Origin of the sequence: Lactococcus fujiensis JCM 16395 (assembly GCF_002441655.1) — a bacterium.
GTDB classification, from domain to species: domain Bacteria; phylum Bacillota; class Bacilli; order Lactobacillales; family Streptococcaceae; genus Lactococcus; species Lactococcus fujiensis.
On the sequence record NZ_JXJU01000007.1, the window covers coordinates 1 to 57,671 of the forward strand.

A 57,671-nucleotide genomic window follows, 5' to 3' on the forward strand; every position below is an offset into this window, starting at 1 on the left:
GCGGTTCGATCCCGTTAACTCCCATGGTTTTAGAACCAATTTAATATTTTGGAAGGGTAGCGAAGAGGCTAAACGCGGCGGACTGTAAATCCGCTCCTTCGGGTTCGGAGGTTCGAATCCTCTCCCTTCCATAATTTGTACGGGCATCGTATAAAGGTAGTACAAAGGTCTCCAAAACCTTTAGTGTGGGTTCAATTCCTACTGCCCGTGTTTTTGAATATGGCGGATGTGGTGAAGTGGTTAACACATCGGTTTGTGGTACCGACATGCGTGGGTTCGATTCCCATCATCCGCCTATTTTGGGATATAGCCAAGCGGTAAGGCAAGGGACTTTGACTCCCTCATGCGCTAGTTCGAATCTAGCTATCCCAGTCTGTAGCCGAAGTGGCGGAATAGGCAGACGCGCCAGACTCAAAATCTGGTGATGGCAACATCGTGCCGGTTCGACCCCGGCCTTCGGCATAAGTAAAAGAGAACAGGTGTTCTCTTTTTTTTGTTTATGTGATAAATTTTTCATTTTTTCTGTTTAGGACAAATTTATATAAATCAATTGATAGGACACTCGTAATTGCAAGCACAATTGCCAATAACCAATGCAGTGAGCTTATTGGAACGAGATTTAAAATTTTACTGAGTGGATTTAATTGTGTGAATAAGATCGTTGCTATCAATGAAGTAATGGTCATTAAGTTAATCATTTTGTTTCTTATTTTATTTTTACTGAATATTGAATAGTTACTTCGTGCATTATAAACGTTGAGGGTTGATGCTAGGGTCAATACAATGAAGGCCATCGTTTGTCCGATTGCATGATTGGGAGAAATTCCATTTAGAGTTACAAAATTTCCTAATATAAATCCTAAAAGTGAGGTTAGGATAAAACTTAGAGAACATGCCATGATTCGCTTTCCAACACCTCTTGAAAATAAACTTTCTGTAACACCAATTGGATTTTGATTCATAATTTCAGAATCTGCTTGTTCTCTTGAAAGTCCCAACCCCGGAATTCCATCAGCAACAACATTGATATAGAGTAATTGCATCCCTGTAAGTGGCATTCCCCAGCCTGCTAGGGCGCCGAGTAGCATGATAAAAATTTCAGCGATATTTGCTGAAAGTAGATAATAAATTGTTTTCTTGATGTTTACGTAGACACGTCTGCCTTCTTTAATCGCTGCCACAATTGTTGCAAAATTGTCATCAGTTAAAATGATATCTGAAGCTGATTTTGAAACTTCAGTACCAGTGATTCCCATTGCGGTACCAACATCGGCTGCTCGTAAGGAAGGAGCATCATTAACACCGTCTCCTGTCATTGCGACAATTTGTTCCTTTTTTTGCCATGCTTTAACTATACGGAGCTTGTCTTCAGGACTGACACGAGCATAGACACTAATTTTTTCAAGTTGTTGGTCTAGGATTTCTTCTGTCATACCTGATAGTGAAACACCATCAACAACTAGGTCTCCTTCTCGATAGATATCTAGCTCTTGAGCGATGGCTTTTGCGGTAAGTGCGTGATCTCCTGTAATCATTAGTGGTTTAATTCCTGCATGTCGTGCGTCTTTAACTGCTTGCTCTGATTCTGGTCGAGGTGGATCAATCATTCCGATAATCCCCAAAAATGTCTGATTTTCTTCAATATCTTCAAGATTTTGGGGAATCTCAGAGATTCTTTTGTAGGAGAGTGCAAGAACACGGAGAGCTTTATCAGCGAACTGATTGTGAACCATGCTTGCTTGCGGGTCGTCAGGTATAATTCGATCAAATGCCCCTTTTGTCAATACTAAAAATTTGTCTTTTGAATTGTTGTCAGCAATGACAACGGTCATTTTTTTTCGTCGAGAGTCAAATGGAAGCTCTGCTAACCGTTCTGGTTGATTCTGGGGGTCATACAGCCCCTTTTCTATCATGAATTGGATAATTGCTGCCTCGGTCGGATCACCATGAATAGCCCACTCAGAATCGATTTGATGGGCACTTGCATTTGAAGCAAATGAAAAATAAGTCATTAATTGCTTTTCATCACTGGATAATTCGCCTGAATCCCAAATTTTTCCTGATTTTTCCCAAATTTTTTGGATAGTCATTTTATTTTGGGTGAGTGTACCTGTTTTATCAGAGGCAATAATAGTTGCATTTCCAAGTGTTTCAACGGAAGGGATATTTCTAACGATGGCATTTTTTCTTGCCATATTTTCGACGCCATAAATTAAACTTAGGGTAACAATTACAGGCAGTGTTTCTGGCACAGCTGCAATACCGAGGACAACAGCAGTCATCAAGTTATCCATCACCGGAATGGTATTCATGAAATAATTGACGGCAAAAATAATTGCACCAGCAATAAAGGCGATCACTGTTAACCGTTTTGCTAATAAATCAATGCGATTCTGTAAGGGAGTTTTTTCTTTAATTTGTGATTCTAGCAGCTCTGCAATTTGCCCCATTTGTGATTGAGAGCCAACTGCTACGACAATACCTGTAGCGGTTCCATTTAAAATATTTGTTCCAGAGAAAACCATATTTAACTGGTCTCCAATTGGGACCCCTACTTTTGTTGTAAAGTCAGCATCTTTGTTAATTGGTTCAGATTCACCTGTAAGTGAGGATTCGTCTATTTGAAGGGCATTTGCTTTAATAAGCCTAATGTCTGCTCCAACCTGCATGCCAGGAGCCAATTCAATAAGATCCCCGCAAACAAGTTCATTCGATGGGATAACTTGTTTTACACTGTCACGTATCACGGTCGAAGAAGGAGAGGATAGTTTTTTTAAGGCTGATAAGGCCGTTTCTGCACGATTTTCTTGGTAAATTGCAATCGAAATATTAATAAGTATGATGAGCAGAACGATAGCCGTTTTAATAAAATTTTGATCGTTAATTGCTGCAAGATAAGCAGATAATCCGGCCACGAAAAGTAAAATCATGTTCATTAATTCGAATAAATGACTTTTTATTTTGTGAAAAATAGAATCATTTTTCTCTTCAACAAATGTATTTGGACCATATTTTTCTCGTTGCATAGACACATGATCATCTTCTAAGCCGCTTTTGGGGTCTGTTGAATAAAATTTTATGATTTCTTTGATGTTTTGATTGGAAAAATTCATTTGGAACTCCTCTTTTTATAATATAATTATAATTTTATTATAATATTTATCTCATTTTTATTAGAATGATATACTTGCCTAACTTTTTTTGATAAATTTACAAAAATCGCTGAAAATATGATATTATAGACATTATGGAAACAAAAACAGTTAGTGAGTTAGCAGAACTCTTTGGGGTGACACGACAAGCGATGAACAAGCGTGTAAAAACACTTGATAGTCAATTCGTGGAAAAAAATGAGAAAAATGTGACTGTCGTGAATTTACAGGGAATTCATGAATTGGAAAATTTGTACGGAAAAATTGTAACTGCTGAGGCTGAAGTAGTTGAACAACATGAAGTTGCTGTCAAATCTGATGACAGTGCTGTTTTTGAAATGCTTTCAAGCTTTATGAAGGATAAAAATATAGAAATTGACCGATTGCAACAACAATTGACAATGAAAGATGAGCAGTTATCAACCAAGGATGCGCAAATTGCTGAAAAAGATCAGCAAATTAAGAAACAACAAGAGCTAATGGATAAGGCTTTAACAGATCAAAAGGAATTTCTGGCTGAAATTCAAAAAGAAATCAGTCTCGAAAAAAATAAAGGGTTCTTTGCCCGCTTGTTCAACAAATAGAATATTAATTGGTAATTATTTTTTAGCCCTCTTCAGGGGCTTTTTTAAATCTATTGTCAAAAATAAAAGGGATAATTTTAATGACATCGTTTTCATTAGGTATACATTCATTATCCGCGATACTAAGCCATTTTCAGTAGTTTGCTCTTGCAAAAATCTCAAAAAGTGATAAAATAATAATGTAAGTTAAATAATTAACTTAGTCAATTAAGGGGAGAAATCCTTTTATAAAATTAAATCCCTATAAGGAGGCAACTACTCATGGTAGTTAAAGTTGGTATTAACGGTTTCGGTCGTATCGGACGTCTTGCTTTCCGTCGTATTCAAAACGTTGAAGGTGTTGAAGTTGCGGCAATTAACGATCTTACAGATCCAGCAATGCTTGCACACTTGTTGAAATATGATTCAACTCAAGGTAAATTCGACGGTTCAGTTGAAGTTGCTGAAGGTGGATTCAACGTTAACGGAAAATTTGTTAAAGTTACTCAAGAACGTGACCCAGAACAAATCAACTGGGCAGCTGAAGGCGTAGAAATCGTCCTTGAAGCTACTGGTTTCTTTGCAACTAAAGATGCTGCTGAAAAACACTTGCACGCTAATGGCGGAGCTAAGAAAGTTGTTATCACTGCACCTGGTGGATCAGACGTTAAAACTATCGTTTTCAACACTAACCACGATGTCTTGACTGGTGAAGAAACTGTTATCTCAGCTGGTTCATGTACAACTAACTGTCTTGCACCAATGGCTGACGCTCTTAACAAGAACTTCGGTATCAAAGTTGGTACAATGACTACAGTTCACTCATACACTGGTGACCAAATGTTGCTTGATGGACCACACCGTAAAGGTGACTTCCGTCGTGCACGTGCTGCTGCAGTTAACATCGTTCCTAACTCAACTGGTGCTGCTAAAGCTATCGGTCTTGTATTGCCAGAACTCCAAGGCAAACTCCAAGGTCACGCACAACGTGTTGCAACACCAACTGGATCATTGACTGAACTTGTTTCAATCCTTGATAAGAAAGTTACTGTTGATGAAATCAACGCAGCTATGAAAGCTGTTGAAAATGATTCATTCGGTTACAATGCTGACCAAATCGTTTCATCTGATATCATTGGTGAAAGCCACGGTTCAATCTTTGACCCAACTCAAACAGAAGTTACTACTGTTGGTGACGATCAACTCGTTAAAACAGTTGCTTGGTACGACAATGAAATGTCTTACACTTCACAACTTGTTCGTACTCTTGAATACTTTGCTTCAATCGCTAAATAATCAGATTTACGATAGAGAAAAAATCAGTTTCGGCTGATTTTTTTTGTTTTTCTATTATATTAATTGCGATTTATCCGTTTTCATAATATAATATAGTGTAAGAAGGGAGCAAAATGCAGATAATTGAAGAAGGTGAGCAAGCTTTTTTTAGAAAAATTGCTAAGTCCATTGAAATTCAAGGGCTTCGTGAAGATGATCGGCAGTTACTCCTAAATGCCAAGAAAAAAATTGAAGATGGTTATGAATGGCGAGAAACTTTGTTAGGGTTATTGACCAATTTGAATGCAGAGGCCATGGCCTTGAAACTTTCTCCAGGATTGCGTGAATTTTATAGTTTGCTTTATAATAATCGTGCGAGCCTTGAGGATTTAAAACACGATATCAAGGGATCAATGACATTGTTGATGATTTTTGATTAAATTTAAAATAGTAAAAAACAATAAATAAGAGAATCTGTCAGCAACACTCAATCGATTGGCCTTGCTGATGGGTTTTTTGTTATAATAAGGGTATGAAACTTACGGACAGTGTTCAATTTTTGAAGGGTGTGGGGCCGAAAGCTGCGGAGAATTTCCATAAGCTCGGCTTGTTTACACTTGAAGATTTACTCCTTTATTTTCCTTTTCGATATGAGGATTTTGCAAGTCGATCAGTATTTGATTTACTTGACGGTGAGAAAGCTACTATTTCAGGGGAAGTAGTGACACCAGCAAATGTTCAATATTATGGGTTCAAGAGGAATCGATTAACATTTAAAATAAAACAAGAGGAAGCGGTCATTGGCGTTAGCTTTTTTAACCAGCCCTATTTGGCAGACAAAGTTGTTGTTGGGCAAGAAATAGCAATTTATGGAAAATGGGAACAGAAAAAGCAACAGTTATCAGGGATTAAAATTATTGTCAGTACGGATAAAACAGAAGATGGCCTTGGTTTTGAACCTGTTTACCATTTAGTGGCAGGTCTTAAACAAGCAACGCTTGTTAAAGCAATTCAGCAAGTACTTGATGATGGCTTGTTAGATCAATTAGAAGAAAATTTACCTGTTTACTTATTGAAAAAATATCGTTTAATGAGCAGAAGGGAAGCTGTTCAAGCAATGCATTTTCCAAAGGATATGGAGGCTCACAAACAAGCTTTAAGGCGCGTGAAATTTGAAGAGTTATTCTTATTCCAACTTAAGCTACAAGCCCTGAAAAACAAAGAAAAAACGGGTCAGACCGGTCTACAAATAGTTTTTAATGATAAAGAAGTTGCTGATAAAATTGCACAATTACCTTATGAACTTACGGGTGGGCAATCTTCAGCACTGACAGAAATTTTGAATGACATGTCAAGCCCATATCACATGAATCGATTACTGCAAGGTGATGTAGGTTCAGGAAAAACAGTTGTTGCCAGTTTGGCAATGTACGCGGCTTGTTTAGCCAATTATCAAGCAGCAATTATGGTGCCGACGGAGATTTTAGCGCGTCAACACGTTGCTAATTTACGTCAACTTTTTCCAGAGTTGAAAATCGCCTTATTGGTCAGTGGATTGAAAGCAGCTGAAAAACGCCAAACCCTTGAAGAAATAGCGACTGGACGTAGTCACATGATTGTTGGAACACATGCCTTGATTCAAAACGATGTGAATTACTACCGTCTTGGCCTAGTTGTGACCGATGAACAGCATCGTTTTGGTGTAAATCAACGTAAAGTGTTCCGTGAAAAGGGACAAAACCCGGATGTTTTAATGATGACAGCTACCCCAATACCGCGAACACTTGCTATCACTGCTTTTGGTGATATGGATGTTTCTATAATTAATGAGCTTCCTAAAGGTCGTCAACCTATTACAACACGTTGGATTAAGCATGAACAGTTTGATGAAGTTTTAAAATGGATCAAGGATGAATTACAAAATGGCGCCCAAGTCTATTTTATTTCGCCACTTATCGAAGAATCCGAGGCCTTGGATTTAAAAAATGCAGTTGCACTTTATGACGAACTAACGGATTATTTTGGTCTTTTTGCCAAAATTGGGCTTTTACACGGAAAAATGAAAGCAGATGAAAAAGATCAAGTCATGCAAGATTTTAAAGCACGAAAACTTGATATTTTAGTCTCAACCACGGTTATTGAGGTTGGTGTTGATGTTCCTAATGCTACAATTATGGTAATTATGGATGCTGACCGTTTTGGTCTTTCTCAATTACATCAGCTTAGAGGTCGTGTTGGCCGAGGAAGCAAAAAATCATATACAATATTAGTTGCTAATCCAAAGTCAGAAACAGGAAAACAACGCATGAAAATTATGACAGAAACACAAAATGGTTTCACACTGGCTGAAGAGGATTTAAAAATGAGAGGCTCGGGTGAGATATTTGGCATACGGCAATCGGGGATTCCTGAGTTTCTTGTTGCTGATTTGGTAGACGATTACAATATCTTAGAAGTTGCCCGTTCAGAGGCGGCTGGAATTTTCAAGCACAGTGAAGATTTTAAGGACTTGCTTGCTAGAATTGATGTGAATGGTGGCTTTGACTAATGCAAGGTTTCTTGTGAAACAACCGAAATAAATGCCTTATTAAAAACGAACAATTTTTAATAAATTGGCAAAAAAATGAGTTAATTCTTGACCTTTCTCCCTCAAAATGGTATTATAGTTGAGTACTGTTTTGCGGTGGTGGCGGAATTGGCAGACGCGCAGGATTAAGGATCCTGTGGCCGCTTTAGGCTGTAAGGGTTCAAGTCCCTTCCACCGCATTCTTAAAATGAGCCAAGGCTCATTTTTTTTATCAAAAATAATTAAGGAAGACGTTGTTTCTTAATAAAATAAAAAGGCTGATTAGCCTTTTTATTTTATTTTTAAATCCTCGATTTGTTTTCGTAGCTCATCAACTTCGGTTTGTAAGTCATGTTTTATTTGGGAGTGATCAAGTTCTGCTTTTAATTCGGTATCAGTCATTAGAGATAGATATTTATGAGCGGGAATGTATGGAATTGCTTTGCTATTTTTCCAGAATAGGTATAATGCGAAAGCAATAATTACAAATAATAATATCATCATGATTCCCCATCCATTTAATAGTGTTTGTGCAAAGTGATTGTCTGGAGAGGAGGTTCTGAGTGCGTTTCCGCACCAGCTATTTGCCGTTCTATAATTACTGCTATTATTCCATTTTGACATCATTTCCAAAAATCCTTACTTTTTCTTTTTCTAAATCATCTAATCTTTTTTAGATATTCGATTCCTGCGTTGTATTCTTGATCACTTTTCTTAATTTCAGTTTATGGATTTGAAGTAAGAGATAAATAATAATTCCGACTAAAATTAGAATTTTTATTCCTCCTGTGTTGAATCCAAAACTTCTCATCATATCAATAGCATCAGAACCTCACCATCATTAGCGCTCACCGCCCATCATACTTAATGAGGTTCCTTGTGTCATCATTGAAGAGGGCATCTTCAAATTTGTCTTTTGGTTAGTAGAAGGTGTAATTTTTGTCATCATATGTTCAAAAGCCATCATAGATGTAAGGTTTTGCTCATTTTTATTCATTAGTGCAGACATTTGCTTGAACCACTTAGAATGTTTTAAGTTCTTGTTTTTCATCAGGATGTACATTGAATTTGTAGCATTTCTGAAATCCCTTGTAGCATTTCTGAGCTTCCTTTGATGCATGGCATTGGACATTGCAGATAAATTAGCTTGACTGGACATCATTGCTGACAGTTCCTCGTCATTTTGCTTCATAAGGTTTATCATTGTACCAAATGAAGTGCTGTTTTTTCCATTTTCTGTCATTATTTTGGAAAGTGTATCAGTAGTAATCTGCTCATCATGCAAGGCTAATTTAGTATTCCCTACATTCATCGCATTAATCATCGCAGAATTTACTTGATTAAATGCTGCTGTTTGCGCATGAGTTATTTGACTATTTTGCGTGACAATAAATAATCCTAAACTTATTACAAGTACAAATCCCACACTATAGATTAATATTTTTCTCATTTTTTTGATCCCATTTATTGATTCTACATATTATTAAACATTATTAACTAAGCCATTTTTCGGTGAAACACAATAAGGTTACGATTCATCTAACAGTATTCTTCTATCAAAAGGTGTTATGACGTATTTGTTTTATCCATTTTGTAAAGCAAACATCACATCATCAGATTGATCTCGGGAACTTTTTTTTTGACGTAATTAAAGTCTGCATCCAGCAACCAGCAAGCTTAAAGATAATAAATCAAGCATACGGTCCACGTTGTCAATACGTGAAATATTTATCAGGACTTAGCTTCTTGATTGTTCAGAGGATATTATGCTCTTTTTTTTTAAAATTTAGCAAATAAAAAACTGTCAGTCCTGACAGTTTATTTTTTTACAATCATTTTAATTGCTTGATCAATTCTCTCATCGCGCGTTGCTTCATCTTCTGAAAGTACACAACTTTTTAAATTTTCAGCAACGATAACACCGATTAAATTGTCGAGCCCAGAGCGTACAGCAGTCAGCTGAGTAATCACGTTGACACAATCTTGGTTTTCTTCCATCATGCGCAAAACGCCATGGAGCTGACCGTCAGCTCTTTTTAGGCGGTTAGTCATTTTTTTATCATAATTATCCATGGGATTTTTACACTTTCCTTTACAATGTTGTAAACTTAGATTTTATTTTCTAATAGTTCATTTGTAACTTTTGAATAGATCCCATAAGCACCATCAAGGTTTTTCACATCAAATCCTGCAGATTTCAAAATTCGTTCAGCATTATATGAGCGTAAACCAGATTGACAACTTACAACTAATGGTTGATTTTTATCAAGTTCTGTCAAATGTTCGCGGAGTTCATCCAAAGGGATATTAATAGAGTTTTTGAAAGCCCCTTTTTTAATTTCAGAAGGATTTCTTACATCAAGCAAACGACGTCCATTTGATAATTCGTCAGCAAGTTCATGCCACTGGATATTTTCAGAAATTCCCATGGCAATGTTCATTGCTGCATACCCAATCATATTGACAGGGTCTTTTGCGGAACCGAAAGGAGGGGCATATGTAAATTCTAATTCAGGGAGGTCAAAAATTGTCAAATTAGCCTTGATGGCTGTAGCTAAAATATCAATGCGTTTATCAACACCTTTTTGGCCAACTGCTTGTGCTCCATAAATTTCACCATTTTCAGGATTAAAGATCATTTTTAGAACTATAGAGCTACTTCCAGGGTAATACCCAGCATGATCGTTTGCAGTGATATGAACGGCTTTATAGTCTAAGCCCAATTTTTGAACAGTTTTTTCTGAAAGACCAGTAGACGCAGCGGTCAAATTGAAAGTCCGTACGATCGCTGTCCCGATACTTCCTTTGTTTGTTACAGGAAGTCCAGAAATGATGTCGGCGACTTGTCGCCCTTGACGATTTGCTGGACTTGCCAGGGAAATTAACGTATCTTCATCTGAAATTTGATTCTTGACGAGAATGGCATCACCAACTGCAAAAATATCTTTTACAGATGTTTCATAATGCTCATCTACAATAATTGCACCTCGTAAACCTAAATTTACACCAGCTTTTTTTGCTAAAGTAGTTTCGGGTTGAATTCCAACAGATAAAATAGTTAAATCTGATGAAACTTCAGCATCATTTTCTAAATAAACGCGATCTTTCGCAACTCTAACAACTGAATGACCAGTAATAATCGGCAAGCCCTGATTTTCCAATTCTTCTTGGACAAATGCGGCCATCTCGGTATCAAGAGGGGGTAAAAGATGTGTATCACGTTCAATTATCGTGACCTTAATCCCTCTTTTTTCAAGGTTTTCAGCCATTTCCAGTCCAATGAAACCAGCACCAACAACAGCGGCTGTTTTAGGCTGTTTCTTTTCAATATAGGCAATAATGCTATCAACATCAGGAATATTTCTCAGTGTAAACACATTGTCAACATCCGATAAATTTTCAATCTGTGGAACAAGAGGCTTAGCACCAGGAGAAAGAATCAGTTGATCATAAGATTCACTGTAAACTTTACCATTGTTATTGACAATAATTTCATGTTTTTCAGGTTGAATTTCGATGACTTCGGAAAATTCTCGAACATCAATGTCAAAACGCTTTTTGAGTGCAGAAGCCGACTGAACAATCAGTTTTTCTCGCTCGACAATTTCACCACCGATGTAATATGGTAAGCCGCAGTTAGCAAACGAAACATAGGGGCCTTTTTCGAAAACAATGATTTCAGCGTCCTGCTGTAATCGTCGAAGTCTGGTTGCTGCTGACATTCCGCCAGCAACACCACCAACAATGATATATTTTTTAGCCACGAACTGTTTTTCCTTTCCAGGCACTCATTCCGCCCATCACGTTTGTTACGTCTAATCCTTTCTTTTCAAGGATTTTGTATGCTTTTTTACTTCGCATTCCGGATTGACAAATGACATAGATTTTACTACTTGAAGTAGTTGAGAAACGATCAATTTGGCTCAAGGGAATATTACGTGCACCTTTAATATGGCCAGAGCGAAATTCGTTTACTTCACGTACATCAATTAATTGTGTTTTATTTTGTTGTAACTTTTGAGCGAGGTCATCCGGAGAGATACTGTTTACTTTCGAAAATCCAAACATGTTACACCGCCAAACATCCATCCCAAGCGGAAGTGCCACCAAGTACATTTGTGACATCTTTCCCTTGTGCTTCTAAATATTGACATGCGCGCATTGAACGTGCACCAGATTGGCAGATAATATAGCTGCCCTCTTTAATTTCATCAACGCGGCTATCCAATTCGCTCAGTGGAATATTTTGCGCAGTTGGTACGTGACCGGCCTCATATTCAAAAGTTTCGCGAACGTCGATGACAATAGCATCGTCTTTCATTACTTCAATAAGCTCTTCCATTGTAACAGATTTCATCATTATTCTCCAATCGTTTAATAGTTTAATTATATACCATAGGGGGTATATATGCAACTGGAATGATTATAAAAAAGAGTCAGTAGACTCTTTTTATTTTCCAAGACAAAATTGTGAAAAGAGCTGTGTAATCAATTCATCAGGAGCAGCTTCCCCAGTAATCTCACCGAGAATTTGCCAGCAGCGTGTGACATCCACTTGAACCAAGTCAACAGGAAGTCCTGCTGACAAGCTTTCATTAGCATCGGTTAGAGCGGATAAAGCACTCTCAACTAGGGAAATGTGACGTGCATTTGATAAGACCGTTGCATCTTGAGCCTCAATTTCTCCGGAGAAGAAAATCGCATTAATTTTTTCTTCGACAGCGTCAAGATTTTCATTTTTCAAAGCTGAAATTCTAATAAAATCAGAGGGAAGATGATCGATCTCAATTTGTTCAGGCAAATCAGTTTTGTTGAGTAGGATGATTCGATTACTTTCTTCAGAAAGCTGAAGAAGTTCACGGTCTTTATCTGTCAATGTTGACGAAGCATCCAAAACCAGCAAGACTAAATCAGCCTCGTTTAATGCTTTAACAGATCGTTCCACGCCAATTTTTTCAACAATATCCTCTGTTTCACGAATTCCAGCAGTATCAATCAGTTCTAGAGGAACACCACCTATGTTTGCGAATTCAGTGATTACGTCACGCGTTGTTCCAGCGATATCTGTGACAATGGCTTTTTCTTCACGTAAGAGCTGATTTAATAAGCTCGATTTACCAACATTTGGCCGTCCGATAATTGCTGTTTTTAAACCTTCACGTAAAATTTTACCCCTTTTGGCAGTCGCTAGTAAATTTTCCAGAAGTTTTTGGAAATGTGCTGTTTTTTCGACCAACATTTGCGTGGTCATTGTTTCAACATCATCATACTCAGGGTAGTCGATATTCACTTCGACCTGGGCCAATGCTTCTAGAATTTCCTGACGGATATTATTGATTAGGGTCGATAGAGAGCCGTTCAATTGTTTAACGGCTATGTTTGCAGCCTTATCTGTTTTCGCACGGATCAGATCCATAACAGATTCAGCCTGAGCTAAGTCCATTCGGCCGTTTAAGAAAGCACGTTTCGTAAATTCACCGGGTTCAGCTAATCGGGCACCGTGTCGCAACAAAACTTGTAAAATCTCTTGTGTTACAGCAATGCCACCGTGGGTATTTATTTCAACAATATCCTCACGTGTAAAGGTTTTTGGTGCAAGCATGACAGAGGCCATCACTTCATCAATCAGGGTCTCATGATCATAAACATGACCATAATTGATGGTATGCGAAGAAACTTCAGCCAGATTTTTACCTTTAAATACAGATGCTGCAATTTTAACGGCATCGTTACCAGAAAGACGAACTATTGAAATAGCGCCTTCACCAAGCGGCGTTGAAATAGCCGCAATTGTATCAAATTCTTGTGTTAACATACCTTTATTTTACCTTAATTTTAAAAAAGCCCCTAATATAAAGGGCTAAATTTTAACATTTCTTAATTTTATTCAGCTCCGCGTTCGTTACCCCAGAAGAATAGAGCAACAGTTCCAGGACCTGTGTGACTTCCTATTGTAGTTCCAACATCATAAATTTCAACTTTTCCATTTAATTTAGGGAATTTTTCTTCTACTAAATCGGCTACCGCGCGGGCATCGTCAAAACAAGCGGAATGTGATATATAACATTTTCCTGAATAATCAAGACCAGATTGTGCATTTTCTTCCATTTTTTTCACAATTTGTTGGATGACCTTACGTTTCCCTCGAATTTTGAAACGAGGAATGAGTTTTCCTTCGTTATTCATATCAAGTAATGGGCAAATGTTTAATATGTTTCCAATCGCACCAGATGTTTTCGAAACGCGTCCACCTCTGATATAGAAAGTCAAATCTGTTGAAAAGAACCAGTGTTGCAAGTTTAATTTGTTTTCTTCAATCCATTTATAAACTTCATCAATTGACAAACCGCTATCGCGCAAATCTGCAATTTTATCCATGAGCAAACCATAGCCTGATGATGCAGCAAGTGAGTCCGCAATCAAAATTTTACGCTCTGGATATTTTTCTTGTAAACTTTCTTTCGCGATATTGGCCGAATTGATAACACCTGACAGACCAGAAGATAGACTAACATGCAAAATATCATAGCCATCCTTGAGGAAGGGTTCAAAATAAGCCTCAAATTCATCTGCGTTGACTTGCGATGTTTTCGTTTCGGCACCATCTGCCATTGCTTTGTAAAAATCGGCGAATGAGAGTGATTTCCCGAGGTCATCAGAGTACTGTTTGCCATCTAATTCATAGTGAAAACAAATATAGTGAATCTCTCTTTCAGAAAAATGTTTTTCAGTTAAATCAGCGGTTGAACAACAACTAATAATATACTTATTCATTATTGATTAATACTCCTTCAAAAGACATGATTTCTTTGTTTTATTGCTCTAATTAACTACCAAATTGTAACATTTAATTGACATGTTTTCAATAATATTTACTAAATACGGACATGAGAGCGTTTTTTTATCAAAAAAGATGACGAAATTTGTATTTTCATGTAAAATAGAACCATGAGATTAGATAAATATTTAGCACAAGTTGGCCTAGGTAGTCGAAGTGAAGTTAAGGTACTATTGAAAAAAGGAAAGATTACTGTTGATGGCATAATCATTAAAGATGGTCGGTTTCAAGTAGATAAAAATTCAAATGGAATTGCTTTAGAAGGGAAAAACTTACGCTATCAAGAATATTTTTATTATTTACTCAACAAACCACAAGGGGTCGTATCAGCAACAAAGGATAATTTGGATAAAACTGTTGTCCAGCTCCTCACTAAGGAAGATTATCGTGATGACATTTTTCCGGTCGGACGTTTGGATAAAAATACAGAAGGATTGCTCATTTTAACTAACGATGGTGCATTAGGACATGATTTGACACAACCTAAAAAGCATGTTGAAAAAGAATATTTTGCTCAAATTGACGGCAAAGTGACACCTGAAACAATCACTCAATTCGCAGCGGGGCTAACTTTGAAAAATGGTGAAAAAGTTAAACCAGGGGAACTTATAATAGAAAAGATATCCCCCTCTGATACTCAAAGTGGAACCATGAGTGAAATTCGAATTGTCATCCACGAAGGCAAATTTCACCAGGTCAAACGGATGTTCGAAGCAGTGAATATGTACGTTCTCTATCTCAAACGGATTCGGATGGGTAATCTTCAACTCGATACGGATTTGGCAATGGGAGACTATCGAAAATTAAGTGAAATTGAAATCGAAAATTTGAAAAAATGATACAATAGTGAGTGAGTAGACACTCACTTTTTTGGTAAAGGAGATATGATGTCAGAACAAAGTTTAGATGCCCTATATGAACAAACCTTAAGTCAACAGAAAGACTTGTCAGAAGTTCAAAAATCGGTATTAAAGGCCGCATTAAAATTATTTTCATCACAAGGTTTTGAGGCTACCTCAACATCGCAAATTGCTCAAGAGGCAGGAGTCGCATCGGGTTCAGTATATAAACAATTTAAAAACAAACGTGCGCTTTTAGCGGCTGTTCTTGCTCCTTTATTTAAAGGGACTTTACAAACTGCAGTCGAAGAATTAGCCGATCAGACGCTTTCGCGTCAATTTGTTGAGCTAGATGATTTTATTTATGCTATTGTCGAGGATCGCTTTTACTTTATTCAAAATAATTTTCCGGCAATAAAATTGATGTTGAATCAGATTTTAACAAATGAAGATTTTAGAAAAGAAGTAATAAGCTTCTTTGAGAGACAACTTGAGGGTTTTTTATTACCTGTTATCGAAAAATTTCATGTTGAAAATAAGCTGAAAGATGTTTCTTATGCAGAATTAATCGAATTAATTTTTGGAACAATGATTGGTTACTTTGGAAAGGTGTTATTTGGCCTTGCCAGTCCGATAAAAATAGAGATAGAGCAGAGTAGTCAGCAATTAATTAGATATTTGAGTGTTAAAAATTGACAGTTATAATAATTAAGCTTATAATTATTTTGTAAAAGTGAGTGAGTGCTCACTCATTTAAAAAGGAGACGTCTATGGATTCTGCTGTGATTGTAAAAGACTTAACTGTTAAATTTAATGGAAAAGCAGTCCTAAACCAACTTTCACTTAGCTTGAAGGCTGGAGAAATTGTGGGATTAATTGGTCCATCTGGTGCTGGGAAGTCAACACTTATCAATGCCTTACTAGGGATGATTAAAGTTAATAGTGGCTCTGTTGAGGTATTCGGACACGAGATGCCAAATCGTGAAGTAATGAGTCAAATTGGCTTTATGGCACAGTCGGATGCACTTTTTGGTGAATTAACTGGTGAGCAGAACTTAGAATTTTTTGGAAGTTTACAGGGAATCCCCAAAAAAGAGTTAGTCGAAAAAATGGGATTGGCCGCTAAGACAGTGAATCTCACAGAGGATTTGAAAAAACCAGCCAGTGACTATTCAGGTGGGATGAAACGTCGCTTGTCTCTTGCAATTGCCTTACAAACAGATAGCCCCCTAATTCTCCTTGATGAACCCACCGTTGGAATTGACCCTGAACTTCGCCAAGAAATCTGGAAAGAACTTCGACTTTTAGCTGCTGCAGGGAAAGCCATTTTGGTAACTACACACGTTATGGATGAGGCAGAGCGTTGTGATAAAGTATTAATGTTAAGGGAAGGCCATTTTGTAGCTCAAGGAACGCCACAAGAGTTGAAAACACAATATGATGTAGAAACAATTGAAGATGCCTTTATTAAAGCAGGACACGAACTCCAAAATGGAGGAGGGCAAGCATGAGAACAAAAGCAATTATTAAACGTATTTTATTACAACGAAGAGGAGATGTACGAAGTCTCGCTTTAATGTTTATTGCCCCCTTGATCATCTTGACTTTGCTTTATTTCCTCTTACAAATTCCATCCAATGTTACTTATCGTGTGGGCATTGATAATCGAAGTTCGAGCACAGCACTTGTTAATCAGCTGAAGAAATCAGATAAACTTGAAATCATTCAAATTGATAACAATCAAAGAAATACGATAAACAAGAAGAATTTAGCAGCAGCGATTGTCATTACTGACAATAAAGTAGACGTGACTTATGCAAATACGGATAACTCAAAAACACAAGTTGTCACAAGTCTTTTGGCAATGACCGTTCAAGAAATTCAGGGGAAAAAGACTCAAGCAACGATTGAAGATACAATTAAGTCAGTAATCGCATCGTCCGAGGCTGCAGTAAAATCAGTTTCTGAAGCTGCAGTAAAATCAGGCGTAAAAATTGAACAAGTACCAAATACAGGGGGAACGACTGTAACGATTCCCAAACCTGCAACTGTTTCAATTAGTAGCCATTATTTATACGGCAATTCAAAATTGAATCCATTTAGTAGTTTGGCTCCGGTATTGGTCGTTGTCTTTGTATTCTTCTTTGTTTTCTTGATTTCAGGAATAAGTTTAGTTGGGGAACGAAGTTCGGGAACGCTGACACGACAACTGGTCACTCCTGTTAAGAGAAGCGAGATTGTTCTTGGTTATACGGTAGCATATGGTTTGCTTGCAATAGCTCAGACCTTGATTATTCTATTTTTCGTCCGCTATGTGTTAGGAATGGAAGTCATAGGTAATTTTATCTGGGTTATTGTGATCAATTTAATTTTGGCTATTATTGCCCTGATGTTTAGTTTGCTATTGTCGGCAGTTGCAAAGAATGAGTTTCAGTTTATCCAATTTATTCCAATTGCACTTGTCCCACAAGTTCTTTTCAGCGGACTAATCAATGTTGATACAATGGAAAAACCCCTTCAATGGATTGCACACATCATGCCATTATATTATGGTATTGATGCCCTCACGAAAGTCGTTAAGCAAGGAATGGGCTTTACAGATATTTGGTTTAATCTGTTGATTCTCGTTCTAATTGCCGTGATTTTGTATGGATTAAATGTGATTGCATTAAAAGAACTTCGTAGAACTTAATAATGAAGCGTGAGTTAACTCACGCTTTTTATTTTTCGCGATTGATATTAACACCAAGAACTGTGAGATGCCCATTGGAAATGAGTTTTATCATAAGATGCGCAAAATCCTGAGCTTTCATCTTATTCGTATCAGTAATCCACCACTTCAGGGTTCCAACAAGGATTGCGACGATATAATTAATAACAAAATCATCCGGAATCACAACATCTTGTTCACGAACTTCTAATTTTTCAAATAGTTCGGTGTACCTATCAGTCAACAAATCCAAAAAACGATCAATTAAGACTTGGTCTTGAGCCTTATCAATAACAATTTGAGCAACTTCTGGATTTTCACGGACAAATTCATAAAAGCGTGTTAAAATTGATTCAATCTTAGCAACATGGACATTATTTCCTTGGATAGGACTGCTTTCATCTAAAATTTCTGTAAATGAAATCAAAAATTCTTCAATCAGGCTATCATATAAGTCTTGTTTGTCAGCATAGTGTGCGTAAAAAGTAGCGCGATTAATCATTGCTAAATCAGCAATTTCTTGTATTGAAATTTTTTCAAATTTTTTCTTTCGTAAAAGACCAAAAAAAGCCTGCGTAATTAATTTTTTTGTTCGTTTGACACGCAAATCTTCTGCTTTAACCACTATGTTACCTCTATTACTGTCTTTTATAATACATTCTGACTATTAATGTTGCTTTTATCACTAATTATATGCCATCTCGTGAATGCTTTCACGTTTTAACTCTGTCAAAGAAATTTTCCATTTATGTCAAATAACTTTTGCAAATGCAACACACTGTTTGCTTTTGTTGTCTATCGTACAAGAAGCATTTATTTGCTGGTTGTAAAATATATTTAGCGTGCTAAAATAAGCAGTAAATATGATAAACAACAGGCTGTCAAATAAAGTTGGAGCAGCAAATATAAATGTATTTCTTGTATAAATGAGGAGATATTTAAGGAAATGAGATATAAAGCAGGAATCGATGTGGGATCGACAACGGTAAAATTAGTTGTTTTTGATGAAAAATTTTCTTTACTTTTTAGTCGTTATGAACGACATTTTTCGGATGTTAAATCTGCAACCACCAAAGTACTAACTGAGCTTATCAATGAATTCGGTGACTTAAATCTAGAACTGTCCATCACAGGTTCTGGAGGAATGGGCCTTGCTGAAGTACTTGATATTCCGTTTGTTCAGGAAGTTATCGCAAGTTCGATTACAATTGAAAAATTTATTCCAGAGACCGATGTTATGATTGAACTTGGTGGAGAAGATGCCAAGATGACTTTCTTTGATCATGGAACTCAGGAACTGAGAATGAATGGAACTTGCGCTGGTGGAACTGGTGCGTTTATTGACCAAATGGCAGCTTTATTAAAAGTCGATGCAAGTGGAGTCAATGAGCTTGCAAAAAGTTATGAAAAAATTTATCCAATTGCATCAAGATGTGGCGTATTTGCGAAAACCGATGTACAACCGCTCCTAAATGAAGGTGTTCGTCGTGAAGATATCGCTGCCTCAATTTTTCAAGCTGTCGTTAATCAAACGATAGCTGGACTTGCGAGTGGACGTAAAATAAAAGGAAAAGTAGCTTTTTTAGGGGGCCCTTTGTTTTTTATGTCCGAACTGCGAAAAAGGTTTATAGAGACACTTGATTTAAGACCAAGTGATGTTGTTTTCCCTGAAAATCCTCAACTTTTTGTAGCCATGGGAGCAGCACTATCTGATGAAAAAGTTGAGAAAAAAGTGACAGACTTGATTGATAGTCTTGAAAATGATAATAGCGAAAGCCTTATTCCACAAGATACAATGGAAAAACTTTTCGAAAGTGAAGCGGAACTTGAAGCTTTTCGTGCGCGTCACGCAAAAGCAACAGCATCCTACAAAGCCTTATCAGAACACGAAGGAGCAACTTATTTAGGAATCGATGCAGGTTCAACGACGACTAAAGTTGTCTTAATAGATGAAGTTGGAAATATTTTGTACGACCATTATGGTTCAAATAATGGTGAGCCTTTGGAATCTGTTATTGATATTTTACAAGACCTTTACAGTAAGTTACCAGATGAGGTATACATCGCAAAGTCAACGGTGACAGGCTATGGGGAACATTTGATTAAAGCAGGTTTACACGTCGACTATGGTGAAGTTGAAACAATGGCGCATTATAAAGCCGCAGAATATTTTAATCCCGGTGTTGATTTTATTTTAGACATTGGTGGCCAAGATATGAAGGCGATGCGGATTCGAGATGGAGCCTTGTCATCAATTCAACTCAATGAGGCCTGTTCATCAGGCTGTGGTTCGTTTATTGAAACATTTGCTAATTCACTCAAGCATGATGTTTACAATTTTTCAAAACTAGCTTTGCTGGCGGAGCATCCAGTCAATTTGGGCTCCCGTTGTACTGTTTTTATGAATTCAAAGGTTAAGCAGGTTCAAAAAGAAGGAGCAACGATCGGCGATATTTCAGCAGGTTTGTCTTATTCGGTCATCAAAAATGCATTATATAAGGTAATTAAGGTCAAACGTCCTGAAGAATTGGGAAATAAAATTGTTGTGCAGGGGGGGACTTTTTATAACGAGGCCGTTTTACGGGCTTTCGAAAAAATTTCCGAACGTGAAGTTGTTCGTCCAAGTATTGCAGGGCTGATGGGTGCTTACGGTTGTGCTTTGATATCACTTGATCACGAAGAAGTTGGAAAATCAACAAATTTGTTAAGCTTGACTGATCTTGATCAATTTTCCACGCATAAAGAATTTATGGTTTGTGGCCTTTGTGAAAATAACTGTAAAATGACATTGACCGTCTTTAATGATGGAAGCAAGTTTGTGACAGGAAATCGGTGTGAGCGTGGCGCTGAAAAGGCTACCCAAATCAAGATAGATCGGACTGATAAAAAAGTTAATTTAGTTGATTATAAGTATAAAAAATTATTTAAATATCACAGTCTAAGCAAGAAAAAACAAACTCTCGGGGAAATTGGTATTCCGCGCGTGCTGAATATGTATGAAAATTATCCACTTTGGCACACAATGCTTACAGATCTTGGCTTTCGAGTTGTCTTATCTCCTAAATCAGATAAAGAGTTGTTTGAACAAGGGCTGGAGACCATTCCTTCGGATACGGTTTGTTACCCAGCTAAAATGACGCATGGACATATCATGAGCATTATAAATAAAGGCGTTCCTACGATTTTTTATCCCTCAGTTCTTTTTGAGCAGGAGGAGCAGAAAGCTGCAGAAAATCACTACAATTGTCCTATTGTCCAATCTTATCCCGAGGTGATTAAAAATAATATTGATGAGATTAGAAATGGCGAAGTTACTTATCTTCACCCTTTCATCAATTTAGCGAACCCAGAAAGTGTTGCGCAGAATATTTGGTCAGCACTGAGAAAAAACGGCTTTGAATTGACTCAAGAAAATGTTAAAGATGCCGTTTTACATGGGTTTGCGGAACTTGAAAAATTTAAAAAAGACTTACGAGACAAAGCTGAAGATTTATTATTGAAGATAAATCTGAATCAGGAAAAAGCAATTGTCCTTGCAGGGCGCCCATATCATTTGGACCCAGAAATTAATCATGGAATTGCAGAAATTATCACGCAAGAGGGCTTTCACGTCTTAACTGAAGATTCTATTTCTCATTTGGAAGATGTTTCTGGATTAAGAGTTGTCAATCAATGGGTTTATCATTCACGTCTTTATGCAGCAGCACAATTTGTATGTAAAAATAAAAATCTCGAACTTGTTCAATTGAATAGCTTTGGATGTGGACTAGACGCTGTTACGACTGACCAGGTTGAAGAAATTATGCGTGGTCACAATAAGTTATATACAGTACTAAAAATTGATGAGGGATCAAATATGGGAGCTGTTCGTATCCGTCTACGAAGTCTTAAAGCAGCTGTGGCTGAACGGACAAAACATCATATTGAACCTTCAGTAATGACAGAACTTGTTCGAGACAAAACACCAGTTTTCACACATGAAATGGCAAAGAAACACACTTTATTAATGCCAATGCTTAGTCCGATTCATCAAGCAGGACTAATAGACACTGCTTTCGAGGCATCGGGCTATAATGTTGTCTGTTTACCAGAGACTAACACATCTGTGAATAACGGATTAAAATTTGTCAATAATGACAGTTGCTATCCAGCCATCATTACAATAGGTCAACTCATAGAGGCACTTCAATCAGGTCAATACGATGTCAATAATACATCCGTAATGATGACCCAGACAGGTGGTGGGTGCCGCGCAACAAATTATATTCCCTTGCTAAGAAAAGCGCTAATTGATGCTGGTTTTCCACAAGTTCCAGTTATCAGTTTGTCAATGGGGAATCAAGGCACAGAGAAGGGATTTAGATTTACGATTCCTTTACTCACACGATTTATGATTGCTGTTCTATATGGTGATTTATTTGAACGTGTAGTTTATCGTACAAGACCATATGAAATGAACAAAGGCGCTGTTAATCAACTTCACGAAAAATGGCTTCAAAAGGCAATACATAATGTTAAAACAGCAAGCATTTTTGAGTTTAATCGAAATATGAAGCAAATAATCGAAGCCTTTGACCAGATTGAACTTCAAGGAGAAGGGACAAAACCGCGCGTAGGAATAGTTGGGGAGATATTGGTAAAGTATAGTAAAACTGCAAATAACGATATTGTCAATATAATAGAAGAAGAGGGGGGCGAGGCCGTCGTTTTGGATCTCATTGGTTTTATGAATTATAGTTTTTACAATCAAATATGGCGAACAGATGAACTGGATTTTGCCAAGAAAAATAAATTGATTGCTAAAACATTTCTTGGAATAATCAATATGTTAGAGAAACCAATGAATAAGCAGTTGTTGTCATCAAAAAGATTTGATGGGATTGAGAGTATTTATGAAATTGCATCAAACACCGAGAAAATTATCTCCATTGGAAACCATACAGGCGAGGGCTGGTTTTTAACAGGTGAAATGATTGAACTTTTGCAGAAGGATGTAAAAAATATTGTTTGTTTGCAACCATTTGGATGTTTACCCAACCATATTGTAGGTAAAGGCATGATGAAAGAGTTGCGCCGACAATACCCAGGGGCAAATATTAGTCCTATTGACTACGACCCGGGTGTGTCTGCTGTCAATCAATTGAATCGGATCAGACTCATGATGGCAACAGCCAAAAAGCGGATGATCCAAGTAAATGACGGGATTGAAGAAATAATTGTGGGTTCACATTAACAAAGCTATAAAGTCGCTACAGTGCGACTTTTTTGATAAAATTAACAAAGATGAAATACACGATAGATATTGAGCATTATCGAGATCTTGCTCAGCAAAAACAAAAAGAACATAAAAAATTTTTAGGAACCTTGAAAAAGAAATCACCTAAAAATTTGGATAAAATTACACGAGAAATTCATAATGAAGTATTTCGTGACATTGACTGTACAACATGCGCAAATTGTTGCAAGACGCTTGGCCCAGATTTTAAAGAAGCCGACATAGAGAGGATTGCGAAATATCTCAGAATGAAAGTGTCTGATTTTGAGACGAAATATCTGCGCGTGGATGAGGATGGTGATAAAGTCTTTCAGAGTATGCCTTGTCCGTTTCTAGGATCGGATGATTTGTGCACAATATATGAGGTTCGACCAAAAGCATGTCGAGATTTTCCACATACAGACCGCAAAAAAATATATCAAATTAATCACCTGACCATTCAAAACGAACTCTATTGTCCAGCGACTTATGAATTTGTCGAACGCCTGCAAAAAAGGCTGAAATAATAAATTGTGCACTAGATAAACGAGTGCTTCTTCATTTCTTAACCTCTTATACGTATATACGTAAAAAAATTGACTTTGTAACACTAAAATAAATAATTGCCTGCTCAAAGGAAACTTTTTTGATATAATTAAGCTAACGTTTTCAAACATTGGATTTTATGGGAGAAGTGGACATATAATGATGAATTTAAAAGAACAAGTTGGAATCAAAGCGGCAGAATTTGTGAAGGACGGGATGACTGTTGGCCTCGGAACTGGATCGACAGCTGCCTTTTTTGTTGCTGAATTGGGACGCCGTATAAGGGAAGAAAATCTGAAAATAACGGGGGTTACAACTTCAAACGTGACCAGTGAACAGGCTAGTAAGCTTGGTATTCCACTAAAATCAATTGATGAAGTCGATTCTGTTGATTTGACAGTTGATGGCGCTGACGAAGTTGATGCGGATCTTAATGGAATTAAAGGTGGTGGCGCAGCATTGCTGATGGAAAAAATTGTGGCTACCTACTCAAAAGACTATATTTGGATTGTCGACGAGAGCAAGCTCTCTGAAAAATTGGGCTCATTCAAAGTACCAGTTGAAGTGGTTCCTTATGGGGCAGAACAAGTTTTCCGCAAATTTAAAAAGGCAGGTTATGCTCCAACGTGGCGGTTACGCGAATCCGGTGAGAAGTGGCTGACAGATATGCAACACTACTTGATTGATTTACACATTCCCGAGATTTCAAAACCTGAGCAATTGGCCAATGAATTAGACTTAACCGTTGGTGTTGTCGAACATGGTTTATTCAATAAAATGGTCAATAAAGTGATTGTAGCGGGAAAAGATGGAGTTAGGATAATTGAAAAGTAAATAACATATTCTGCTGTTTGTTTACTTTACGAGGTGAAACAATATGAAACATTTATTTTTGATGCGACATGGCGAAACATTATTTAATATTCAAGGGAGAACGCAAGGATGGAGTGATTCCCCACTGACTAAAAAAGGAATTTCTGATGCTCAAACTGCAGGCCAATTTATGAAAAATTTTCCAGTGGCTTTTGATCATTTTTATAGCTCAACGCAAGAAAGAGCATCTGACACGCTTGAGCTTGTTTTTCCTGATGTGGACTATGCTCGCTTGAAAGGATTAAAAGAAGCCAATTTTGGAGTGTTCGAAGGCCATCAACAGTATCTTGAGCCACAAAGCACAAATGGTAAGGCAACCTTTTTCTCTGATTTTGGCGGTGAAACGCGTTTCCAGGTCGCAGATAGGATGGACAATGCTTTGTCAACTCTGATGAAAAAAGATGACCATCAAAACGTATTTTGTTTAAGTCATGGTGCGGCAATGTGGTATTTTTTACACGAAAAAACAGAGCATGAAAAAGTTAATTTTCAGGGGCTTCACAATCTTGATTTATTACATTTTATTTATGACGATTCCACAGGTCAATTTAGTTTTGAAGAACTAATTAAAACATTGTAAAATAAAAAGCCTGTCCATACGGATAGGCTTTTTAGATGTTTAAATCAGCTTTCCATTGTTTAACACCCCATTTGTGACTGCCTCGTTTAAGTTTGGCAATCGCTGTATCGATGTCGAACCAGAAGATGTTGTTGAAGTCCTCTAGTGGCGCTTGGTCAAATTTTGGATCCACGGTTTCATATATATAAGCTGGATTGTGGTAATAGGTATCACGGTGTGAACTATAAAAATACTCGTCCGCTTGCCCATAATACTTACCAACTGCTGCATGGACCCCAAGTTCTTCAATTAATTCACGTTTTAAAGCTTCGTGTTGATTTTCACCAGCTTCAATGCCTCCGCCTGGTAAGAAAAAAGAACCATTTGGAGCTTGAATAATACAAATTTCTGTTTTATCCATACGAGAGACGATGCCGTAAACGCCAACACGTTCTACATATGGAACGCCTTCAACTTTTTCACCAAAATATGGAATATCGCTCATTATATCTCTCCGTTCTCTATCAAATTCTTCATCAGAATGTTCTTTAATAAAACCTCGTTAACAGTTGCTCTTAATGAACGACAACCGCTTACAAAAAATTTATTCATCACTATTCTATCAAAAACCGCCGAAATTTGATAAAATAAAGTACTAGTGAGAGCAAATTGCTCTGTTCGAGAGGGACTTCAACATTGAAAAAATTCAACCTGAGTAAATTAATTATTATTGCATTGATTATTGTCATTGCTGCTATATCAGCAATTTTTGTCTCTGCAAAAAATTTCAAGTCAGACCAAAATCCTGCGGCGATGACGCAAACAATCAATGATGGCACTGGTTTTGTTGACCAAGTTATTGCAGCACCGATTCATTTTGTTCAAGATAAAGCTAATGTCTTGTCAAATTTAATCAACACATATAAACAAAATGAGAATCTCAAAAAACAATTGACTGATTTAACTGCGGAAAAAAACAAATTAGCCAGTGCGGAATCTGAAAATAAAGAATTAAAAACGGCTCTTAAATTACAAGAAACATTGACTGATTACGATAGGGTATCGTCAAATGTCATCACTCGTAATCCGGCATCATGGGACGATACGCTTGTTATTGACAGTGGTTCAAAAGACGGTTTGCAGATCAATATGCCGGTCATGGCAAATGGCGGTATCATTGGTCGTATAAGCCAAGTCAATAAATCAACAGCTAAAGTATCCCTTTTGACATCTACGAAGGGAATTGAAAATAAAATCCCAGTTTATTTGGGGTCTAAAACTTCACCTTCATATGGAATTTTATCCAGTTATGATTCAACACAAAACGCTTATGTTGTCACCCAAGTAACGACAACTACTAAATTCACCAAAGGAAGCCAAGTCTTTACGAGTGGACTCGGAGGCGGTGTTGGTTCAGTTCGTGACTTGCTTGTCGGAACTGTAATTGGGGAAAAGGATTCAAATGATGGACTTGATCGTCAGATTTACATCAAGCCTGCAAGCAATCTTTACGATATTCGTTTTGTCTTTGTGGTTAAGCAATTGATTGGAGGAAATTGATGAGTCGTTTTACTTTTCAGTTTTTTACTCCGATCCTCCTCTTCTTCATGATGCTTTTGGATGGTCAAGTCACAATTATTACTCAAAATTTGAGTGGTGGAACATTAACGCCAGCATGTCACTTATTCCTGATTTTTTTAGTCTACTCAGTAACACAACATCGACACAGCTATATGGTCATTGTAGCGTTATTTCTGGGGCTAATTTATGACAGTTATTTCTTGGGAATTTTTGGGGTGGCAACCTTATTGTTCCCATTAATTGCACTTTTCGTATATAATATACAGAGCACCGTTTTTACTAATCGTTGGACAAGGCTCTTTACAATAATCATTATCGTGACAATTTTTGAAGTGTCATCGGCCGTCATAATGGCTGCTTTTGGCTTTTCAGACCTTAACTTTTTTAATTTTATTGTCTACCAATTGGCGCCTACATTGTTGCTAAATGTTTTTTTAGCAGTCGCCTTGCAGTTCCCGTTGGAGTATTTTTACAAATTAAGAAAAAGTCATCCTCGTTATAATTTAAAATGATACTGTAACCAACTTGTAACATAACGGCCAAATTAGAATGTTATACTTGTATCAATCACCGAACCTAACAGGGAGGATAATTAAAAAATTTATCTATGAAAAAAAGGATTATTTCAACTTTACTACTGTCAACAGTACTTTTATCAACTGCGGCTTCACTAACTACTGTTAGTGCTGACACGACTGATTCTAAAATCGCTCAACAAGACAAAACGATTTCGAGTGCACAAAGCGCCAAAGCTGATGCACAATCTAAAATGTCGAGCCTTCAATCATCAGTTGACAGCTTAAAGTCAAAACAAGCTAAAGCACAGGCTCAACTTGACGAGACTGTCAAACAAGCTGAACAACTAAGCAAACAAATCGCTTCTTTGCGTGAAAGCATTAAAGAACGCTCTGTAGCAATTGAAGCCCAAGCACGTAGTGCACAAGTTAATAGCTCAGCTACTAACAGCATTACAACAGTTTTGGATTCTAAATCTTTAACAGATGCCATTCAAAAAGTTGTAGCAATGGCTACAGTTTCTGGTGCTAGTCAACAAATGTTGCAACAACAACAAGATGAAGAAAAATCTCTTCAATCTAAATTAGTTGAAATGCAAAAAAATGTTGGGATGTATGATAAACTGAACAATGATTTGGCCGCACAAGCTAAAGAATTGTCAGACCAACAAGCTCAACTTAAAGTTGCTACTATAAATTATCAGTTGACAATTACAACTGCTGAAGGCAAGAAGTCAGCTTTACTCGCTGAGAAAGCGACCGCCGAAGCTGCTGCTAAGAAAGCTGCTGAAGCACAAGCTGCTTACCAAGCACAACAAAAAACTGCTCAAGCACAATCTACAACAGTTAATTCAAATAGTTCATCAAGCAATTCAGGCTCATCAAGTAACAGTAATTCGGGTTCATCATCATCATCAAATAGTGGAAATTCAAATTCTGGATCTTCTTCTAATAATGGTGGCTCAAGTTCATCAAACAATGGTGGAAGTTCTAGCTCAAATAACGGTGGAAGTACCGGCTCTACTGGTGGTGGAAGCACTAATACAGGAAATGGATACGTAAGCTTCATGGGTGGAACTGCTAGTTCTAATAACTATGCTTATCAAAATTGTACTTGGTACGTTTGGAATTATTTCCGTGACGTTTACAAAACTTATCTCCCATCATCTTTGGGAAATGGTGCTGACTGGGCATATAGCTTACCTGGAACAAGTAAACACGCAGGGGCAATCGTATCATTCCCTGGTGGAACTTACATCCAATTTGTAGGCGGTGGTGGTTTCACCACAGCTTCACCTTATGGTCACGTTGCTGTTGTAACTGCTGTTTATTCAGATGGTTCATACCAAATCTATAGCGGTTCTACAGCTGGTGTTGATTCTTATCACGTTAGCGCAAGTACACCTGCAACATTTGTTTCTGGTGGAAAATAACATTTAGTCAATAAATCAATAAAGTCTCCCTTCTAATGAGGGAGGCTTTAATTTTAGACTGCTTTTTGCTATAATTGGAGACATGTATACGACAAAAATTGGCTTAGAGCCGGCGCTTCATGATGGTTATATTGTATCAAATCCATTGAGCCACCTGTTACAATCGGCAAAATGGCATAACATTAAAGATAATTGGAATTCAGAAATCATCGGTTTTTTTGACGACGGTCAGTTAGTAGCAAGTGTATCAATTTTGATTCGACCTTTACCACTTGGCTTTACTATGCTTTATATTCCTCGCGGGATAGTTATTGATTATAGTAATGATGGACTTTTGAAGTATGTTTTTTCTGAATTGAAGAAATATGGAAAAAAACAAAGAGCCGTTTTCATTAAATTTGATCCAGCTCTTGAAAATAATGAAGAGAGCCATCAAATTATTCAAAAACTTAACCGTTTCGGCAGCAAATGGATGGGCTTGACTACTGAGATGCATGACACTATTCAGCCTCGTTTTAACGCAGTGGTTTACAAAGAAGATTTTATAGAGGATGAATTTAATAAAAAAACTCGTCAGGCATTAAGAAAGGCACGCAATTCACATACGATTGTTAAATTTGGTCGAGATGAATTGCTTGATGATTTTGCAAAAATCATTCAAAAAACGGAAGATCGTAAAGGAATAAGTTTACGTAATCGTGAATATTTTGAAAAATTGGTTGATACTTACCAGGATGATGCAAATATAACGATTGTCTATTTGGACTTGAAAGCATTGTTAGATGATGCTCAAAAGGCAACGGAAAAAGCACAAACAGCTTGGGATACGAAAGAAACAACGAATGAGAAGAAAATTAAGCAGCTTGAAAATGCATTGAGCAAAGCACAAAAAGACCTTTCCGACCTTTCTGAATTAGTAAGTAAAAATGGGAACTTGATTCCAGTATCATCAGCATTGACAGTCAATTTTGGTACTCATACAGAACATTTGTATGCTGGGACTGACACTGCTTACCAGAAATATTACACCGCTTATTTAGCTTGGTTTGAATCTATTCAATATATGTTTGATCGCGGTGCAGAAACAGTGAATATGGGTGGACTTGAAAACTCTCTTCTTGAAACAGATGGTCTATTGAAATTTAAAAAGAATTTCAATCCAAAAATTGAGGAGTATGTGGGTGAATTTGACATTCCAGTCAACTCATTCCTGTATCCGATTATCAATAAATTATATATGATGCGTAAAACGAGAGTTTGATCTTGAAAGAGGAAAGAAATGAATGACAAATTTCAAGCCGTAGTAGTAGGCTCTGACATCAGTGCTTACGCTTTTGCGCGCGAATTAAATGATGAATATGGTATTAAACCAATCATGTTTAGTCGATTTTCAGCGACTGTTTTGATTGATTCACAAATTATCACTCCCTACCAAGCAGACACTTCGACGGACGAAAAAACAATTGACGAATTACTTGTTTTGGGAAAAAAATTAAAGGCAGAGAATCCTAATCGTAAACTATTTTTACTCGCAAATTCGGATAATTTGATTGTATTGCTTGCTGAAAATAGAGCTAAATTAGAAGAATTTTATCTTGTCCCTGTTCCGGAAGTCGATGCTATTGCTAAAGTGGCGGACAAGGAATCTTTTGATGAGTTAGCGACTTCAGTTGGAATGAAGGTTCCTGGTAGTTTTTATGTTAATTTTTCAGAATTAGCTAAATCTGATTTGGATGCACAAGTTCCTTCAAACGATTTTGTTTACCCTTTGATTGCAAAACCTGCAAACAGTTCAGCTTATGATTTGTTACGACTCAATCATGGATTTAAAAAAGTTTATGTTCTTGAAAATCAAAATCAATTGCTGAAGTTGTGGCATGACTTACACGATGCAGGGTTTGAAGATAAGTTTATCGTTCAAAAATTTGTTCAGGGTGCTGAAACGAGTCTGTTTTCAATTACGACCTACGTTGACTCTAAAGGTGATGTGACCTTATTGAGTTCTGCCCATGTCTTGTTACAAGAACATCAACCAGCTACACTTGGTATTCCTTGCTCAATGGTGACAACCTCTTATCCATTTTTATTTGAACAGGTCCAACGCTTTTTCGCTGAATTAAAAAATCAAGGATATAAATATTTTGGTTTTGCTAATTTTGATGTCAAATGTGATTCAGAAACGGGCGAATTTTACTTCTTTGAAGTCAATCCGCGAATTGGACGCAACCATTACTATGTTGCTGGAGCGGGTGCTAATCCGATGAAATATTTGGTCTCAGATCTTATTGAACGCCAGCCACTACAACGTATGATTACGTCAGATAAAGTGCTCTACACAATTATTCCTAAGTTTCTCCTTTTACGTTACATTGATGACCCAAAACTTCGTCAAGAAATTAAAAATCTTTACAAATTAGGAAAAGTTATCAATCCGACGTTAAATAAAAATGATAAGAGTCTTAAACGGACAATTTATCAGTATTTATCAATGTTAAAACAAGTTAAAAAATTCAATACTTATTATCCAAAATTAACGAAATCAGGCTTCTAATTTGTCAGTGCGCTAATTTTTGATGGGTTACATTTTGTACTTTAAGAAACTTTTGATATACTGATAAAAAAGAAAAGAGACGAAAATGAACAAAGCGAAAAAAAAGCGCCGGTGGCCGATTAATCTTGTTATTGCCTTGTTATTCTTGTCAGGGCTGGCCCTTATTTTCAATGCGCCAATTAGAGATTTCATTATTAATCAAAACTCCAATCGCTATCATATTTCAAATGTAACGCGTCAACAGATCGAAAAAAATACTGAAAAAAAAGTTACTTTTGATATGAACAGTGTTGAACCATTGAGTATCCAAGCGGTTCTTGCTGCTCAAATGGATAATCAACCCTTGCCTGTTATCGGTGGCATAGCGATTCCCGAATTGAGTGTCAATCTCCCTATTTTCCGTGGGGTCAATAATATTTCTTTGATGTACGGAGCAGGGACAATGAAAGCTGACCAAGTCATGGGTGCTGGCAACTATGCTCTTGCAAGCCATACTTCGAGTGGTTTTGCAGGCATTAATCAGGGAAACCTCTTTACTCCACTGCAACATGCTAAGAATGGAATGATGATTTACATTACCGATAAAGCGAACATTTATGAGTATAAAATTACAAGTGTTCGCGTTATGAATCGTAGCCACATTGAGGTTATTGACGATGTCGCAAACCGAAATATGATTACTCTGGTAACATGTGAGACGCGCGGGTCAGATGATCGGATTATTGTTCAAGGGGACTTGACGAAAAAAATTGCCTTTAATGGAGCTCCAAATGATATTTTAAAATCATTCGAACTTTCATATAACGTCTTTTATAAGCCAAAAAGTTAAAAAATTAGCACTCTAATAAAAAGAGTGCTAATTTTTTTGCTTAATTTGAGAAAAAATGATAAAATAGTGCTATTGATAAAATGTTATAAAAGGATTAAAAATGGATAATACAGAATATTATGAACGTCTAGGTGTGGATAAAAATGCTAACCAAGACGAAATTAAAAAAGCTTACCGTAAAATGTCAAAGAAGTATCACCCCGATTTGAATAAAGAAGCGGATGCTGAACAAAAGTACAAAGACGTACAAGAGGCTTACGAAACACTTTCTGATGACCAAAAACGAGCTGCTTACGACCAATACGGTTCGGCTGGAGCTAATGCCGGATTCGGTGGTGGAGCAGGCGGAGGCTTCTCGGGCTTTGGTGGCGGCGGAGCAGGTGGCTTTGGCGGTTTCGAAGATATTTTCTCAAGTTTCTTTGGCGGTGGCGGTGCTCAAGTTAATCCAAATGCGCCTCGCCAAGGGGATGATCTTCAATTTAAGATTAACCTGAAATTTGAAGAAGCAATTTTTGGAGTTGAGCAAGAAATCAAGTATAACCGTGAAGAACTCTGTCATACCTGTGCTGGAACTGGCGCGAAACCAGGGACACATGCTGAAACATGTCGTAAATGTAACGGACGCGGTCAAGTGAATGTCATTCGTGATACCCCCCTTGGTCGGATGCAATCTACTCAAACTTGTGATGTTTGTCATGGAACGGGTAAAGAAATCAAGGATCCATGTAGCACATGTCGCGGAACTGGTCATGAAAAAGTAGCACACACTGTCAAAGTCAAAGTACCTGCTGGTGTTGAATCAGGCCAACAAATGCGATTGCAAGGTCAAGGTGATGCTGGTGTCAACGGAGGCCCTTATGGAGACCTCTATGTCCGCTTCGTCGTTTCACCTTCTGACAAATTTGAACGTGATGGCGCAGAAATTTATTATCAAATGCCTCTTGAATTCGTGCAAGCAGCACTTGGTGATGAAATCGAAGTGCCAACAGTACATGGCAATGTCAAATTGAAGATTCCTGCAGGAACTCAAACTGGTGCAAACTTCCGACTCAAAGGGAAAGGAGCCCCTAAACTTCGTGGAAATGGAAATGGCGACCAATATGTCGTGATTAACATTACAACGCCTAAGAATATGAATGCTGCACAAAAAGAAGCATTGCAAAACTTCGCGAAAGCAAGCGGTATTGATGTATCAAACAATAAAAAAGGTTTCTTTGATAAATTTAAGTAAAAAAAATCTGTCATTAATGACAGATTTTTCTAATCCCTTTCCTAATTGAACAAGAGAATTTTTGATATCTTGATTTTTCTGATATAATTATAAACATGAAAATAGATAATTATAAGCCAGATTACATGATTGAGGCGGTTTATCAGTTAGATGCTGAGCGTTTAAAGGACTTGGGTATCAAAGCAGTCATGGTTGACTTAGATAATACATTGATTGCCTGGAATAATCCTGATGGAACACCAGAACTACTTGCTTGGCTTGAAGAAATGCGTCGAAATGATGTAAAAGTCATCGTTGTTTCTAATAATAAACGCGAGCGCGTGGCGCGTGCTGTGGAAAAGTTTGGTGTTGATTATATTTGGCGAGCAATGAAACCATTTGCCTTAGGGATTAATAAAGCCTTAAAACAATTTGGTGAAAAACCAGAAGAGGTTGTCATGGTTGGAGACCAATTAATGACAGATATTCGTGCTGCTCATCGTGCTGGCGTCAGGAGTATCTTGGTCAAACCTCTTGTAAGCTCTGACGCATGGAACACAAAATTTAATCGGTGGCGGGAGCGTCGGACCTGGAAAAAAATTATAGCACGCGATGGTGACCCTGTGTGGAAAACAAAACTTTAAGATTGGATTTCCAATCTTTTTTATTTGAAAAAACTGTGGATAAAGATAATTCACAGTTTTAAGCTTGATTTTAAGGGATTTTTCCTGAGTTATTAACAGTTATCCACAGAATACGACCCACTTTCCACAATATTGTGGAAAACTGTGTAAAACTCTGGGGAAAAGTTAGAAAAACTCTTGTCAGAAATGACAAGGAGTTTTGAATATTTATTTATCGAAATAACCTCTATCACGGTACCATACATCAGGTTGCCATGTCCATTCACGACCATCACGGGCAAGTAAATCAAAAGCCTCCTTGGGTCCCATTGAACGTGCTGTATAAGTTGGCAAAGCACTTGTTTGTTCATCCCACGCATTGCGAACAACATCAATTAATTCCCATGCACGAGCGGCTTCTTCCCAGTGACTAAAATTAGTTCCATCACCTTTTAGAACGTCCAAGAATAATTTTTCATAGGCTTCAGGTGAATTTCCCAAAAATTCGGAATCATGACGGAAACTCAAACGTAGCGGATCAAGATGAAAACCTTGTCCAGCTGCTTTACCATTTACAGATAAAGAAAATCCTTCAGTGGGTTGAATATAAATGGTCAAAACATTTTGAACAGGTTCATCGCATGAACCCGCAAACAAATTATCTTCAGATTTCTTAAAGACAATATTAATGCGTGTTCCTTTTTCAGTCATTCGTTTACCAGAACGGACATAGAAGGGGACGCCAGCCCAACGTTCGTTATCAATAACGAATTTTCCAGCCGCAAAGGTTTCTGTTTGGCTGTCAGGACTGACAGAATCTTCTTCACGATAAGCCTTATAAGCTTCTCCATCGAATTTTCCTGAAATATATTGGCCACGAACGAAGTTTTCCAACGCCTCACTCGGTGAATATTGACGAATTGCTTTGAGTGCCTTTACTTTTTGTTCAACAATATGAGCTTCATCAAATTTTGATGGTTTTTCCATCGCAATCAAACTTAAAACTTGCAAAACGTGGTTTTGAATCATATCTTTCAAAGCGCCCGAAGTTTCATAATAACCTCCGCGATCCTCAACGCCAATAAATTCTGCAAATGTAATTTGGACATTATCAATGTGTTGATTATCCCATAAAGACTCGAAAATTGGATTTGCGAAACGAACAGCAGAAACAGCTTGGATCATTTCTTTGCCAAGATAATGGTCAATCCGGAAAATTTGTTCCTCGGTAAATACTTTGGCCAAACTATCATTAAGTGCTTTAGCAGTCGCATAGCTTGTTCCAAATGGTTTTTCAATGACGATACGTTCAAAACCTTCGCCAGTCAGAATACCTTCAGACTTAAGGTGTTCAGCAATGGTTCCAAAAAATTGAGGAGCCATAGCCAAGAAGAAAACTTGATTCCCTAATGTTTTGTATTGTGTCTTTAGCTTTTCGCCTAATTCTTTTAACGTAATATAATGAGATGCATCACCTACATCATGACTCTGATAATAAAAATGACTCGCGAATGCCTCAGCTTCGGTTTTAGAACGCATCAAATCTTTGATTGAATCTAAAATAACACCGCGATAAAATTCATCAGACCATTCACGACGGGCAGTTCCTATTACTGCAAAATTATCAGCGAGTTCTCCTTTTTTGTAAAGGCGAAAGAGCGAAGGATAAAGTTTACGCTTTGCTAAGTCTCCTGTTGCTCCAAAAATCGTGAATAATACTGCTTGACTCTCAGTCATATTTTCTCCTTCTTCCTTCTAATTAAAACTTGAGTGAACTGTAAACAACATTTACAGACTTGTCAACCAAGTTTACACATCATTTTCGGCATAGTCGATGTAGTCATCCACATAGTCCAAGTACTCTTTTTGTAGTTTTGCTTTGTAATCCTGAAATTCTATTTCAGAATAGTCACGATCAGCAATTTTAGCATTGTAAAATGGCAAATTTAATTCTTTTCTGAGACGTATTTCAAATTCATCTTTAGTCATGTGAACCTCCATCAGTCAAAAATATCTTTCCCTCATTATACCAAAAAAAGCTAATAGCATAGAGATCAAACCTTTTTTAATAGTCTCACCATTAGGATATTTTTCAAAGAATAATTAAATCATTAGGTTGAGTTAAGAAGAATATGTTAAGATAGTTACGAAACGTATTATTAATTTTGAAAGGATACTGAACTTATTATGGAAGTTTCATGGATGATAAAGTACCTTGCTGAAGGACTGGGAACAATGTTCCTTGTTTTACTTGGTAATGGTGCTATTGCTGCTGTAACGCTGAAAGGCTCAAAAAATAACGGCATGGGGGGCTTGGCTATTGCCTGGGGCTACGGAATTGGTATTTTGATGCCTGTTCTTGTTTTCGCAAATATTTCTGGCGCACACATTAACCCCGCAATTACACTCGGATTTGCTGCCGCTGGATATTTCCCTTGGGCTCATGTCGCTCAATATATCTTGGCCCAATTGATTGGTGCTATTGTTGGTCAATTGCTAGTTGTGGCAATTTACAACCAATACTACATTAAAACTAATGACGCTGCGATTACATTTGGTACGTTTGCTACAACTAATGCCCTTGAAGATATGGGACGTGGTAAAGCAATGATTAATGGTTTTGTAAATGAACTCATCGGGACCTTTGTCTTTGTCTTTGGTATTCTTGGATTTACTACAAACTTCTTTGGTGCAGAATCAGTCAAATGGTTTACTGATTACGCTCAAAAACAAGGAGCAAGCATAACTTCAAATGATACGATTAGTCAAATTTGGGTGTCTGTTTCAGGTGCTTCAGCTTCTAAAATGATTGGAGCACTTGCAATTGGGTTATTGTTCGTTGGACTTGTTATTACTTTTGGTGGAGCAACTGGTGCAGCACTTAATCCAGCTCGCGACCTCGGTCCACGTTTGGTACATATGTTCTTACCAACTTCAATTTTGGGCGACGAAAAAGCTGACTCAAAATGGTGGTATGCTTGGGTACCAGTAGTCGCTCCAATTATTGGTGCGGTCCTTGCTGCGACAATCTTTAAACTTATGTTCAAGTAAGATTCTGCTTTAAAAATTCTTGCAAATTTTCCCTGAAACTGTTATCATAGAAGAACTGAGAAGTGACTGACATTAGGCAGGATACCGCTTTATGTTCATCGGGGAAGTGGCGGAATGGCAGACGCGCATGCTTCAGGTGCATGTACTCGTTAGGGTGTGGGGGTTCAAATCCCCTCTTCCCCATTGAAAAAATAAAAAGCAACTAGCTCGACTAGTTGCTTTTTATTCAGAGAGGTTAGTATGAGAATATCAAAAGCAGAACTTGAAAAAATAATTGAAGAAAATCCTTTACGCTCACTAGGCTCAATTGCTGAAGAGTTAGGCCAATCAAGAGTAGCAGTTGAAAAACTTATTAAAACCTATAAATTGGACGTCTATCGCCTTGAAAAAATAAAAAAATTACGTCGCAAAGAGGGACGCAAGCGACGTGACATTGTTGAACGCTAAATAAAAATTAATAAATACTTTGGAGGTCAAGAAATGAAAATCGGTTTTATTGGAACAGGTGTAATGGGGGCCGCGATGGCAGGTCATTTATTGGATGCAGGTCATGAATTATTTGTGTACAACCGTACAAAATCAAAAACAGACCAACTTGTGACTCGAGGTGCAATCTATTGTGATCAACCACAAAAAGTAGCTGAAAATGCCGAAGTAATTATCTCGATGGTGGGATACCCTAGAGATGTTCGTCAAATTTATTTTGGTGATAATGGTGTGTTTAAAGCCAACATTGATGGTAAAATTTTAATTGACATGACAACATCTGAACCGGCACTTGCGATTGAAATTTATGAGGCGGCAAAATCCGTCAGTGCTGACAGTCTTGATGCCCCCGTTTCCGGAGGTGATATTGGTGCCAAAAATGCGACATTAACTATCATGGTTGGTGGAGATGAACCAGTATACGAAAAAGTTGAACCATTGTTCGAAATCATGGGCAAGACCATTGCATATCAAGGGAAAGCAGGCAATGGACAGCATACAAAAATGGCAAATCAAATTGCGATTGCTGGGACAATGACCGCAATGACCGAATTATTGGTTTATGCGGATAAAGCTGGGCTTGATGTTGAAAAAGTCTTGAACACTGTCGGTGGGGGATCTGCAGCCACATGGAGTCTGACAAATTATGCGCCAAGAATTTTACGTGAAGACTATTCGGCAGGATTCTTTGTAAAACATTTTATCAAAGATTTAGGAATTGCACTGGCTGAAGCCAAAAAAATGGACATTGAGCTACCAGCGACTGCTCAAGCAAAGGAACTTTATGACAGGCTTGCAGATGCAGGGTTTGAGAACGATGGAACACAAGCTCTGATTAAACTTTGGTGGCAAAACGGTAAACGTTAATCTAAAAATATGAATATAAAAAACCATAGCTTAGTTATGGTTTTTTTCGCAATTAAATTTGGTTGCCGTTCTCCATTTCAAAATACGTTCGTATAAATAATTGAATGAACTCCTTGTCCTTTGAGTTAATATTGTAGCCATCAAATACTTGGGCATGTTGAATGAGCTGCAACAAATCTTTTTCGTTGGAAGGTACGATTTCCCTTCCCATTAAATCATCTAATGTCGTGTGAAAATAATCGGCCACTTTAGCTAAATCACTCGCTTTAGGCTGTGTTTCCTTCCAGCGATAAAAAAGATTCTCGCTAAAACCCAAGTCGAGAGCCACCGTTTTAACACTTTTCCCGTGCTTTTTGGATAATTCACTGATACGTTCAAATACAGTCATGTCATAGATTTCCCTTTTTATATTAAATAAGTATAAAAACAGCTACTAAATTCTTGATATGAGTATAAATTTGTATTATAATAACATTATAAAGGTTGTGAATTTTGTAGCGCTATCAATAATATCCTATTAAGTAATTATCCCTTGAGATGCTCCCCAGCAAAAAGAAGGAATAGCTGTTTTGTTATACTTCAATTGTATAACTTTGTATACGATATTACAAGATGGTTGTTTAGAATTCATGCCTTTTATTCTTTTAAAATTATAAATTAGTAGGAAGAAGGCATTAGTTAAATGCTTGAAAAGAAACAGAAACTTGATGAAGAACAAACGATACATCCACTTTATTCAAGAAACAGTTTTGACATGAAAAAACGATCTCCACTTAACGTTTTTCCAGAAGAGCCAATGAATCCAGATACTGCTTATCATATTGTGCATGACTTTGCAATGCTCGATGGAAACGCCAGACTTAATCTTGCAACGTTTGGTACAACTTGGATGGATGATTATGCCAATCGACTTTATTCTGAGTCGTATGATAAAAATGCAATTGATAAAGATGAGTACCCTGAGACTGCCAAAATTGAAATGAAGTGTTGGAAAATGCTCGCCGATTTGTGGAATTGTGAAGATCCAGAGCATACGATCGGATGTTCTGCAGTAGGTTCTTCTGAGGCTTGTATGCTTGGTGCATTGGCATTGAAGAGAAAATGGGCCGAAAAAAGAAAAGCTGAAGGTAAGCCAGCTGACAGACCGAATCTTGTTATCTCGGCTGCTGAACAAGTGGTTTGGTTAAAATTTGCTAACTATTTTGATGTTGAAATTCGCCGTGTTCCAATAAGTCTTGACCATAAGTGTCTTGATGGCTACAAACTTGAGGATTATGTTGACGAAAACACAATTGGTGTCGTTGCTATTCTTGGAGTCACTTATACAGGAATGTATGAACCAGTCAAAATGATTTCTGAGAAATTAGATGAAATCCAAAATAAAACAGGGTTAGATATTAAGATTCACGTGGACGCAGCGACTGGAGGATTTGTTACACCGTTCCTATACCCTGAGTTAGAGTGGGATTTTCGTGTCCCTCGAGTGGTGTCAATTAATGCTTCTGGGCATAAATATGGAATGGTTTATCAGTCTGTCGCTTGGACAGTTTGGCGTGATGCAACGCAACTTCCTGAAAGTCTCGTCTTTCATGTAAGCTACCTCGGTGGGGATATGCCAACCTTTACATTGAATTTCTCAAAACCTGGGGCACAAATTCTCCTCCAATATTATAACTTCCTTCGTCTAGGATTCAATGGCTACAAAGACATTCTAGTTGCTCTGAGAGAAGTTGCTCAACATTTAGCTGATGAGATTGGTAAAATGCCTGAATTTGAGTTGTGGAATAATCCAACGGACTCACCTGTTTTTGCATGGATGCTTAAAAAAGATGTCCAGCGTAATTGGACATTGTTTGATTTGGAGGATCGACTTCGCATGAAAGGTTGGCAGGTACCTGCTTATCCAATGCCAGAAGATCTAACTTCGATTACAGTTCAACGTATTGTTGTTAGGGAAGGCCTAACGATGGACTTAGCCAATGAGCTTTTACTTGATATTCGCAAACAAGTAGAGTTTCTTGAAAAGCAAAAGGGATAAGACATGGAAAATAAAAATCGTATTACAGTCACTCAGTTAGCTATCATGACTACTGTTGCTGTTGCTTCACTCCGTTCACTTCCAGCGATGGCTACTGCAGGCTGGTCATCTATTACTCAGTGGCTTATCCCAGCTATTATGTTCTTCGTTCCAACCGCATTAGTGGGCGCAGAATTGGGCACAAAATTCAAAGGTGGCGTCTTTGAGTGGGTAAAAGAGGCTTATGGTGAACGCTTAGGATTTCTCGCAGTCTGGTTGCAGTGGATTCAGAATGTTGTTTGGTATCCAACCCAGCTCGCCATGGTCGCAGGGACGTTTGCTTATTTCATTGGTATGGATAGTCTATCCAATTCTGGTGTTTATACTGGTGCCGTTATCCTGATTGTCTATTGGGGGGCTACATTTATTACTTTGTCAGGTGGTAATTTCTTCGCTAGAGTTGCATCAACGCTTGGCTTGATAGGGACCCTTATACCGGCACTCTTGTTGTTTGTCATGGGGGGAGTTTGGTTGATGACAGGACATCCAGTTTCAGAAATCTTAACGCATTCAGATTTGTTACATGAGGCCAATGTCGTCGCCAGTGGAAAAGTTTCTGGAATGACAAGTCCACAATGGATGCTTGTTGTATCAAATGTTTTGGCCTTTGCTGGTATGGAAATTAATGCCATTCACGTTAAAAATTTGGATAACCCAAAAAGCTTTTCGCGCGTCATGGTCATTACTTTTGTACTCGTAATGGGGATCTTTATATTGCCTACCTTGGTTCTTTCTATGACAACACCTGCAGCGATGACTGTAACAAGTGCTTATCAAACTACTGGTGTTATGGTTGCTTTTGAGAATATCTTTGTCACCATATTCGGTCCTGGTGCAGGGATTATTGCCAACGTTATTGCCCTTGCTGTTGTTCTTGGTGCAACAGCTTCAATTATTGCTTGGTTGGCTGGACCTTCTCGAGGTGTAGCGGATGCGGGCCGTACGGGGCTATTGCCTGTAATGTTTCAGAAAGAAAATTCAAAAGGTGTTCAATCAGGAATTTTGATTCCACAAGGGATTTTTGTAACAGCACTTGCAGCATTATATATTATTTTCAAAAGCTCTGTATCTGCAGTATTCCTTGCTATCACAGGATTTGCGGCTGCACTCTATGTCATCATGTATATCATTATGTTCTTTGCAGCAATGAAACTTCGGCGTGAAGGAAAGGGCTTGACTGAAGGTTACAAAGCACCCGCTTTATTTTTTGTAAGTTGGCTAGGAATTATTGGTTGTACCTTCGGGTTAGTTATGTCTTTTGTGCCAGTTTCAAATGCAGCCTTTCCAGCTGTCATTTACCCATTCGTTGTTTTGGGGGTTATCATCGTTTTAGGTGTTTGGCCTTTGATATTTGCAACTGTCAAAAAACCTGAATGGAATACACAAAAAGGAAATGAGACGTTCACTAAAGAGTAACGGCTTCTAAATAAAAAAGGAGTAGTATCGAGGTAGTTCGTCTTTGACGAGCTAGCTTTGATATTAATTTATTTGAAATAAGTGAGGAATTAACATGAAAAAAATTCGCGTGAGATATGCCCCTTCACCAACAGGCTTACTCCATATCGGAAATGCAAGAACGGCTTTATTTAATTATCTATTTGCTCGTCATTATGGAGGGGATTTTGTTATCCGCATTGAAGATACGGATAAAGCTCGGGAAGTTGAAGGAGGAGAAGCTTCTCAACTGAAAAATTGTGCTTGGCTAGGACTTGATTGGGACGAGAGTCCACAAGAACCTAATATTATTTATGCTCCTTATCGCCAAAGTGAACGATTGCCAATCTATAAAAAATATGTGCAAGAATTACTTGACAAGGGGCTGGCTTATAAATCTTATATGACTGAGGAAGAATTGCATGTAGAAAAAGAGGTACAAGCTGCAGCAGGTCATTTACCACGCCATGTATATGAGTATGAGGGAATGTCAGAAGAAGAAATTCGTAAAGTTCAATCTGAAAAAGAGAAAGCTGGTATTCCATCATGCGTTAGGATTCGTGAACATAAAGACCATATTTATGAATGGGATGATATGGTTAAAGGGAAAATTTCATTTTTAGGGAAAAACATGTATTCAGCGGACTGGGTCATTGAAAAAGCTGATGGCTATCCAACCTATAATTTCTGTGTTGTGATCGATGATCATTTAATGGATATCACTCACATTTTAAGGGGGGACGACCATGTCAATAATACACCTAAACAGCTCATGGTTTATGAGGCATTTGGATGGGATGTACCTAAAATGGGACATATGCCTTTAATTATGAATGCTGCAACGGGTAAAAAACTTTCTAAACGAGATAAAAATACACTTCAATTCATTGAAGACTATCGTTCTAAAGGTTTTTTGAAAGAGGCTGTATTTAATTTTATTTCAATGCTAGGTTGGAATCCTGGGGGAAATGAAGAGTTATTCACTCGAGAAGAATTAATTAAATTATTTGATGAGAAACGGATGTCAAGTGCACCAGCAGCTTTTGATCAGAATAAATTAAACTGGATTAACTCACAATATGTCAAAAAGCTTAGTGAACAAGAATTTATTGACCTTTGTCTTCCATTTATGGAGAGGGCAGGTCGATTATCTTCAGAAACGAGTGAATCAGAAAGGGCGAGAATTGAAAAAATTATTGCTCTATTTCACCAACAACTTCAGTATGGAGAACAAATTATTGAATTAACAAATATATTCTTTGAGCAGATTGATTTGAGTGAAAAAAATAAAAAGTTTGTTGAAACGAGTGATGCTCAACAAGTGATTAAGTGCTTCAGAGACAAACTCGCCCAGCTCACTGAATCAGAATTTATTGAAGAAAAAATTGTTCAATTAATTAAAGAAGTTTCCAAAGCACTAAATATTAATGGGAAAAATTTATGGATGCCTCTTCGCATCGCTTTGAGTCGTGAAGAGCATGGACCTGAATTGGATCGATTCACTGTCTTGTTGGGCTTGAAGCCAGCTCTTGAACGACTTGATCAAACGATCTTGATGAGTTAAGGACTAATAATTTGCTTTAAGCTTGGAGTGACAAAAAAACCGCAGATAAACTACGGTTTTTTTTTATTATTGAATTTCAATCGGATTCTTGTCAGCACTGACAGAAGTCTTTGGTAACTCGATTTGGAGTACGCCACCATCATATTTTGCTGTAATTTTGTCACGATCAACTTGTGGTAATCTGTATGAGCGGCTGTAAGAACCATAATAGCGTTCACTATGAATGACCTCATTAGCATCGTTTCGTGCTTCGCTTTCTTGCTCTTGTTTGCCACTGACAGACAAGATGCCATTCTCATAATCAATATTTAGGTTTTCTTTCTTCAATCCTGGCAAATCAATTTTCACTGTGTAGGCTTGTTCAGATTCTGAAATATCTGTTTTCATAGTCGTCTGACGCGCAGAGAGTGGAAAATCAAGGCCAGTTTTAAAGAAGTTACGCCCAAAATGATTAAAGAAATCATCTCCGAAGTCCATCCAGTTGTTTTGATTGTTCATCAATTCGTTTGACATTGTAATACCTCCTCTATGAAAGGTGAGTTGTTATTATTGTTTTACCTTTCATTATCTATTATAGTCAGTATTGGTCAGACTGTCAAGAAAAAGCACTCAAAAATTAGCACTCCAATGTATAGAGTGCTAATCTGTTTTTTATTACGATTTTACATTTCTTCGGGGCATTCTACACCAAGTAATCGAAGAGCTTCTTTGAGTACGACAGAAGTAGCGTTTGCGAGCGCAAGACGACTTTGGAGGCCATCATTTTTTTCTAAAATACGGATATGAGCGTAGTATTTATTGAACGCTTGAGCAAGTGAAATCGCATATTTAGCAATAATACTTGGTTCGTACTTATCCGCGGCACGTTTTACAGTAGTTGAGAAGTTTTGGAGTAATTTAACAATTTCCCATGCTTCTGCTGGTATTTCTGTAAATTCAACTTCGCTTGGCTTGAAATCAGCTTTACGTAAAATTGAGCGGATTCGAGCATAAGCATATTGAACGTAAGGTCCAGTTTCACCTTCAAATGAAACCATTTCTTCAAGATTAAAGTCATAACCATTTGTACGGTCTGTCTTAAGATCGTAGAATTTAATAGCCCCAGTACCGACTTGATGAGCAACTATTTCTTTGTTTGTTAGGTCAGGGTTTTTCGCATTGATTTGTGATAAGGCACGCTCAACGGCTTCGTCAATAGTGGGTTCAAGTCGGATGATGTTTCCTTTACGCGTAGACAATTTTTTGCCATCACGAGTAACAAGTCCAAATGAAACGTGTTCAATATCTTTTGCCCAGTCAAAGCCCATTTCAGTCAAAACAGCTTTAAGTTGTTTAAAGTGGCCGGTTTGTTCACCTCCAACAACATAAAGCGATTTCGCAAAATCATAAGTACGTTTGCGGTAAATTGCAGCTGCGAGGTCGCGCGTGATATAGAGGGTTGCCCCGTCAGATTTCTTAATGAGGGCAGGGTTCAAGTCATATTTTTCAAGGTCAACAATTGTTGCGCCTTGTGATTCTTTAAGAAGCCCCTTATTTTCAAGTAATTCGACAACTTCGTCCATTTTATCATTATAAAAGGCTTCGCCGTTAGTTGAGTCAAAATTTACACCAAGTTTATCGTAGATACGCTTAAATTCAACAAGAGACTCTTCTCGGAACCATTTCCACAAAGCGAGGGCTTCTTCGTCACCACGTTCGAGTTTTAAGAACCAATCACGAGCTTCATCGTCAAGTTCTGGTTTTTCTTCAGCCTCGGCATTGATTCGAACATAAAGTTTTAGGAGTTCATCGATTGGATGTTGACGAACCGCTTCTTCATCTCCCCAAAGTTTATAGGCTGTGATTAGCATCCCAAATTGTTTGCCCCAGTCGCCCAAATGGTTGATGCGGATAGGATTGTAACCAATTTTTTGGTAGATATTGGCGAGTGCATCACCAATGACAGTTGAGCGTAAGTGACCAATAGAAAATGGTTTTGCAATATTTGGTGAACTCATATCAATGGTTACATTAGCTGCATTTCCAACATTTTGGTCAGCGTAATAATTTTGTTTTTCGTTGATTTCATTGATGACTGAATTTGCGACTGCATTTTTATCAAGGAAAAAGTTAACATAAGGACCTGTGGCAACAACTTTCTCGAAACCAGTCGTAACAATCTTTTCAGCGATTTCAACAGCAATTATTTGTGGTGCTTTGTGCATGATTTTTGCGAGTTGAAAAGCAGGAAAGGCAAGGTCACCAAGTTCGGAAGTTTTTGGTTTCTCGATGAGTTTTTCGATTTGTTCCAATTCGAGCGCCCCGTCAAGCGCATTGAAAAGAGCAAGCGATACTAAATTTTTTTCATTCATGCTTTATATTTTATCATATTTTACATTAAAAAAAGTGAATAAATCTCAAAGCCTAAGGCTTTTTGTTGAAAAAAGAAATGTGCATATAAAAAACTCATTTTAAGTGGAAAAAATGATAAGTAAATGACTAATTTTAGTAATCGGAAAGGAATAAAAAATGTAAATCTTTCTAATCAATGGCTCACTAATATGTTATAATTATACACATGAAGAGAGCTGAACGATTAACATTAATTACATCGATTATTACAAGTCATCAAATTGCAACTCAAGAAGATCTGCAGGTATATTTGGAGCGAGAAGGTGTTGAAATAACACAAGCGACACTATCACGTGATATTCGTGAATTGAATATCATCAAAAAACGTGAAAATGGCAAAAGTTTTTACTCGTTTTTGGCTGATGAAAATAAAGAATCTCATACCGATTTACAAATGCATTTCGCTAGATTTGTTGTAAAGGTAGCGGCTGCGAGTGTGATTGTTGTTGTTCATACGCATTTAGGTGAAGCAGATTTGCTGGCAAACGCAATTGACAGTGAGAATCGGCCATCTATCCTAGGAACTATTGCTGGTGCGGATACACTTTTAATTACTTGTATTTCAGAAACGGCTGCGACAGCTCTTTTAACGGAGATCGAAGATGCTATACAATGAAAAAGTAGAAGCATTGGTAAATGAAATTTCAGAGCTTGAATATGTCCAAAAATTCAAAAAAGCTGAGCAAAATTTACATGCTAAGACTGAACTTTTTGATTTACAAACGCAAATGAAAGGCTTGCAAAGAGATGCAGTACTTTATCGTAAGATAGGTAAGATGCAAGCCTATAAAGAGACTTCGCACGCTGCTCAAAAAATCGAAAAGCAGCTCAAAAAGGACCCTCTCGTTCAACAATATTTTTTGATGTTGCAAGATGTAAATGATTTAGTGCAATATGTGACTGGCGAGATTGAGGGAAAAGTCAATGCTTCATTAGAAGATGATGAGTAGGAATTAATTTTTATAATAGAAAAAATGAGAAAAGAGAGAGAAATGCCGGAGAAAATTTCACCTGGAATGCAACAGTATCTAGACATCAAGAAAGATTATCCTGATGCCTTTTTACTTTTTCGAATGGGGGATTTTTACGAACTTTTCTATGAAGATGCTGTGAATGCAGCACAAATTTTGGAGTTAACGCTAACTTCTCGCAATAAAAATTCGGAAAATCCTGTCCCAATGGCTGGTGTACCTCATCACGCCATTAGTGAATATATTGAAAAACTGGTTGATTTAGGCTATAAAGTGGCTGTTGCTGATCAAATAGAAAATCCCAAAGATGCAGTTGGAATTGTCAAACGTGCGGTGACCCAAGTCATCACACCTGGAACCATGGTTGACGGAAAAAATAATGGCGAAAATAATTTTTTAGTCGCAATTGATCAAGCTGAAAACAAATTTGCTTTGGCATATATTGACCTCTCAACAGGAGAATTTAAAGTCACTGAACTGCCTGATTTTATGACTGTAAAAGGAGAAATAGCTTCACTAAAAGCTCATGAAGTTGTTGCGGGATATCCGTTAGAGGAGTCGCAAACTAAACAATTAACTCAACAGTTGAATGTGCTTATTTCCGAACAATTTGAGCGGGATGAGAATATTTCTAATGTTAATTCATTCCAAAACCTTTCCAGTTTGTCAAACAAAGCTGAGAATAGAGCATTATCTTCTCTTGCTGAGAAAACAGAAGAAAATAAAGCGGAACAAGAACCGATGGATTTGTCAGCACTGACAGATCTTGAAAAATCGCTTGTTCAAAAATTATTGAGTTACATCAAGCGAACTCAAATGCGTGATTTAAGCCATGTTCAAAATATTGAACACTATGAAATTAAAGATTTTCTCCAAATGGACTATGCAACCAAATCTTCATTGGAATTGACTGCAAACAAGCGGGAAGGGAAAAAGCATGGGACCTTGTATTGGCTGTTAGATTCAACAAAAACGGCAATGGGTTCTCGTCTTCTTCGTTCATGGATTGACCGTCCATTACTAAATGTGAATGAAATCAATAAACGTCTGGAAATCACTCAAATTTTGATTGATAATTTCTTTGAACGTGCGGATTTAATCGAGTCGCTCAAGGGCGTTTATGATTTGGAACGGTTGGCTTCCCGTGTTTCGTTTGGGAAAGCAGTTCCTGTTGACTTTTTACAATTAGCAAATTCTCTCTCTAATGTTCCAATTATTAAAAATATCTTAGAAAGTATTAATCAGCCTTTATTGTCCTCTCTGGCCAATCGGATGGATGCTCTTCCAGAGCTGACGGAGTTTATTAATTTAGCTATTGATGATACAGCAGCTCGAACGATTACTGAAGGTGGTATTATCAAGACAGGCTACAACGAACAACTTGATAAATACCGTGAAGCATTGGAGAATGGGACTTCTTGGATTGCTAAATTAGAGGCAGATGAAAAAGTAAAGACTGGAATTTCAACACTGAGAATTGATTTTAATCGCAAAGATGGTTATTATTTCCACATCACACAAAGTCAATTAGGCAGCGTTCCAGATCACTTTTTTCGGAAGGCGACGCTTAAGAATTCAGAACGTTTTGGCTCAAAAGAATTGTCAGAAATTGAAGAAATCATGTTGGAAGCAAAAGAGAAGTCAAGTACGCTAGAATATGAACTCTTTTTGAAAGTTCGTGCAACTACAGAGCAGTATATTTCACGATTACAGGCTCTTGCGAAAGCAGTGGCGGAAATTGACTGTCTTCAGAGCTTTGCTACAATTGCCGAAAAAGAAGGTTATATTCGTCCAGTTTTAACACCACATGATAAGGCTGTAAATATAAAAAATGGGCGTCATGCAGTGGTTGAGGCAGTTATGGGGGCCCAAGAGTATGTGCCAAATGATATTGAATTTTCAAAAGATACAACGATACAACTGATTACTGGACCAAATATGTCTGGGAAGTCGACTTATATGCGTCAGTTCGCATTGACTGTTATTATGGCTCAAATTGGTTCATTTGTTCCAGCAGAAGTCGCGAAACTACCGATTTTTGATGCCATTTTCACTCGAATAGGAGCAAGTGATAACCTGATTTCAGGCGAATCAACCTTTATGGTTGAAATGAGTGAGGCAAATCATGCGATCCAAAGTGCGACCGAAAACTCATTGATTATTTTTGATGAACTAGGCCGAGGAACAGCAACGTACGACGGCATGGCGTTAGCTCAAGCGATTATTGAATTTGTGCATGATAAAATTGGTGCGAAAACACTTTTTGCTACGCATTATCACGAGTTAACTGAACTTGAAACTACACTTAAACATTTGAAAAATGTGCATGTTGCGACCTTAGAAGAAAATGGCAATGTCACTTTTTTGCACAAAATTACGGAAGGCCCTGCTGACAAATCATATGGAATTCATGTTGCAAAAATTGCTGGTTTACCAAATGTACTTTTGGAACGAGCAGATATTATTCTCCAAAAATTAGAAAATAAACCTGTTATCGTTCAATCCTTAGAAAATCATGATGAACAACTAAGTTTATTTGATTTTGATGAGCAATCGACAGAAATTATTGACCGTTTAAAAAAGGCAAATATTGATAATATGACAGCCAGAGATGCGATGAACTTTCTTTGGGATTTGAAAGACCTTTTATAAGCGTTCAATTATTATGAAATTATTTTGAAATTCATGAGAAAATTGATATACTCATAAGTATAAACAGTAGATTGGAGAGGAAACATGGACGAAGATCAATTAAAAGAATCAAATTCAGAAGCAAAACCCTTAGTTGAAAAATCCACTCAGCAAATTGAACTTGAATCAGAACATCATGTCACACCGCCTGGGGATCCTGAATTTCCAGCTGCAGAATATGATTTTGGCACATCTCTAGTTTCTAAAGCTGAAGAGGTGAAAGTACCCGAAGCATCAGTACTGACAGAAGTAAATCAGTCAAAAGATGAAGAAGTTTCTCAAATTCTAACACCTTTAGGCTCAAATGCTTATGCAGATGTGGCAGGAAGTAATTCAGAAAAATCGCATGAGCCGATTAAACCAAAATGGAACTGGGGTGCCTTTGCATTTCCGCTATTCTTTGGTGTTGCACATCGCGTTTATCTTGGTTTACTCATTTTACTGGTCGCAATTCCTGGAGTAGGTCCCCTTTTTGGCATTATCTGGTCGATTATCTTTGGCTTTAATGGTGAAAAATGGGCTCTTGAAAATCGGGATAACCGTTATCGGGACGAAGAAGAATTTCGAAAAATTATGGACGGATGGAACCGTGCGGGATTAATTGGCTTTATTCTATATATTGTTGTGGGTATTCTGATTGTCGCCGGATTGATCTTGTTTATTTTCTTTGTCTACAATGATAATGTGAACTCTTTCCAAAATATTAATTAGGATTTAACAATTTAATATAGCGTTGGATAACCAAGAAGTAAAGCGGGCGACCGCTTTTTTTATGTTATAATAAAACAAGAAAAGCTGAGAAACGAGGAGATCGAATTGGGAAAAATTATTGAACTTGACGAAGGACTCGCCAATCAAATTGCCGCCGGAGAAGTGGTCGAACGACCTGCGAGTGTCGTTAAAGAACTTGTTGAAAATTCGATTGACGCTGGAAGTTCAAAAGTCATCATTAAAATTGAAGAATCGGGGCTAAAACTCATTGAGGTTATCGATAACGGAACAGGTATTGAAAAAGCGGATGTTTCAATTGCTTTAAAACGTCATGCAACCAGTAAAATTAAGAGTAAATCAGACCTATTCCGTATAAGGACGCTTGGATTTCGCGGTGAGGCAATTCCTTCGATTGCTTCTGTCAGTGACTTTACACTTGAAACGAGTGTCAAAGAGGAAAACTCCGGGACAAAATTGTCGGCTCAAGGCGGGAAAATTATTTCCATAGAACCGACCCTTAAGCGCGAAGGAACAAAAATAAAAGTTGAAAATCTATTTTTTAATACACCGGCACGACTTAAATATATTCGATCTTTGCAAGCAGAGCTTTCGCATATCACGGACATGATTAATCGATTGAGCTTGGCTCATCCCGAAATTTCTTTTCAGTTAATTAATAATGGCAATGAACTTTTAAAAACGACTGGTTCGGGTGATTTAAGACAAGTAATTGCCTCTATTTATGGCATTAGTCAAGCCAAAAAAATGCGTTCGTTTCATGCTGAAGATTTAGATTTTGTTGTTTCTGGCTATGTAAGTTTGCCAGAATTGACACGTTCTAATCAAAATTACATTACAATCTTAGTAAATGGTAGATATATTAAAAATTTCTTATTAAGAAGAGCAATATTAGAAGGTTATGGCAATCGTATTATGGTTGGTCGCTATCCTTTGGCTGTCCTTTCAATTCAAATTGATCCACAACTGACAGATGTTAATGTGCATCCGACAAAGCAAGAAATACGTTTATCAAAAGAAAAAGAGCTGATGGCCTTGATCTCAAAAGGAATTACTGATACCCTTTCAGAAGGTGTTTTAATTCCAGAAGCGCTTGAAAATGTTGCGAAACGGCCTGCAGTAAAACCTCAAAATATTCAAACTGAGTTGCCAATCTCGTCCTCTTCTTTGTATTATGACAAAGAAAAACATGACTTCTTCGTTAATGAAGAAGTAAATCAACCCTTAATTCATAAGAAAGAGCAGAGTGAGGGAAGGGAATTGGTTACGATGGGGTCAGAACATCAAATTGAATCAGAAACTCAATTTGATGAATTATCTTTCAATGAAAGTCCAGTCCCATTGATTGAATTTCCTCACTTGGAATATTTGGCACAGCTTCATCGAACATATTTGCTCTGCCAAGCGCCCGAGGGCCTTTATTTGATAGATCAGCATGCTGCTCAAGAACGTGTGAAATATGAATATTGGAAAGAGAAAATTGGTGATGTAGATATTGCTCAACAAGTATTACTGAGTCCTTATTATTTTGACTTGCCTAAAAATGAGTCCCTTTTGCTACTTGAAAGAAAGGATAAATTACATGAGGCTGGTATTTTCTTGGAAGATTATGGTGAAAATAAATTTATTCTTAGAGAAAATCCAATTTGGTTAAAGGAATCTGAAATTGAAAAGGTTGTTTATGAGATGATAGATATTGTTCTCTCATCAGACCAATTTTCGCTCAAAAAATACCGGCATGATTTGGCAGCCATGGTTTCTTGTAAAAGTTCGATTAAGGCAGGGGATCCTCTTGATGCCGACTCAGCAAAAGCCTTGATAAAAGAACTAGCGCAATGTGAGAACCCATATTCTTGCGCTCATGGACGTCCAACAATTGTTCATTTTTCGGATCAAGATATCCAAAAAATGTTTCGAAGAATTCAAGAGAGCCATCGCTCAAAAGCAGCAAGTTGGAAAGACTATAATTAAAAAATAATAATAAAATTCTGAAAGAAAAAACGAATGTACGAATATATTAATGGAAAACTTACCAAAATCACACCAACTTATATTGTTATTGAAGCTAATTTGATTGGTTACCTAATTAATGTTGCTAATCCATACGCTTGGTCTGGAAAAATGAATAATACAGTGAAAATTTTTGTTCACCAAGTGATTCGCGAAGACGCACATACTTTATTCGGTTTTGTAAGTGAATCAGAAAAAGCTCTCTTTTTGCGCCTGATCAGTGTCTCTGGAATAGGTCCCAAATCTGCCTTAGCAATTATTGCTGCAAGTGATAATGAGGGATTAATTAATGCTATTGATAATAATGACATTAAATATTTAACTAAATTCCCGGGAGTGGGTAAGAAAACGGCCATGCAAATGATTTTGGATTTGGCGGGTAAATTTGATTCGACAGGTGCAGTTGGTATTTCCTTACTTGATGAAAATCCGATGAGTAATATAGCTCTTGATGAAGCGCTAGAAGCCTTGCAAGCATTGGGCTATCGTGCATCAGAACTGACAAAAATTAAGAAAAGTTTGGAAGCAGAACCTAATTTGACCAGTGAGGAATATATTAAGCATGCTTTAAAATTGATGATGAAGTAATAAAATTAGTTCGTTGACGAACTTTTTTTATCGTGTTATAATAGTTCGTATGCGAACAAATAAATATTCAATTGGAAAATTATTGAAAAAAGCAAATAATCAAATGTCACGCGAATTCGACCAATTCGCATCATCTTACAATCTGACTGGACAACAAATGTTGATTATTGATTTTCTTTTCAACCATCAAGGTGAAGAGGTGATACAAAATCAAGTTGAAATTGAATTCAATATTCGACGTTCAACAACCACTGCAATTCTGCAACGGATGGAAAGTCATGGCCTTGTAGAACGTGTCCAAGGTAAAAAAGATGCACGTCAGAAAGTGTTGCATTTGACCAAAAAATCGGAAGAATTAGTACCTAAAATAAAAAAATTTATTATGATGCATGATGATTCGATTATGTCATCACTGACAATTGAAGAAAAATTGTTCATTCAAAAATTTTTACTAGGAATTATACAACATCAAGGGGGTGAAAAAAATGAATGAACAAACTGTCTCATCTAAAACAAAAATGTCAATTATTGCGGTTGCATTGGTCGCTTTTTCCGGAATTCTTTCCGAAACTAGTATGAATGTCACATTTCCACGATTGGAAGAGGTTTTTCAAATCCCATTATCAAGCATTCAATGGGTTACAACAGCTTATCTGTTAGCTGTTTCAATTGTTATGCCCACAAGTTCTTATTTGAATAGAAGATTTCAAGAGCGGCCTTTGTTTTTTGCAGCCCTCTTGTTTTTTACTTTGGGAGACATTGTTGGAATGGCGTCTGTAAATTTTCAAATGTTGATTCTAGCTCGGCTAATCCAAGGTGTTGGAACAGGTATTGCAGTTCCACTGATGTTCAATATTATTCTCCTACGTGTTCCTCGTCAACATGTTGGAGCATGGATGGGATTAGGTGGAATGATTATGAGTATTGCACCAGCAATTGGTCCTACTTATGGGGGACTCTTAATTGACCATCTTGGGTGGCGCCTGATTTTTGGATTAATTTTGATTGTCCCAGTTGTTTCATTTATATTAGGCTTCAAGTCTATTGAGAATTCTGAAAAGAGTCAACCAGCGGCATTAGATGTACTTGCCTTCATTTTGATGTCATTGACTTTAATCAGTTTACTTTTATCGTTGAATTCATTGACTTCAACGCATTTTAATTGGACTTGGTTGATTGTTTTTATCATCAGTCTTATTTTATTTATTTATCGTGCACTTCATAGTGAAAAAGAATTTTTGGACATCCGCGTTTTCAGAAACTCAGCATTTACTCTGTCGGTGATAGCTTACTCAATACTTCAATTTTCAAATATTGGAGCGAATATGATTATTCCAAATTATTTACAGGTTTCAATCGGCTTAACGAGTGCCTTGGCTGGACTAGCACTACTCCCAGGTACGTTAGTTGGGGCGCTGAGTAATCGCTCAATTGGTGCACTTTACGACCGAAAAGGACCAAAGATCGGGTTTTGGCTTGGAAATAGCTTATTCGTTTTATCTCTGATTCTATTTGTTATTTTTACAAAACAATTAGGACTCATCAGTGTTATTTTCATTTACATCATCTTTACTTTTGGACGGAGCATGGGCTTCTTAACGGCAAACACACATGGTGTAACCCAAGTTAGTCGTAAAGAGCAAGGGGCGGCTAATGCAATATTTCAAACCGGGCAGCAATTTGCAGCATCAGCTGGGACTGTTATTGCCAGTTTAATTGCAACAAAGTCTGGAAATATGACTCTGGGCACTCATAACGTCTTTCTTTTATTTTTGATTTTGGGGCTAATAAATTTTGTTTTATTTTATTCAATTTTGCGCAAACAAAAATGATATAATAGAGCTAAGATGAACGATATTTTAAGTAAAGACCCAATGGATGAAGAAGTTGCGTTGGAAAAATCCCTTCGACCACAATTTTTGAGTCAATATATTGGGCAAGATAAAATTAAAGAGCAATTAGAAATTTTTATTAAAGCAGCCAAAATGCGTGAAGAAGTTCTGGACCACGTTCTTTTGTTTGGCCCTCCAGGTTTGGGAAAAACGACAATGGCATTTGTGATTGCTAATGAACTCGGTGTTCACATTAAGCAAACGGCTGGACCGGCCATCGAAAAACCGGGAGATTTGGTGGCCATTCTCAATGAGTTAGAGCCGGGAGATGTCTTATTTATTGACGAAATACATCGATTGCCAATGCAAGTAGAAGAAATCTTATATTCCGCTATGGAAGATTTCTATATCGATATTATGCTAGGCAATGGTGACGGTTCACGCTCTGTTCACCTGGATTTACCCCCATTTACTTTGGTCGGTGCGACAACGCGAGCAGGGATGCTATCGAACCCCTTACGGGCACGTTTTGGAATTACGGCTCACATGGAATATTATAATGAAACGAGCCTAGAAGAAATTATCAAGAGGACGGCTGACATTTTTGAAGTTGATGTCATTGATGATGCCGCTCTTGAAATTGCATTGCGAAGTCGTGGGACACCGCGTATTGCTAACCGTTTACTGAAACGTGTCCGAGATTTCGCACAAATTATGGGGAATGGAACAGTTGACAAATTGATTACAGATAAAGCACTGACCATTCTTGATGTCGATAATGAAGGGCTTGATTATATTGACCAGAAGATTTTGCGAAATATGATAGAAATGTATGCTGGAGGACCAGTTGGCCTTTCGACAATCGCGGTCAATATTGCTGAAGATCGTGAAACAGTTGAAGATATGTATGAGCCTTATCTAATTCAGAAAGGGTTTATCATGCGTACGAAACAAGGAAGAAAAGCAACACAGCGAGCTTATGCACATCTCGGTTACCCTTACCCTACCGAAAACTAATTTTGTTAAGACTGCTAAAAAAACTGCAAAATATTGCAGTTTTTTTTAATTTTTCTTGCTATTTATGACAAAAAAATTAAATACATTTCGATGTAAGATAATCTAACATCTATGCTTGACAGTCCCATTTTCAAAGGCTATAATAAACGACATGGAGGAATGACAGATTGAAAGAGCGTGAACTTAGACGTTCAATGGCAGTTCTGCCAATTGGAACGGTGATGAAATTGACAGACCTATCTGCTCGCCAGATTCGTTACTATGAGGAACAGCACTTGATTTTCCCTGAACGAAATGAAGGGAACAGAAGAATGTACTCGCTCAATGACATTGATGTCCTTTTTGAAATCAGCGATTTGCTTTCAGAAGGAAATAATGTTGCCGAAATAAAGCAAATTTTTGCTAAACAGAAGGTGAAAAAAGCAAGATCACTTTCAATTAATGAGGTTCACGCAGCCTTAGAGCATGAGTTTACTCAACAAGGACGTTTTAATAATCTTTCAGATTCCAGTCACTTTAGTCAACCGAGGATGTAAGAATTTTTGACATTGGTCTATATTCTTTCATCAAATTAAAAATGTAGGAGCACTTTTTTATGACAATCACAGCTGCAGACATCCGTCGAGATGTTAAAGAGAAAGACATCAAGTTTTTACGTTTGATGTTTACCGATATCCTCGGTACACTTAAGAACGTAGAAGTACCTGCTACGGATGAGCAATTGGACAAACTTTTTGAAAATAAGATGATGTTTGATGGTTCTTCAATTGAAGGTTTTGTACGTATCAACGAATCAGATATGTATCTTTACCCAGACCTAAACACTTGGATTGTATTCCCATGGGGCGACGAGTATGGTAAAGTTGCTGGTGTTATTTGTGACGTTTACACACCAGAAGGTGAACCTTTTGCAGGAGATCCACGTGGTGTCTTGAAACGTAATCTTAAGAAAATGGTAGACGCGGGTTTTGAAAGCTTTAATCTCGGACCAGAACCAGAATTCTTCCTTTTCAAATTGAACGAAAAAGAAGAACCTACACTTGAAGTCAATGATAAAGGCGGTTACTTTGATCTTGCTCCCACAGATCTTGCAGGCAACACGCGTCGTGAAATTGTAAATGTTTTGACTGATTTGGGATTTGAAGTTGAGGCTTCACACCATGAAGTAGCTGTTGGACAACATGAGATTGACTTCAAGTATGCGAATGCCCTCAAAGCTTGTGATAACATTCAAATTTTTAAACTTGTCGTTAAAACTATTGCACGTAAACATGGTCTTCATGCAACATTTATGGCAAAACCTAAATTTGGCATCAATGGTTCGGGGATGCATTGTAATATGTCACTGTTTACAGCAGATGGAAAAAATGCATTTGATGAACCAAATGGGGATTTAGGACTATCCGATGTAGCTCACAGCTTTATTGCAGGACTTTTGAAACATGCTTATAATTTTACTGCGATAACAAATCCAACGGTAAATTCATACAAACGTTTGGTGCCAGGCTATGAAGCTCCAGTTTATATTGCGTGGGCTGGACGTAACCGTTCACCATTGATTCGTGTCCCTGCATCCCGTGGAATGTCAACACGGGTAGAACTTCGTGCAGTTGATCCAACTGCTAATCCATATCTTGCACTTGCAGTTTTACTTGCCTCAGGTCTTGATGGAGTTAACAATAAACTTGAAGCACCTGAAGCAATCGAATCTAATATTTATGTGATGACCGAAGATGAGCGCAGAGAACATGGAATTACAGATTTGCCTTCAACTTTACACAATGCTGTTAAAGCACTTCGTGAAGATGATGTCGTTATTGAAGCTCTCGGAAGTCATGTTTTGACAAATTTTGTGGAAGCAAAGAGGATCGAATGGGCATCTTACGCACAGTTTGTGACACAATGGGAAATTGACAATTATTTGGAACTTTATTAAGAAATCAAAAGCATCTATGGATGCTTTTTTATATTGTTGATAGTAATTGAATATGCTATGATAACGCTAAAATTAGGAGGGAGGCAAACGAAGAAACCAGTAGCTCTGAT

Annotated in this window: 54 protein-coding genes and 7 tRNA genes (1 of these 61 running past the window's edge); 45 read left to right on the top strand and 16 right to left on the bottom strand. The window is 37.5% G+C overall.

Annotated elements, in window-relative coordinates; all coding sequences use genetic code 11:
• Nucleotides 1–50 precede the first annotated feature (50 nt).
• The 5 genes from RT41_RS06290 to RT41_RS06310 all read left to right on the top strand — a co-directional run bounded on the left by RT41_RS06290 (nucleotide 51) and on the right by RT41_RS06310 (nucleotide 462).
• A tRNA-Tyr gene (locus tag RT41_RS06290) sits at nucleotides 51–131 on the top strand.
• 8 nt (nucleotides 132–139) lie between these two features.
• Nucleotides 140–210 (top strand) — tRNA-Trp (locus RT41_RS06295).
• Nucleotides 211–222: 12 nt separating this feature from the next.
• Nucleotides 223–295, top strand: a tRNA-His gene (locus tag RT41_RS06300).
• Nucleotides 296–300: 5 nt separating this feature from the next.
• A tRNA-Gln gene (locus RT41_RS06305) sits at nucleotides 301–372 on the top strand.
• A 6-nt stretch (nucleotides 373–378) separates the two neighbouring features.
• A tRNA-Leu gene (locus RT41_RS06310) sits at nucleotides 379–462 on the top strand.
• Nucleotides 463–497: 35 nt separating this feature from the next.
• Here the strand turns inward: RT41_RS06310 and RT41_RS06315 are convergent.
• Nucleotides 498–3,113, bottom strand: coding sequence for a cation-translocating P-type ATPase (locus tag RT41_RS06315; RefSeq protein ID WP_096818260.1), 2,616 nt, complete (start codon nucleotides 3,111–3,113; stop codon nucleotides 498–500).
• 134 nt (nucleotides 3,114–3,247) lie between these two features.
• On the opposite strand from RT41_RS06315, the gene RT41_RS06320 reads away from it, so the two are divergent.
• The 5 genes from RT41_RS06320 to RT41_RS06340 all read left to right on the top strand — a co-directional run bounded on the left by RT41_RS06320 (nucleotide 3,248) and on the right by RT41_RS06340 (nucleotide 7,756).
• Nucleotides 3,248–3,736, top strand: a complete 489-nt coding sequence (locus tag RT41_RS06320) for a DUF536 domain-containing protein (protein ID WP_096818262.1) — start codon at nucleotides 3,248–3,250, stop codon at nucleotides 3,734–3,736.
• Between the two features lie 261 nt (nucleotides 3,737–3,997).
• Nucleotides 3,998–5,011 carry a type I glyceraldehyde-3-phosphate dehydrogenase gene (gene gap / locus RT41_RS06325; protein ID WP_054639674.1) on the top strand — a complete coding sequence of 338 codons (1,014 nt, stop codon included), beginning with the start codon at nucleotides 3,998–4,000 and terminating at the stop codon, nucleotides 5,009–5,011.
• A 113-nt stretch (nucleotides 5,012–5,124) separates the two neighbouring features.
• Nucleotides 5,125–5,430, top strand: coding sequence for a bacteriocin immunity family protein (locus RT41_RS06330; RefSeq protein ID WP_096818264.1), 306 nt, complete (start codon nucleotides 5,125–5,127; stop codon nucleotides 5,428–5,430).
• 92 nt (nucleotides 5,431–5,522) lie between these two features.
• Nucleotides 5,523–7,538 carry an ATP-dependent DNA helicase RecG gene (gene recG / locus RT41_RS06335; protein WP_096818266.1) on the top strand — a complete coding sequence of 672 codons (2,016 nt, stop codon included), beginning with the start codon at nucleotides 5,523–5,525 and terminating at the stop codon, nucleotides 7,536–7,538.
• A 132-nt stretch (nucleotides 7,539–7,670) separates the two neighbouring features.
• Nucleotides 7,671–7,756: transfer RNA gene (locus tag RT41_RS06340), tRNA-Leu, on the top strand.
• A gap of 91 nt (nucleotides 7,757–7,847) precedes the next feature.
• Here the strand turns inward: RT41_RS06340 and RT41_RS06345 are convergent.
• The 8 genes from RT41_RS06345 to RT41_RS06380 all read right to left on the bottom strand — a co-directional run bounded on the left by RT41_RS06345 (nucleotide 7,848) and on the right by RT41_RS06380 (nucleotide 14,330).
• Nucleotides 7,848–8,183, bottom strand: coding sequence for a hypothetical protein (locus RT41_RS06345; protein ID WP_143467354.1), 336 nt, complete (start codon nucleotides 8,181–8,183; stop codon nucleotides 7,848–7,850).
• A 214-nt stretch (nucleotides 8,184–8,397) separates the two neighbouring features.
• A complete protein-coding gene (locus RT41_RS06350) occupies nucleotides 8,398–9,006 on the bottom strand; it encodes a hypothetical protein (protein WP_096818271.1) in 609 nt (202 codons plus the stop codon).
• A gap of 368 nt (nucleotides 9,007–9,374) precedes the next feature.
• Complete coding sequence (locus RT41_RS06355; protein WP_054639669.1) at nucleotides 9,375–9,629, bottom strand: metal-sensitive transcriptional regulator; 255 nt, start codon at nucleotides 9,627–9,629, stop codon at nucleotides 9,375–9,377.
• A gap of 35 nt (nucleotides 9,630–9,664) precedes the next feature.
• Nucleotides 9,665–11,320, bottom strand: a complete 1,656-nt coding sequence (locus RT41_RS06360) for an FAD-dependent oxidoreductase (protein WP_096818273.1) — start codon at nucleotides 11,318–11,320, stop codon at nucleotides 9,665–9,667.
• Nucleotides 11,313–11,624 carry a rhodanese-like domain-containing protein gene (locus RT41_RS06365; RefSeq protein WP_054639668.1) on the bottom strand — a complete coding sequence of 104 codons (312 nt, stop codon included), beginning with the start codon at nucleotides 11,622–11,624 and terminating at the stop codon, nucleotides 11,313–11,315. The genes RT41_RS06360 and RT41_RS06365 overlap by 8 nt, the downstream gene beginning before the upstream one ends.
• 1 nt (nucleotide 11,625) lies before the next feature.
• Nucleotides 11,626–11,913 carry a rhodanese-like domain-containing protein gene (locus RT41_RS06370; RefSeq protein WP_054639667.1) on the bottom strand — a complete coding sequence of 96 codons (288 nt, stop codon included), beginning with the start codon at nucleotides 11,911–11,913 and terminating at the stop codon, nucleotides 11,626–11,628.
• A gap of 93 nt (nucleotides 11,914–12,006) precedes the next feature.
• A complete protein-coding gene (gene mnmE, locus RT41_RS06375; RefSeq protein WP_096818275.1) occupies nucleotides 12,007–13,371 on the bottom strand; it encodes a tRNA uridine-5-carboxymethylaminomethyl(34) synthesis GTPase MnmE in 1,365 nt (454 codons plus the stop codon).
• Between the two features lie 68 nt (nucleotides 13,372–13,439).
• Complete coding sequence (locus RT41_RS06380; RefSeq protein ID WP_054639666.1) at nucleotides 13,440–14,330, bottom strand: DegV family protein; 891 nt, start codon at nucleotides 14,328–14,330, stop codon at nucleotides 13,440–13,442.
• A 174-nt stretch (nucleotides 14,331–14,504) separates the two neighbouring features.
• Here RT41_RS06380 and RT41_RS06385 point away from each other — a divergent pair, with 174 nt between their 5' ends.
• From RT41_RS06385 to RT41_RS06400, 4 genes are all read left to right on the top strand, one after another.
• On the top strand, nucleotides 14,505–15,233 hold the full coding sequence (locus RT41_RS06385; protein ID WP_096818278.1) for a pseudouridine synthase: 729 nt from the start codon (nucleotides 14,505–14,507) through the stop codon (nucleotides 15,231–15,233).
• 45 nt (nucleotides 15,234–15,278) lie between these two features.
• Nucleotides 15,279–15,929 (top strand): TetR/AcrR family transcriptional regulator, encoded by a 651-nt coding sequence (locus tag RT41_RS06390; protein ID WP_096818281.1) that lies wholly within the window; start codon nucleotides 15,279–15,281, stop codon nucleotides 15,927–15,929.
• 74 nt (nucleotides 15,930–16,003) lie between these two features.
• The gene (locus tag RT41_RS06395; RefSeq protein WP_096818283.1) at nucleotides 16,004–16,744 is read left to right on the top strand and encodes an ABC transporter ATP-binding protein; all 741 of its coding nucleotides are present in this window, start codon (nucleotides 16,004–16,006) and stop codon (nucleotides 16,742–16,744) included.
• The gene (locus RT41_RS06400; protein WP_054639663.1) at nucleotides 16,741–17,925 is read left to right on the top strand and encodes an ABC transporter permease; all 1,185 of its coding nucleotides are present in this window, start codon (nucleotides 16,741–16,743) and stop codon (nucleotides 17,923–17,925) included. Before RT41_RS06395 ends, RT41_RS06400 begins: the two co-directional genes overlap by 4 nt.
• A 28-nt stretch (nucleotides 17,926–17,953) precedes the next feature.
• Here RT41_RS06400 and RT41_RS06405 read toward each other — a convergent pair whose 3' ends face one another.
• Complete coding sequence (locus RT41_RS06405; RefSeq protein WP_096818285.1) at nucleotides 17,954–18,568, bottom strand: TetR/AcrR family transcriptional regulator; 615 nt, start codon at nucleotides 18,566–18,568, stop codon at nucleotides 17,954–17,956.
• A 321-nt stretch (nucleotides 18,569–18,889) separates the two neighbouring features.
• Here RT41_RS06405 and RT41_RS06410 point away from each other — a divergent pair, with 321 nt between their 5' ends.
• The 4 genes from RT41_RS06410 to RT41_RS06425 all read left to right on the top strand — a co-directional run bounded on the left by RT41_RS06410 (nucleotide 18,890) and on the right by RT41_RS06425 (nucleotide 25,196).
• The gene (locus RT41_RS06410; protein WP_096818287.1) at nucleotides 18,890–23,176 is read left to right on the top strand and encodes a 2-hydroxyacyl-CoA dehydratase; all 4,287 of its coding nucleotides are present in this window, start codon (nucleotides 18,890–18,892) and stop codon (nucleotides 23,174–23,176) included.
• Nucleotides 23,177–23,226: 50 nt separating this feature from the next.
• Nucleotides 23,227–23,724 carry a YkgJ family cysteine cluster protein gene (locus RT41_RS06415; RefSeq protein ID WP_096818289.1) on the top strand — a complete coding sequence of 166 codons (498 nt, stop codon included), beginning with the start codon at nucleotides 23,227–23,229 and terminating at the stop codon, nucleotides 23,722–23,724.
• 178 nt (nucleotides 23,725–23,902) lie between these two features.
• The gene (gene rpiA, locus RT41_RS06420) at nucleotides 23,903–24,577 is read left to right on the top strand and encodes a ribose-5-phosphate isomerase RpiA (RefSeq protein WP_096818291.1); all 675 of its coding nucleotides are present in this window, start codon (nucleotides 23,903–23,905) and stop codon (nucleotides 24,575–24,577) included.
• Nucleotides 24,578–24,620: 43 nt separating this feature from the next.
• A complete protein-coding gene (locus tag RT41_RS06425; RefSeq protein ID WP_096818293.1) occupies nucleotides 24,621–25,196 on the top strand; it encodes a histidine phosphatase family protein in 576 nt (191 codons plus the stop codon).
• Between the two features lie 31 nt (nucleotides 25,197–25,227).
• Here RT41_RS06425 and RT41_RS06430 read toward each other — a convergent pair whose 3' ends face one another.
• A complete protein-coding gene (locus tag RT41_RS06430; protein ID WP_054639662.1) occupies nucleotides 25,228–25,680 on the bottom strand; it encodes an NUDIX hydrolase in 453 nt (150 codons plus the stop codon).
• A gap of 191 nt (nucleotides 25,681–25,871) precedes the next feature.
• Here RT41_RS06430 and mreC point away from each other — a divergent pair, with 191 nt between their 5' ends.
• From mreC to RT41_RS06470, 8 genes are all read left to right on the top strand, one after another.
• Entirely contained in the window at nucleotides 25,872–26,735 is an 864-nt protein-coding gene (gene mreC / locus RT41_RS06435; RefSeq protein ID WP_096818295.1) for a rod shape-determining protein MreC, read from the top strand.
• Entirely contained in the window at nucleotides 26,735–27,268 is a 534-nt protein-coding gene (mreD, locus tag RT41_RS06440) for a rod shape-determining protein MreD (RefSeq protein ID WP_096818298.1), read from the top strand. The genes mreC and mreD overlap by 1 nt, the downstream gene beginning before the upstream one ends.
• A 95-nt stretch (nucleotides 27,269–27,363) precedes the next feature.
• Complete coding sequence (locus RT41_RS06445; RefSeq protein ID WP_096818300.1) at nucleotides 27,364–28,704, top strand: coiled-coil domain-containing protein; 1,341 nt, start codon at nucleotides 27,364–27,366, stop codon at nucleotides 28,702–28,704.
• A gap of 82 nt (nucleotides 28,705–28,786) precedes the next feature.
• Entirely contained in the window at nucleotides 28,787–29,965 is a 1,179-nt protein-coding gene (locus tag RT41_RS06450; RefSeq protein ID WP_096818302.1) for a peptidoglycan bridge formation glycyltransferase FemA/FemB family protein, read from the top strand.
• Between the two features lie 18 nt (nucleotides 29,966–29,983).
• Nucleotides 29,984–31,255, top strand: coding sequence for a carboxylate--amine ligase (locus tag RT41_RS06455; protein WP_096818304.1), 1,272 nt, complete (start codon nucleotides 29,984–29,986; stop codon nucleotides 31,253–31,255).
• 85 nt (nucleotides 31,256–31,340) lie between these two features.
• The gene (locus tag RT41_RS06460) at nucleotides 31,341–32,084 is read left to right on the top strand and encodes a class A sortase (protein ID WP_054639654.1); all 744 of its coding nucleotides are present in this window, start codon (nucleotides 31,341–31,343) and stop codon (nucleotides 32,082–32,084) included.
• A gap of 100 nt (nucleotides 32,085–32,184) precedes the next feature.
• Nucleotides 32,185–33,315 carry a molecular chaperone DnaJ gene (dnaJ, locus tag RT41_RS06465; protein WP_096818307.1) on the top strand — a complete coding sequence of 377 codons (1,131 nt, stop codon included), beginning with the start codon at nucleotides 32,185–32,187 and terminating at the stop codon, nucleotides 33,313–33,315.
• Nucleotides 33,316–33,410: 95 nt separating this feature from the next.
• A complete protein-coding gene (locus RT41_RS06470) occupies nucleotides 33,411–33,938 on the top strand; it encodes a YqeG family HAD IIIA-type phosphatase (protein WP_054639653.1) in 528 nt (175 codons plus the stop codon).
• Between the two features lie 207 nt (nucleotides 33,939–34,145).
• On the opposite strand, the gene zwf is transcribed toward RT41_RS06470, so the two are convergent.
• Nucleotides 34,146–35,654, bottom strand: a complete 1,509-nt coding sequence (zwf, locus tag RT41_RS06475; RefSeq protein WP_054639652.1) for a glucose-6-phosphate dehydrogenase — start codon at nucleotides 35,652–35,654, stop codon at nucleotides 34,146–34,148.
• A 72-nt stretch (nucleotides 35,655–35,726) separates the two neighbouring features.
• A complete protein-coding gene (locus tag RT41_RS06480) occupies nucleotides 35,727–35,906 on the bottom strand; it encodes a hypothetical protein (RefSeq protein WP_054639651.1) in 180 nt (59 codons plus the stop codon).
• Between the two features lie 198 nt (nucleotides 35,907–36,104).
• Here RT41_RS06480 and RT41_RS06485 point away from each other — a divergent pair, with 198 nt between their 5' ends.
• The 4 genes from RT41_RS06485 (at nucleotide 36,105) to RT41_RS06500 (ending at nucleotide 38,321) form a co-directional block, all read left to right on the top strand.
• Nucleotides 36,105–36,968, top strand: coding sequence for an MIP/aquaporin family protein (locus RT41_RS06485; RefSeq protein ID WP_096818308.1), 864 nt, complete (start codon nucleotides 36,105–36,107; stop codon nucleotides 36,966–36,968).
• Between the two features lie 100 nt (nucleotides 36,969–37,068).
• Nucleotides 37,069–37,151 (top strand) — tRNA-Leu (locus tag RT41_RS06490).
• 57 nt (nucleotides 37,152–37,208) lie between these two features.
• The gene (locus RT41_RS06495; protein ID WP_096818310.1) at nucleotides 37,209–37,415 is read left to right on the top strand and encodes a hypothetical protein; all 207 of its coding nucleotides are present in this window, start codon (nucleotides 37,209–37,211) and stop codon (nucleotides 37,413–37,415) included.
• Nucleotides 37,416–37,448: 33 nt separating this feature from the next.
• A complete protein-coding gene (locus tag RT41_RS06500; RefSeq protein ID WP_054639650.1) occupies nucleotides 37,449–38,321 on the top strand; it encodes an NAD(P)-dependent oxidoreductase in 873 nt (290 codons plus the stop codon).
• Nucleotides 38,322–38,373: 52 nt separating this feature from the next.
• Here the strand turns inward: RT41_RS06500 and RT41_RS10345 are convergent, their stop codons facing one another.
• Nucleotides 38,374–38,709 carry a helix-turn-helix domain-containing protein gene (locus RT41_RS10345; protein ID WP_054639649.1) on the bottom strand — a complete coding sequence of 112 codons (336 nt, stop codon included), beginning with the start codon at nucleotides 38,707–38,709 and terminating at the stop codon, nucleotides 38,374–38,376.
• A gap of 294 nt (nucleotides 38,710–39,003) precedes the next feature.
• Between RT41_RS10345 and gad the strand changes: the two genes are divergently transcribed.
• The 3 genes from gad to gltX all read left to right on the top strand — a co-directional run bounded on the left by gad (nucleotide 39,004) and on the right by gltX (nucleotide 43,396).
• Nucleotides 39,004–40,359, top strand: a complete 1,356-nt coding sequence (gene gad / locus RT41_RS06510; RefSeq protein WP_096818313.1) for a glutamate decarboxylase — start codon at nucleotides 39,004–39,006, stop codon at nucleotides 40,357–40,359.
• A gap of 3 nt (nucleotides 40,360–40,362) precedes the next feature.
• Nucleotides 40,363–41,814 carry an APC family permease gene (locus tag RT41_RS06515; RefSeq protein WP_096818314.1) on the top strand — a complete coding sequence of 484 codons (1,452 nt, stop codon included), beginning with the start codon at nucleotides 40,363–40,365 and terminating at the stop codon, nucleotides 41,812–41,814.
• Between the two features lie 94 nt (nucleotides 41,815–41,908).
• Nucleotides 41,909–43,396, top strand: coding sequence for a glutamate--tRNA ligase (gene gltX, locus RT41_RS06520; RefSeq protein WP_096818316.1), 1,488 nt, complete (start codon nucleotides 41,909–41,911; stop codon nucleotides 43,394–43,396).
• 66 nt (nucleotides 43,397–43,462) lie between these two features.
• Here gltX and RT41_RS06525 read toward each other — a convergent pair whose 3' ends face one another.
• Nucleotides 43,463–43,909 (bottom strand): Hsp20/alpha crystallin family protein, encoded by a 447-nt coding sequence (locus RT41_RS06525; RefSeq protein WP_054639648.1) that lies wholly within the window; start codon nucleotides 43,907–43,909, stop codon nucleotides 43,463–43,465.
• Nucleotides 43,910–44,058: 149 nt separating this feature from the next.
• The gene (argS, locus tag RT41_RS06530; RefSeq protein WP_054639647.1) at nucleotides 44,059–45,747 is read right to left on the bottom strand and encodes an arginine--tRNA ligase; all 1,689 of its coding nucleotides are present in this window, start codon (nucleotides 45,745–45,747) and stop codon (nucleotides 44,059–44,061) included.
• A gap of 206 nt (nucleotides 45,748–45,953) precedes the next feature.
• On the opposite strand from argS, the gene argR reads away from it, so the two are divergent.
• From argR to RT41_RS06590, 12 genes are all read left to right on the top strand, one after another.
• Nucleotides 45,954–46,403, top strand: a complete 450-nt coding sequence (argR, locus tag RT41_RS06535) for an arginine repressor (protein ID WP_054639646.1) — start codon at nucleotides 45,954–45,956, stop codon at nucleotides 46,401–46,403.
• Nucleotides 46,390–46,737: a YlbF family regulator gene (locus tag RT41_RS06540; protein WP_096818318.1), complete on the top strand. Its 348-nt coding sequence runs from the start codon at nucleotides 46,390–46,392 to the stop codon at nucleotides 46,735–46,737. The genes argR and RT41_RS06540 overlap by 14 nt, the downstream gene beginning before the upstream one ends.
• 66 nt (nucleotides 46,738–46,803) lie before the next feature.
• Complete coding sequence (gene mutS / locus RT41_RS06545) at nucleotides 46,804–49,410, top strand: DNA mismatch repair protein MutS (protein WP_425435559.1); 2,607 nt, start codon at nucleotides 46,804–46,806, stop codon at nucleotides 49,408–49,410.
• An 84-nt stretch (nucleotides 49,411–49,494) separates the two neighbouring features.
• A complete protein-coding gene (locus tag RT41_RS06550) occupies nucleotides 49,495–50,160 on the top strand; it encodes a membrane-bound O-acyltransferase family protein (protein ID WP_096818323.1) in 666 nt (221 codons plus the stop codon).
• 105 nt (nucleotides 50,161–50,265) lie between these two features.
• The gene (gene mutL / locus RT41_RS06555; RefSeq protein WP_096818325.1) at nucleotides 50,266–52,149 is read left to right on the top strand and encodes a DNA mismatch repair endonuclease MutL; all 1,884 of its coding nucleotides are present in this window, start codon (nucleotides 50,266–50,268) and stop codon (nucleotides 52,147–52,149) included.
• A gap of 33 nt (nucleotides 52,150–52,182) precedes the next feature.
• Nucleotides 52,183–52,776, top strand: coding sequence for a Holliday junction branch migration protein RuvA (gene ruvA, locus RT41_RS06560; protein WP_054639644.1), 594 nt, complete (start codon nucleotides 52,183–52,185; stop codon nucleotides 52,774–52,776).
• Between the two features lie 49 nt (nucleotides 52,777–52,825).
• Nucleotides 52,826–53,269 (top strand): MarR family winged helix-turn-helix transcriptional regulator, encoded by a 444-nt coding sequence (locus RT41_RS06565; RefSeq protein WP_054639643.1) that lies wholly within the window; start codon nucleotides 52,826–52,828, stop codon nucleotides 53,267–53,269.
• A complete protein-coding gene (locus RT41_RS06570; protein ID WP_096818327.1) occupies nucleotides 53,262–54,608 on the top strand; it encodes a DHA2 family efflux MFS transporter permease subunit in 1,347 nt (448 codons plus the stop codon). The genes RT41_RS06565 and RT41_RS06570 overlap by 8 nt, the downstream gene beginning before the upstream one ends.
• 15 nt (nucleotides 54,609–54,623) lie before the next feature.
• Nucleotides 54,624–55,625: a Holliday junction branch migration DNA helicase RuvB gene (gene ruvB / locus RT41_RS06575; RefSeq protein ID WP_054639642.1), complete on the top strand. Its 1,002-nt coding sequence runs from the start codon at nucleotides 54,624–54,626 to the stop codon at nucleotides 55,623–55,625.
• Between the two features lie 167 nt (nucleotides 55,626–55,792).
• A complete protein-coding gene (locus tag RT41_RS06580) occupies nucleotides 55,793–56,161 on the top strand; it encodes a MerR family transcriptional regulator (protein WP_054639641.1) in 369 nt (122 codons plus the stop codon).
• A gap of 59 nt (nucleotides 56,162–56,220) precedes the next feature.
• Nucleotides 56,221–57,561 carry a type I glutamate--ammonia ligase gene (gene glnA / locus RT41_RS06585; RefSeq protein WP_096818330.1) on the top strand — a complete coding sequence of 447 codons (1,341 nt, stop codon included), beginning with the start codon at nucleotides 56,221–56,223 and terminating at the stop codon, nucleotides 57,559–57,561.
• A 36-nt stretch (nucleotides 57,562–57,597) separates the two neighbouring features.
• Nucleotides 57,598–57,671, top strand: the beginning of a protein-coding gene (locus RT41_RS06590; protein ID WP_054639640.1) for a hypothetical protein. It continues 259 nt past the right edge of the window; 74 of the gene's 333 nt are visible here — the first part of the coding sequence; the start codon lies at nucleotides 57,598–57,600; its stop codon lies off the right edge, out of view.

Excerpts from the sequence above, each read along its gene's own strand:
- RT41_RS06315 (WP_096818260.1), bottom strand. The coding sequence starts at position 3,113 with ATGAATTTTTCCAATCAAAACATCAAAGAAATCATAAAATTTTATTCA.
- RT41_RS06450 (WP_096818302.1), top strand. The coding sequence starts at position 28,787 with ATGTATACGACAAAAATTGGCTTAGAGCCGGCGCTTCATGATGGTTAT.
- RT41_RS06445 (WP_096818300.1), top strand. The coding sequence starts at position 27,364 with ATGAAAAAAAGGATTATTTCAACTTTACTACTGTCAACAGTACTTTTA.
- RT41_RS06365 (WP_054639668.1), bottom strand. The coding sequence starts at position 11,624 with ATGTTTGGATTTTCGAAAGTAAACAGTATCTCTCCGGATGACCTCGCT.
- RT41_RS06395 (WP_096818283.1), top strand. The coding sequence starts at position 16,004 with ATGGATTCTGCTGTGATTGTAAAAGACTTAACTGTTAAATTTAATGGA.
- RT41_RS06380 (WP_054639666.1), bottom strand. The coding sequence starts at position 14,330 with ATGAATAAGTATATTATTAGTTGTTGTTCAACCGCTGATTTAACTGAA.
- argS (WP_054639647.1), bottom strand. The coding sequence starts at position 45,747 with ATGAATGAAAAAAATTTAGTATCGCTTGCTCTTTTCAATGCGCTTGAC.
- RT41_RS06495 (WP_096818310.1), top strand. The coding sequence starts at position 37,209 with ATGAGAATATCAAAAGCAGAACTTGAAAAAATAATTGAAGAAAATCCT.
- RT41_RS06485 (WP_096818308.1), top strand. The coding sequence starts at position 36,105 with ATGGAAGTTTCATGGATGATAAAGTACCTTGCTGAAGGACTGGGAACA.
- RT41_RS06410 (WP_096818287.1), top strand. The coding sequence starts at position 18,890 with ATGAGATATAAAGCAGGAATCGATGTGGGATCGACAACGGTAAAATTA.
- RT41_RS06430 (WP_054639662.1), bottom strand. The coding sequence starts at position 25,680 with ATGAGCGATATTCCATATTTTGGTGAAAAAGTTGAAGGCGTTCCATAT.
- RT41_RS06355 (WP_054639669.1), bottom strand. The coding sequence starts at position 9,629 with ATGGATAATTATGATAAAAAAATGACTAACCGCCTAAAAAGAGCTGAC.
- rpiA (WP_096818291.1), top strand. The coding sequence starts at position 23,903 with ATGATGAATTTAAAAGAACAAGTTGGAATCAAAGCGGCAGAATTTGTG.
- ruvA (WP_054639644.1), top strand. The coding sequence starts at position 52,183 with ATGTACGAATATATTAATGGAAAACTTACCAAAATCACACCAACTTAT.
- RT41_RS06570 (WP_096818327.1), top strand. The coding sequence starts at position 53,262 with ATGAATGAACAAACTGTCTCATCTAAAACAAAAATGTCAATTATTGCG.
- RT41_RS06390 (WP_096818281.1), top strand. The coding sequence starts at position 15,279 with ATGATGTCAGAACAAAGTTTAGATGCCCTATATGAACAAACCTTAAGT.
- RT41_RS06515 (WP_096818314.1), top strand. The coding sequence starts at position 40,363 with ATGGAAAATAAAAATCGTATTACAGTCACTCAGTTAGCTATCATGACT.
- RT41_RS06460 (WP_054639654.1), top strand. The coding sequence starts at position 31,341 with ATGAACAAAGCGAAAAAAAAGCGCCGGTGGCCGATTAATCTTGTTATT.
- RT41_RS06425 (WP_096818293.1), top strand. The coding sequence starts at position 24,621 with ATGAAACATTTATTTTTGATGCGACATGGCGAAACATTATTTAATATT.
- RT41_RS10345 (WP_054639649.1), bottom strand. The coding sequence starts at position 38,709 with ATGACTGTATTTGAACGTATCAGTGAATTATCCAAAAAGCACGGGAAA.
- gltX (WP_096818316.1), top strand. The coding sequence starts at position 41,909 with ATGAAAAAAATTCGCGTGAGATATGCCCCTTCACCAACAGGCTTACTC.
- RT41_RS06525 (WP_054639648.1), bottom strand. The coding sequence starts at position 43,909 with ATGTCAAACGAATTGATGAACAATCAAAACAACTGGATGGACTTCGGA.
- zwf (WP_054639652.1), bottom strand. The coding sequence starts at position 35,654 with ATGACTGAGAGTCAAGCAGTATTATTCACGATTTTTGGAGCAACAGGA.
- RT41_RS06330 (WP_096818264.1), top strand. The coding sequence starts at position 5,125 with ATGCAGATAATTGAAGAAGGTGAGCAAGCTTTTTTTAGAAAAATTGCT.
- RT41_RS06540 (WP_096818318.1), top strand. The coding sequence starts at position 46,390 with ATGCTATACAATGAAAAAGTAGAAGCATTGGTAAATGAAATTTCAGAG.
- RT41_RS06455 (WP_096818304.1), top strand. The coding sequence starts at position 29,984 with ATGAATGACAAATTTCAAGCCGTAGTAGTAGGCTCTGACATCAGTGCT.
- gad (WP_096818313.1), top strand. The coding sequence starts at position 39,004 with ATGCTTGAAAAGAAACAGAAACTTGATGAAGAACAAACGATACATCCA.
- mreD (WP_096818298.1), top strand. The coding sequence starts at position 26,735 with ATGAGTCGTTTTACTTTTCAGTTTTTTACTCCGATCCTCCTCTTCTTC.
- RT41_RS06400 (WP_054639663.1), top strand. The coding sequence starts at position 16,741 with ATGAGAACAAAAGCAATTATTAAACGTATTTTATTACAACGAAGAGGA.
- RT41_RS06345 (WP_143467354.1), bottom strand. The coding sequence starts at position 8,183 with ATGATGTCAAAATGGAATAATAGCAGTAATTATAGAACGGCAAATAGC.
- RT41_RS06550 (WP_096818323.1), top strand. The coding sequence starts at position 49,495 with ATGGACGAAGATCAATTAAAAGAATCAAATTCAGAAGCAAAACCCTTA.
- mnmE (WP_096818275.1), bottom strand. The coding sequence starts at position 13,371 with ATGTTAACACAAGAATTTGATACAATTGCGGCTATTTCAACGCCGCTT.
- dnaJ (WP_096818307.1), top strand. The coding sequence starts at position 32,185 with ATGGATAATACAGAATATTATGAACGTCTAGGTGTGGATAAAAATGCT.
- RT41_RS06500 (WP_054639650.1), top strand. The coding sequence starts at position 37,449 with ATGAAAATCGGTTTTATTGGAACAGGTGTAATGGGGGCCGCGATGGCA.
- glnA (WP_096818330.1), top strand. The coding sequence starts at position 56,221 with ATGACAATCACAGCTGCAGACATCCGTCGAGATGTTAAAGAGAAAGAC.
- RT41_RS06480 (WP_054639651.1), bottom strand. The coding sequence starts at position 35,906 with ATGACTAAAGATGAATTTGAAATACGTCTCAGAAAAGAATTAAATTTG.
- RT41_RS06385 (WP_096818278.1), top strand. The coding sequence starts at position 14,505 with ATGAGATTAGATAAATATTTAGCACAAGTTGGCCTAGGTAGTCGAAGT.
- recG (WP_096818266.1), top strand. The coding sequence starts at position 5,523 with ATGAAACTTACGGACAGTGTTCAATTTTTGAAGGGTGTGGGGCCGAAA.
- RT41_RS06470 (WP_054639653.1), top strand. The coding sequence starts at position 33,411 with ATGAAAATAGATAATTATAAGCCAGATTACATGATTGAGGCGGTTTAT.
- RT41_RS06415 (WP_096818289.1), top strand. The coding sequence starts at position 23,227 with ATGAAATACACGATAGATATTGAGCATTATCGAGATCTTGCTCAGCAA.
- RT41_RS06350 (WP_096818271.1), bottom strand. The coding sequence starts at position 9,006 with ATGAGAAAAATATTAATCTATAGTGTGGGATTTGTACTTGTAATAAGT.
- argR (WP_054639646.1), top strand. The coding sequence starts at position 45,954 with ATGAAGAGAGCTGAACGATTAACATTAATTACATCGATTATTACAAGT.
- RT41_RS06565 (WP_054639643.1), top strand. The coding sequence starts at position 52,826 with ATGCGAACAAATAAATATTCAATTGGAAAATTATTGAAAAAAGCAAAT.
- mutS (WP_425435559.1), top strand. The coding sequence starts at position 46,804 with ATGCAACAGTATCTAGACATCAAGAAAGATTATCCTGATGCCTTTTTA.
- ruvB (WP_054639642.1), top strand. The coding sequence starts at position 54,624 with ATGAACGATATTTTAAGTAAAGACCCAATGGATGAAGAAGTTGCGTTG.
- RT41_RS06370 (WP_054639667.1), bottom strand. The coding sequence starts at position 11,913 with ATGAAATCTGTTACAATGGAAGAGCTTATTGAAGTAATGAAAGACGAT.
- gap (WP_054639674.1), top strand. The coding sequence starts at position 3,998 with ATGGTAGTTAAAGTTGGTATTAACGGTTTCGGTCGTATCGGACGTCTT.
- RT41_RS06320 (WP_096818262.1), top strand. The coding sequence starts at position 3,248 with ATGGAAACAAAAACAGTTAGTGAGTTAGCAGAACTCTTTGGGGTGACA.